We start from the raw sequence: 57,671 nt of genomic DNA, 5'->3' as shown, positions 1-57,671 counted from the left end.
AGCATTTCCCTGCCTTTATCGATACGCCATTGGGTTACTCGTTTATTTAGATAGGCTGGAAATGTTTGTACAAATTCAGGTTGATTACGATCGTATTCTAAGACTTTTTCGATGAGTTTAACGTTATCCAAAGCATGTCCAATGACGTTACTGTCAATCCCAGCGGTTTCAGCTTTTTGCTTTATATTACTTACGCACTGACTGAAAACCTGTTCGGTCAACTCAATGCTCGGTGTAGTTTGTGCAAATAAGTTACTAGTGAATAACACGAAAGAAGCTGTTACTGTTTTTTTCATTATTACTGAAATCATGTTTATTTTTCGCATTGAGAACTCCAACGTAAGCTTACTCTCTTCATTTTCACTTGTAATCATATACATTTTGTATGATTGAAAATGCCTTTTTACTGCTCTTCTCTAGTGAATATCCATTGCTTTTGATTACTCAATGATTCGCTAAATTGATATCCAGACATATCAAACTGCTTAATTTGTTCAGGATCCGACAATCGTTTTTCAATAATATAACGCGCCATCAGTCCACGTGCTTTTTTGGCAAAAAAGCTGATCACCTTATATTCACCATTCTTCTTATCTTTAAAAACGGGCGTTAACACTTTTCCTTGTAATTTTTTGGGCTTAATGGCCTTAAAATATTCATTGGACGCCAGATTAATCAGGACATCATCACCCTGCTCTGCTAAAGCTTGGTTAACACCTTGTGTTATTTTTTCACCCCAAAACTCATACAAATCTTTCCCACGCCTATTTTTAAGCTTGGTTCCCATTTCTAATCGGTATGGTTGCATTAAATCGAGTGGTTTGAGCAGGCCGTATAGTCCGGATAAAATTCGCATATGCTGTTGTGCGTATTGGAAATCATCTTGATTAAGGGTCTCTGCTTGAAGCCCCGTGTACACATCACCGTTGAATGCAAGAATAGCTTGTTTGGCATTTTCTTGCGTAAATGGCAGCGACCAACTGGAAAACCTAGCTGCGTTCAACCCAGCTAATTTGTCGCTGATGTGCATTAAACTGGAGAGTTTCGCTGGGGATAACTTGGCACAAATCTTTACTAGCTGTTCTGATTCGCTTAAATATTCGGGTTCGGAAAAAAGTTGTGTGGTTGCTGGTGTTTCGTAATCTAAATTCTTCGCCGGTGATACAACAACTAGCATTAAAGATCCTTTCTGGTTATGAGTAATAGAACTGGTAAAATTATACCATTAATTTATGCCCTCGATATATTCTGACAAGCACAAATTTAACAGTTCAATTTATATTTTCGATTGGCCTGTTTTGGTGGGATTTCAAGTTATCTTAGGTGTTTAATCCAAGTAATTTGGATAAGCGTTATAATTTATCTCTTTTTGTCTTATAATATTACCAAAAATAATAATAGTTACTGGCTGCTTGGTGTAGAAACCGACGTCCAACAGTTATACCCTATGTGCCATCAAAAATAATTATCATTTTTTATAACGCAATTTCGATAGTTGATTGCTAACGACGATTGCAAAATTACATTTCCTTTAGAGGTTTTTATGACAAATCAATTAGCCGCTCTAAGAGACATTACAACGGTTGTCGCTGATACTGGTGACATCGAAGCCATTAAAAAATACCAACCGGTAGATGCAACAACAAATCCGTCATTATTACTTAAAGCTTCTGAGTTACCTCAGTATCGCTCGTTAATTGAAGATTCGGTCGCTTGGGCGAAAACTCAATCAAACGACTTAACCCAACAAATTGAAGATGCTGGCGACATGCTGGCAGTTAAAATTGGTAAAGAAATCGTTGATATCGTACCTGGTCGTATTTCCACAGAAGTGGATGCTAGACTATCATTTGATACTCAAGGCAGTATTGCCAAAGCGAAAAAGTTAATCGGTCTATATGATCAAGCTGGCGTTAGTAAAGATCGAGTGCTAATCAAGCTGGCGTCAACTTGGGAAGGTATTCGTGCTGCTGAAGTACTGGAAAAAGAAGGTATTAATTGTAACCTAACTTTATTGTTTAGCTTTGCTCAAGCAAGAGCCTGTGCCGAAGCTGGTGTATTCTTAATTTCTCCTTTCGTAGGCAGAATACTTGATTGGTATAAAGCCAGCACAGGTAAAGACAGCTACCCTGCAGATGAAGATCCGGGTGTTGTGTCTGTAACCAATATTTATAAGTACTACAAAGAACACGGTTACAAAACAGTTGTTATGGGCGCAAGTTTTCGCAATACCGGAGAGATTATCGAATTAGCCGGCTGTGACAGATTAACCATAAGTCCAAACCTACTTGAAGAATTATCTCAAACAGAAGGTGGGTTAGAAACTAAGCTTGTTGATCAGGGCGCTTCAAAAAAACCAGGTGAAAAACTAACCGAAAGTCAATTTAGATGGGAACATAATCAAGATCCAATGGCCACTGAAAAGCTAGCTGAAGGCATTCGTAACTTTGCTAAAGACCAAGATAAACTTGAATTAATGTTAAAAGACCTTCTATAAACTAATTTACCTGGATTTTATTTAATCATGTCATTTTCTTATACATATAATAAAATTCAGGTTTTTTAGCACAGTCAATCCGCCAATAGAAAAAGTGAGTAAATCAATGTCTTTAGTAAACCAAAGTGAACAATGGAAAACCCTAGAAAGTCTAGCCGGTGGGATAGCGGGCCAACACATGCGAGATTGGTTCGATGCGGATCAATCGAGAGCGGCAAAATATTCGGTAGAAGGCTGTGGAATTAAACTGGATTATTCGAAAAACTTGATCAATCAGGAAATTTTAACTGCGCTTTTTGACTTAGCACAAAGCCAACAAGTCGCTCAAAAGCGTGACGCCATGTTTGCAGGAGAGATTGTTAATCACACTGAAAAGCGCGCAGTTTTGCATACCGCACTACGTAACTTTTCTGGTGAGCCGGTTTTGGTTGACGGTAAAGATGTCATGCCGGAAGTACTGGCTACACAAGATAAGATTAAAGACTTTGTCCATTCTATTCACTCTGGGGAGCATGTAGGTTATACCGGAAAGGCAATTAAACATATTGTAGCTATTGGAATTGGCGGTTCATTTTTGGGACCAAAAATTATGTCTGAGGCACTCAAACCTTATTGGCATAAAGGAATAACGGTTCATTATGTAGCGAATGTGGATGGTTGCCACATCCAAGATGTATTGGCTAATCTTGATCATACTGACACCCTAATTGTAATGTCTTCCAAATCGTTTACTACCCAAGAGACGCTGCAAAATACCCTAACCGCTAAACAGTGGTTTTTGGACCAAGGTGGCAGCCAAAGCGATATTGCAAAACACTTCGTAGCTGTATCTTCAAATGTAAAAGCTGCTGTCGAATTTGGGATGGATGAAAACAACATCTTTCCAATGTGGGATTGGGTTGGCGGCCGCTATTCACTTTGGTCAGCGATTGGTTTGCCCATTGCGCTTACCATAGGTTATCAGAATTATCGGGAATTACTCGAAGGCGCATATGCCATGGACTGCCACTTTAAAGAGGCACCTCCTGAGCAGAACCTGCCAATGTTGTTAGGATTGTTAGGGGTTTGGTATACCAACTTTCATGCGGCCCAAAGCCACGTGCTGTTGCCCTATTATCACTATTTACGTGGTTTTCCAGCATATGTACAACAGTTAGATATGGAGAGTAACGGCAAAGGTGTCGCTGGACTTAACGAAGAAGTCGATTATGCGACTGGCCCGGTGATTTGGGGAAGTGAAGGAACCAATGGTCAGCACTCTTTCCATCAGTTAATTCACCAAGGAAAAGTTCTAATTCCGGCTGACTTTATGTTCCCATTAAACGTACACAATCAGGAAGATACTCATCACGCAATGTTGGCCTCTAATTGTTTCGGTCAAACCCAAGCGTTGATGCAAGGTAAAACTTACCAAGAATGTTATGCCGATTTAGAAGGTAGCAATCTAGACGAAGAAACACGAAAATCATTAGCTACGCATAAAACCATGCCAGGTAATAAACCTAGCAACACTATGTTATTCGATCAACTAGACCCGAAAACACTCGGCGCTCTAGTTTGTATGTATGAACATAAAGTGTTTGTGCAAGGGGCTATATGGGGTGTTAATTCGTTTGATCAGTGGGGTGTCGAACTAGGTAAAGTGCTAGGAAATCAAGTATTAGATAAATTGGTTGATACTGACGCTCAGCTAGATTTTGATAGTTCAACTAATCAATTAATTGCCGCATTTAGAGCCGCTAACAAGTAAGCTCATATAATTCTATTTAGGATTGTTGTTGTTAATAAAAAATAGCAATCCTAACTTCCCCTTTTGAATTGTTCAGTTATTGTACTAACCAGAGCGAATTCGCTCTTTTATTATCCATTGTCATAAAAACTTCATCTCTCATTAACAAAAACTAAAACTAATAGTTTTATTTTTATACCGCCTGTGGTAAATAATTACACAGTCAGATTAACCAGCTTAGGAAATGCTGATTAACTGTCTAGCCTTATTTGCGCCAATAACAATAAATGGAGACGTAAAGTGGATACAAAAGAATTATTGTCAATGATTGACACAGAATCCCGCACTTCTAAAACTAAAAGCAAAAAGCGTAAGTGGAGAGAAATAGAAGCGATTCAAGATCGCTATAAACTCAGAAAAGAGCTTGAAGATATGGATATGTCGCTAGAAGCAGAATTAGCTAACTTATAAAAAACAAAATAAAAGCCCCACATATGTTGGGGCTTTTTAATGTTTAAACGCTAATTAATCAATCTGCCAATTGATGGGAGCTTGTCCCTGCGCAAGTAATATTTGATTACTTTGGGAAAAGTGTTTGCACCCTAAAAAGCCTCTATGGGCTGACAACGGCGATGGATGAGGAGCATTCAACACATGATGTTTGTGGTGATCGACAAGCATAGATTTTTTTTGCGCGTGCGAACCCCACAACATAAAGATCACGCCTTCATGTTGTTCACTCAAGGTAGCGATTAATTTATCAGTAAAGGTTTCCCAACCAATCTTTGCATGGGAATGGGCCTTGCCCTGCTCCACAGTCAAAACGGTATTGAGTAATAACACACCTTGCTTTGCCCACTGACACAAATTGCCGTGCGCAGGTACAACAAAATCATCAAAATCATTAGCAAGTTCTTTGTAGATATTTTTTAACGAAGGGGGCGTTTTAACACCGTGTTCCACAGAGAAGCTTAAGCCGTGTGCTTGATTAGGTCCGTGATAGGGGTCTTGCCCCAAAATAACAACTTTTACCTTTTCAAAAGGGGTCAGTTCAAGGGCAGAAAATATATGATCTTCAGGCGGATAAATGATTTTACCCGCGCTGCGTTGATCATTGAGGAAGGTTAAAATAGCTTGAAAGTAAGGCTGCTGCTTTTCAGCAGCAATTATCGCTTTCCAACTTGTCATTTACGCTTTTAACGTAGCAAACAAATGTGCTTTCAATTGCTCATAGTCATTTGCTAGCTCTACTGAGTAACTTTCTTTACCAGCACATTCAGCAAGGGGTTGTGGCAAGCTTATTGGTTGTCCCAACACGTTTTCGACACTTTCTCTGAATTTTGCAGGATGCGCTGTTCCTAAGAAAATCCCGGTTTCTTCCGGTTCAATAAATCGAGTTAACGATCTGTAAGCTACCGCGGCATGAGGTTCACTTACATACCCCAGTTGTGCTAATTGTTTCATCGCCAATTGCGTATAGTCTTCGTCAATAGCATCGCCTTGCAGCATTGCTTTGTCGATGAGTCCGCGCTCAATAAGCGCTTCTATTCTTGGCCAATTATTTGGCTGACTCACATCCATTGCATTTGACAAGGTAGCAACGGTTGCTTTTGGGTCCCACTCGCCCGTTTTTAAATAGCGAGGTACAGTGTCATTGGAGTTTGTGGCTGCAATAAAACGTTTGATAGGAAGCCCCATCACTTTCGCTATCATGCCAGCAGTTAGATTGCCGAAATTACCGCTAGGCACAGATATCACTACATTCTCACGTTCTTGTTCACTTAGTTGTGAGATAGCTTCAAAGTAATAACAAACTTGCGCAAGCAATCGGCTGATATTGATTGAATTGGCTGAATTTAGGTGAAGTCCCTGACGTACTTCAGGATCATCAAATGACGTTTTAACCAATTGCTGGCAGGCATCGAAATCATCTTCAATTGCCACTGTGTGGATATTGTCACCTAAGGTGGTAAATAACTTTTCCTGCAACAGGCTTATTTTGCCTTTAGGGTATAAAATCACGACATTGATGTTGTCTAAACCGTGGAATGCGTGCGCGACAGCAGCTCCTGTATCACCTGAGGTTGCAGTTAATATCGTAATAGGTTCGCCTTTGGCAATGACTGACAAGACTTGCGCCATGAATCGACCACCAAAGTCTTTAAACGCTAAGGTAGGACCATGGAACAATTCCAAGCTGTAAACGCCATCGGTAACTTTCGCTAAAGGTGCGTCAAAACTAAACGCCTTTTCAACAATGCCCTGTATTTCCTGCTTTGATAATTCATCGCCTATTAACCGCGATAATATCTCTACAGAACGCGGTACAAATGGCATATCTAAAATAGCTTGAATATTATCAAACTTCGGAAATACTTTTGGGAAATATAGCCCTTGGTTTTTCCCTAAACCTTTTTTTACCGCTTCAGCAAAACTCGCTTGGTCGCTATCATCTTTTAAATTAAACAATTCCACTTAATTACTACCTTAATTTTATCGGTTTACCAGCATCTTTTGACTGGTTTATGAGACAACCGCACCTTGCGTATCAATCTGGCAAATATGACTAAAGCCAGTGTCATTCTGAATATAATTTTCAGACAACCAATTTTTTATGCCTTGTGCTTGCTCTAAATTATTACAAACTGCAAATACAGTGGGGCCTGAGCCCGAAATACCGAAGGCTAAGCCTCCATTATTAACAACAAACTCTCTGCTTTGATCAAAATTCGGAAGCAAAGACTTACGATACGGTTCAGCTAACACATCGTTCATTACTGCCGCTGCTAACGTTTCGTCTTTTCGATAGCAAGCATCCACAAACACAGCTAATTGTTGTCCAAAGGTAATCGCGTCAGCCATTGCTACTTGCTTAGGCAGAATGTTACGCGCCTCGGCGGTTGAGACACTAATACCTGAATAACAAACCACCCAGTACCAATCTTCAAACACCGGAAGAGATAAAGCGATTTGCTCAGACTGGTTATTCATTAATGTAAGTCCACCAACAAAACACGGTGCAACGTTATCGTAATGAATGCTGCCGCTAATTTGCCCTTCGAGCTCTCCCATCATCAACAATAATTCGTTTTCATCAAACGGTGCATCAAAATATTGATTTAGCCCGTGCAGCGCCGCCACTATTGAACTTGCACTTGAACCTAGACCACTGCCTATTGGTAAGTTTTTATGCAATACCATAGCAACTTCAGCACTAGGCAACCCCCGTGCTAGCAATTTTTCAGTGAATAAAGTGTAGCAGCGAAATACGATATTTGACTTAGGATCTGAAGGTAATTTTTTGGCAAACCGACCTTCAACTTTCAAGCTAAAGGTTTCTGCTGGACTTATGTCCACTTGATCACCAAGTTGAGTACCATCAATTGGGCTTAACGCTGCGCCTAATAAATCAAAACCAAGACTGACATTGCCAATCGAAGCCGGCGCATATGCCTTAATGCTTTTGTTCATCAATTAAATATCCTGTTTCCAAGGCATAGTACGTAAAACGTCCGCAAATACGCCTGCAGCTGTCACTGTTGCCCCAGCACCGTATCCTCTTATCACATAAGGAATAGGCTGATAATAATGGCTATGAATGGCTAATGCATTCTCACCTTCTTTAATTGAGTAAAGAGGGTGCGTATTATCAACCGCTTTTAACGCTACCTTACATTGGCCTTTTTCAATCGAACCAACATAGCGTAATACTTGCCCTTTCGCTTTGGCCGCTTCAATTAACGACTGATAATGGGCATCTAAGCTTGGTAGCTTAGCCATAAACTCATCAATGCTGCCACTGGCATCAAATGAATCGGGCAATACAGATTCAATTTGAATATCAGACAATTCTAACTCTAAATCTGCTTCGCGGGCCATAATTAATAATTTTCTAGCCACGTCCATGCCGGACAAATCGTCTCGAGGATCTGGCTCAGTGAACCCGTTTTGCTTGGCAATTTCGGTTGCTTCTGACAGGCTGTGTCCTTCATCTAACTTACCGAATACGAACGACAATGAGCCAGAAAGAATACCTTCAAAGCGTTTAAGTTCGTCACCTGCATAAATCAATTTTTGCAAATTATCGATGACTGGTAACCCTGCACCTACAGTGGTCTCATACAAAAACTGACGATTGGTTTCCTGCGCCATTGAACGCAATTTTTTGTAGTAAGCAATGTCACGTGTGTTTGCTTTTTTGTTGGGTGTGACAACATGAAAACCAGCAGACATAAAATCGGCATACTGACCGGCAATGTGCTCGTTACTTGTACAATCAACAATTACAGGGTTGATTAAACTGTTTTGTTGTACAAAGTCGCTTAAATTCTCAATAGAAAACGACTTATCCGCTTCTTCCAGTAAAGGCTGCCAACCGTTATGTAAATCAACTCCACCAGCTTGTAACAACAGCTTACGACTATTCGCGATACCGTACACTTTTAGGCTGATTCCGCGCTCAAACAGCGGTTGTTGCTGACGTGCCATTTGCTGGAGTAACTCTTTACCAACATTACCGCACCCCACAAGGAAAACGTCAATGGAGTGGGAATTCGAGAAAAAATTCTGATGTACAACCTTAACCGCCTCTTTGGCGCGGTGTCTTTCTATCACTGTCGAGATTGAACGTTCCGATGAACCCTGAGCTATAGCCACGTTATTTACCCTTGCTTGCGCTAATGAACTAAAGAATTTTGCCGCTAAACCTTTAGATTGACGCATACCATCACCCACTAAGGTAACGATAGCTAATTCGTGGCGTACTTCGATGGGATCAAGCAGATTGTTAGCTAACTCCAACGCAAACGCGTCTTCTAACAAACTCTGAGCTTTTTCCGCGTCTTTGCTGTGGATACAAAAGCTGATGCTATATTCAGAAGAAGATTGCGTGATTAAGCTTATGGAGATATTCGCATTCGACATGACTTCGAATACACGACTAGCCATCCCTACCATGCCTTTCATACCAGGACCTGCCACATTGAACATGGACATGTCATCTAGATGAGAAATACCTTTTACACTGGTCCAAATATCACTGGATTCTTTACCTATCAACGTACCCGGAGCAGCAGGATTTAAGGTGTTACGGATCAAACAGGGAATGTGGTGTTGAGCAATGGGACCAATGGTTTTGGGATGGAGTACTTTAGCGCCAAAATACGACAATTCCATGGCTTCTTGATAGGTCAGTTTATCAAGTAACACTGCCCCTTCTACTTGATTTGGATCAGCGTTATACACACCATCGACGTCAGTCCATATTTCACAGCATTCAGCATCTAAGCAAGCAGCAAGAATAGCGGCCGAATAATCAGAACCATTACGCCCTAAAGTAACTTTCTCGCCTTCTAAATTCACCGCGACAAAGCCCGGCATCACGAGTAGTTCGGCTGGGTCAAACATGAATTCAGAAAAGCGCGCCTTACTTACCGCGACATCAGCGATACTATCTAAATACTCACCTTCAGCTACAATATATTCTACAGGGTCGATTATATGGTTTTTCTGGCCAAGAGAAGTCAATATTTCGCTAAAAATATTCACACTAACATACTCACCCATACTCAAAATTTTAGCGGTGATTTGGTCAGGGGCACAACGCAACAATTGAATGCCATCTAGGTGTTGTTTTAACTCAGATAAAATAGTGTCAATAAAGCTGCTTAATTTTGCTTTACGGAACGCGGGGAGCTGCTCGGCTAAATCATTAGCAATACCGTTCAAGGTCATCCCTAACTTAGCGTAAAGTTCACCAAAGTCATTTCCTGCGCTTGCTTGTTCACATAACAATGACAACGCATTAGTGACGCCTTTTGGGGCTGATAAAACAACCGCCGCACCGTTCTCTTCGTGGCTAGCCAAGCTTATATCCTTAACAGACAAATAGCGTTTTGCATCTGCCAGCGAAGAACCACCGAATTTCAACACCTTCATTTATTGCTCCTGTATACTTCTATTTTGCTGCTTTTAGACCCACATTCAAATTTGGTTAATTCTTGAAAATTAGACAAAATTTTACTGCAAATAACAAAAAAGCCCGCTTGAGTCGCGGGCTTTTTTTTAAATTTCTTTAAGCACTAGCCAGCGACCAACTCGTTTGAGGTGGTAATCATAATCATGCCGATGGTGCTTATTATTATTTTCATGGGGCTCAATTTGCCGTATAGACGTCTATATGTCAACCGTCTAAACAAGAATAATTTAACTTTTACAGATCGATTTTATTAATAAGGTAAATTATCCCAATTAAAATAACTTCAATTAAAACAAATAACTATAATAAATCGCCTAAAAACCCTACCGGATTTTTGTTTAGTAAAAAAGAGGATTCAAGCATTTTTAATACCTTTCCAAACGCATTTATATTTATAAGTTCTATAATGTTGAAGCCGTTTTAAATAGATATTGCAATTAAATGCGCTTGCTTAGAAGTCATTCAACAATAATCATTTGTTTTGTAGTTCATCACAAACAGCCTGAAGTTGCTGTGTAAACGCCGCTTTGTTTCCTAAGGTGGCATTCAGAATGTCCATTCCAGATTTACAATCTCGTTCAGCACTTTCTATATCGCCAGCCGCTGCAAGTACAGTAGCGCGGTTTACAAGCAAGTCACCATGGTTAGCATGAATCTCTCCATAACTGACATCATAGTGAAGTTTAGCTTCCTCAAAATGGGCAAGTGCGCCAACTAGATCTTTTTGGTCGCCAGCAATCAATCCTAAATAAACCTCTGCGATGCCACTTAAATAATGTCGCCCAGCATAGGCTTTTGTATATATGGATACTGCTTGAGTCAATGCAGTTTTCGCTTGATCTAAATCCCCCAAAGCATGCTGGATTTGTCCCAGCATAGAGTAAGCATCCGCAAGGGTCGGATTGTCGTTTTCTAAAATTCGCTGCAAAACGGCAATTGCATTTTTAATCTGGTCGAGTGCAGGTTCTAAATTTCCACTTAGAAAGTTAACTTGGGCTTGTGCGAGTGCAATTTGCCCTAGCAGAATATCTTGATCGCCGACGCTCGCAAGAACAAGCTCTTTTGCTCTGGCAAGATCGTTTGCAGCCCAAACCATTTCACCTGCATCAGATAATAACAATGCGCGATTTTGTAATGTATTAGCAATTTCCACTTTATTCGGCTCAGGTACGCTTTCTAGTTCCTTTAATGCGTTGCCAAAGGCGACCAAACCAGCATCATGTTGGCCTAGCTGATAATGAATAACCGCTTGAATACGTGCGATATCTGCACGTTTTTTAGCTGCGACTCGGGTCGTTTCTCCCAGATGTTCTAGTTCAACTAAATTTTGAGCATGCTTTGCTGCCGCCATCGATAATTCGAGTTCCCCTTTTCGATGTAACGCCTCCGCCTTTATTAAATATGCTGCAGAATTCTCAACACCTGAAGTAGCCAACGTTGAATCGACGATATCGATAGCTTGATTAAACAATCCCAAATTATTATACGCACGAGCTATGGTTGCTGACAGGCGACTTTGCACCAGAGGTTGATCGGCAAGTTCATCCGTGATTCGCTGCGAACCTCGATCGAGAATCGATCTCGCAGTTATGGCATTGGGGTTCTCATCCAATGAGTTTGCTCTTTCAAAGATGCTCACTAAAAAATCTGAGACAGCACGCGCAGTGGCAGATTCTTGCTCGGCAATTTCTCTTTGTGTGTTAGCTTCCAATCGCTGTTCATTTGCGTAGATGGCCAGTCCCACCGAAAATATAGCGGCAAGTACAGATGCCACACTAATTTGTACCAGAATGCGAATACGTCGTGCAGCTTCTCGTTGAACCAAATCATCCAGACGTAAACCTGTTAATCCACTGATAAGTTTAAATTTAGCTAGCTTTTTTCCGTCTGCACTTTTTCGCAAATCGGCTGCGATAGGCTCACTTGGTTCATCAGTTAATGTGCCATCGGCCGCAACAACAAATTTAAGTGCGGGAGCAAAACACTCTTGTTGCTTAGCGCCTGGTTTAGCATTAGGTACTCCGTCAACCACAAGGGCAAGCACCCTGTCTGCGCCATGGATTACTTTAAATTGACGGATTTCTTCATTGACCCATTTGGACACAGCGGAAGCAGGCGAGCATATCACGATCAAAAAAAGCGAGCGGGCTAACGCATCTTGTAACTCATGACCCAAATTGCCGCTAGCCGGTAGTTCATCTTGATCACGAAATATCGGTGAAAGTCGCGCAGGTACGGCACCTAAAGACGTATCTTTGCCAATAAGCTTTTTCGGCAACCGGTAACGTTCTAATTCCTTGTGTAACCAACTAGCAACCACTTTATCTTGATGACTGTAGCTAATGAATGCTCTATATGCTGGTCCTGCTGCCTGATCGTCCTGATTTGTTGTCATGTTAAGTTTAATTTAATGGACGTTTTCGACGCATTGTAAAAAATGCGGTTCCCAGCATTAATAGCGTTATTGTTGTAGGTTCAGGAACAGAGACGCTGGGTGTAATTCCAGGCCCACTAATCGCTTTAAACCCTATTTCACCGTTTTCAAAACTGGGGATGTTGAATTCATACAAACCAATATCGATACCATTTATAACTGAATCTGGTAGCGTTTGAGTTGCAAATAATTGCCGCTCTGATTCAGGAGGTCTAGAACCCGATGATCCGCCACGCCCAATGGGGTCTCCAAATGCACCAAATGCAATTGGGCATGCCGTACGACCTTCACCATAACAAAATGCGTTAGAAAAAGTCGTCACTTCGGTAATGTAAGATAGTGTTCCAGTTTCACCTGGATCAAGTGTCAGCCATTCAGGAAACTCCACAAGAAAGTCTGTAGCCTCCCAATCGAAACTAATTTGTTGCTCAGTTCCTTCAGGCGATGTTTGTCGAAAATTGGTTAGAAAGTTTTCTACACCATCGAAATCTTGCACAATCGTATTTGGATTACCATTCTCGCCAATAATCAATGACAAGCCGCCAGTTAACTCGAATAATACATCCTCACCAGAAACCACTTTGAAATCAAAATAACTACCCACTGCAGCCTCGCCCGGTGCGACTTCATTTCCTACGTCTTGCCAATCATAGTCTCCATCATCTCGCAATTCACAAGTACGCAGATCACGACCTCCACAACCAGATACGTAGATGCCTAATCCAGCTGGAGTTATCTGAGAATTCAAAGTTGGCCGAATTGAAGTGCTACCTGTGTTTTCAAATGAAATATCCACCACAGTTCGCGAAACTGACAACGCTTGACTACCGTATGAAGCATTACCGTTTTGGAAAAAAATAACATCTTCCCCAAGACTAGATGTACTATCAAAAATAGCCGAAGAACCATCTACAATTTCAGCCGTCTCATTGATTTGAGATCCAGAATAATTAACAGTTATGGGATTACCATCTACGTCATCTCTAAAGGTGCCCATGGCGGTAGATTCAGTTAATACAGCGATGATACTGGCATGCAAAGGTCCATGCATGAACAACAAGAATAAAACAATGAGAGGTTTGAAAAACGTATCCATAACAATTTCAGTCCAAGCAATAAAGTTATCTCAACAATAGACTTTAGAATGGCTAACCACAAGACAAACTGACTAAAAATCAAACAATTTAAAAGTTGAGCCCAATTAATTTACCAAAGGAAAGGGAATATCTTTGTTTATCGTCAATTTAGGATAAATCATCTCCATAAAGTCGATTATTGTTAAATCGCGCTTTGTTGGATACGAAATGCAACAGGTCATTTTCCGCTTCTCGCAAAACGCGTTAGAGTGGTATCCGTTAATTTAGAGTGAAATTATTTGAAGTGACTTAGTAAGTGGCATTTTGAGTAAACAATCCACACCAAAACATATATTTTCAGTTAACTTGACAGTAGTATTAAGCGATAAATATTTTAACTTATGTCACATGAGAGACCGATTATGTATAAAACTATTTTGTGTGCAATTGAGGCATCCACAGAAGGTAAACTTGTACTCGCAAAAGCGGCTGCAATGGCCAAATTGTATAACAGTAAATTACTTGTTATGCATGTTCTCCCATACAAGTTACTGCCAAAGGATTATCAAAAAGAATTAAAAGAAAAAGTCACGCCTAAAATCGAAGAGCTCTGCGTCGATTTTGGTGTAACCAAAAAAAATAGAATTATTAAAGTGGGCAAGCCATACGAACTTATATGTAACGAAGCGATAAAACGGAAAGCAGACTTAATTATGTTGGGAACACATTCTAAAAAAGGAATTCAAGCATTGATTGGTTCTACCGCCAACGGTGTGGCAAATTATGCTGATTGTGATGTTTCGTTAGTCAGAATTGCTAAGACGGAAAAATGAAAAGTTTGAGTTCTAATGCATGCCTTTTGATACCCAAGCTCTAAACAAACAACGACAAAACCTAGCTGATTACGATGAGATTTGGCTTTTTGGTTATGGCTCGCTCATTTATAAAGTAGACTTTGAATATGAAGCGAGTGAATTCGCATATATCGAAAATTATGCACGCCGTTTTTGGCAAGGCAGCCATGATCACCGAGGTACGCCTGACAATCCAGGCAGGGTGCTTACATTAATTCCAGAAAAAAGCGCACGTTGTTTTGGCAGAGCATTTAAAGTCAGTCATGATGTATTTGCACATTTAGATCACCGAGAAAAAAACGGCTATTTACGCGATGAAATAGCCATTCAGTTAACCAACAACCGAGTAGTCTGTGGCCTAGTTTATATTGCTAGCCCAGACAACGCTGCATACCTAGGTGAAGCTAGTATTTCCAGTATCGCCAAACAAATATTTAATTCAACTGGTCCCAGTGGCAAGAACCGTGATTACGTATACCAACTTGCTCATGCACTAAGAGAACATAATGAAACAGATGAACATGTTTTCGCGATAGAACAAGCGCTTATCGCGATGGAGTAAACACCACAAACGCAACAAGTAAACTAAGGTGCTGTTTGCACCTTTTGTTGATATTTTTGTAAATCTGTTGCCAGGCTCGCATCTTGTAGAATCGCTTCTTGCTTAAATTGCAATGCCGCTTCATATTGACCTAACGCATACAAAAATTCAGCTATCGAATCTAAAATATTACCTTCTTTGGGATGCGTACGGTTAGCGAGCAAGGCGAATGTTAACGCGGTTTCTGTTTCACCTTTATCAAACAAATCCCAAGCATAATTGTTAATACGAGACGCTAACGCCTTATCATCCGCTTTGACGTCATTTTCGCCATTGCCTCTAAAGCTGATGGACTCTCCCGATATCTGAGTAGAGTCTGTTGTTGGAGTAGCTTGACCCGGGCTTTGATAAGTCACCTCTGCTGGCGCATTAATTAACATTGCACTAATTAGCACCACCCCAAACAGCGCAAAAAATGTTCCGGGGGCTGCATTTTTGACGGCAAATGTCGTGCCTCCCATCGAGGCTTCCATACCTGAACCTTCATTGCCTTGGTTAGCGCCAATTCCGGCAATAAAAAGTTTGTAGCCTAAATAGATACTTATCGCACCTACGGTAATGATAGATAGTCTAAATATTCCTAAATAAAGGATCGACACAATGGTTTGGCTTTCACTCATTTTCTCAGTTCCTTTTCAAAAAAAACGCATACTAAGTGGATTAGTTTTTGTGTAATAAGTAGTCATCCACACTGCCAAACGTAACGGTATGGGGTTTTTGTGGGCCTTGTTCTAAATGCTCGGTTTGTCGTTTAACATTGCGACGAATAAAGGTAATAAATGGTTCAATAAACACCTCGTTGTCAGTTTTCAGAGCTTCGAGCATGACTTTGGTAAAAATGCCATGCCCTATTTCCGAACTTTCATAAGATGGCTTATCTTTTTGAGTTGCATTAATAATAAAAACCGCGCGGTCATTCAGTGATATAAGGCGCTTCCCCAACTCTCTAGAATCAATATTTTTAAATACACCGCCCCCCATCGTGCCCGAGTGGCAAGCATCCGTCATAACAATTAATTGATTTGGTAATGCTGTAAACACCTCTGCTTCGAGCATAATATCTACGCTTGTATTGGCGATATCCTCGATTTTTGCGTCATTGCCAAGGAAGAAAAAGTCCTCATTAACTTTTGCGCCATGTCCAGCGAGAAAGATAAGAGTAATGTCTTCGCTTTTAAGATTGTTTTTCTTTTTATAGGCAACGCGTTGCTCAACTTGTTGTTGCAGCCAATTAAAGCCTTGTTTTATAGAATCACGATTGGCATCTTCATTTAACAATACTTTTGAAACCACCTTGGCAAACGCCTTACCTTGTTGCAGTTGAAACGCTTTCGCCACTGATTCTGCATCTATGTGTGCATAATTAATACTTTTTAATTGGCTATTCGCATTTGCATAATCTGACACACCAACAATCAACAAAAATAACTCTGGAGGCGTATCTTTAATTTTTATTAACGAAGATTCCTGCATGCGCCCTCGCGCTTGCCACTCGCTGTCATCTAGTTCAATTGATACACGGCTTGCGATACTTTTCGCCACTTTACTTTCAGCAAATAACGTAAAATTATTAATACCGGGAAGCAGTTCTACTGTTTTTTCAAAACGTCCACCATGCGCAATGTCACTACCTTGATACTGGCGATAAAATTTTTCATTACGTAGTAACCAAATTCGCTGAATCGGATCAGACGCTAATTCAACATCAAAGGAAAGTGTCACTTCTGCTTGTTGGGTTTTCTGGTTTTCTGTTAATAACTGGATTTTAGGCGGTAAAATGGAATCGACGGCTTGTGCTTGAAGCGCCATTTGTTGAAGTGCTGCGTCTTCACTGCCTGTTTCTAAAATAGCGGTTATCACATCTGGACGGTAAAGTGTTTTAAGAAATCGATCACTGGAATAAAACAATGCGGCTTCGTCTTCTGCTTGATTAACATGATAGCCAACATGTAAATCACCTAAAGTACTCGCGTCATAGAAACCACTTTTGCTCCAAACAATCCACTCCCCCTGTGACGACACAAACAGATTTAACATAGGATAAGCACGAACTTGTTTTTGTTGTACTGCTCTTAAGTTCCATATCCTTACACTTTGATCGTCACCACCGGTAACAACATACTGACCTTCACTGGCCAAGTCCCACACTTTACCTTGATGGCCGATAAAATCTGTCGTCAAACGAGCAAAAAAGTCGTTGTTTTCTAGTCTATACGCCCTTACTTCTCCTCCTCGTCCACCTGACAGTATGGTACCGTCGTCCGCAAATCCAAAGGCTTCATGGTAATACCAACCGTTACGCAACACCTGATATTGATTTACCGAATCCTCAACAGCTAAATCCCATCCTTGTTGGGGTAGAATTTTTAAACGTCTATCGGCGTACTCTGTTTGCGCACGTTTAAACTTTGTGAGTTCATCTTCAGGCGTATTCGGGATTAAGTCACGTTCGACCAAATCAAACGTATGCTCCAGTGGTGCGTAATTGTTGACATCCATTCGAAAACGCTGAGTATTGCCAAATGCTAACGTTTTGTCTGCAATACCCACTGCAAAAACGTTATTACCTACACCTTTAAACGTTTTAAGAAGTTCTGAAGTTACTGGCGACCAAATGTGTATTTCATTATTATCTCCTCCTGCGCTGACGGCCATTCCATTGTTAGTGAAGGTCACATCATTCACCCTTGAACCGTGTTTGGAGTATTTATTTAGCCTATTAAAATCATTGTTCACATCAAAGACTGCCACATAAACAGGCTTTTCCTCGGTGCTTTCCTTAGCCCCTACAAGTAATAGATCACCATTATTGGAAAAGCGTAGTCCGGTAGGTTGAGTGTCTGTAGGTATACTCAACGCATGATTTAAATCATGATCAAAAATCATGATTTGTTGTTCATAGCCGGTCACCGCTATGAAGCGATCGCTCATAGCCAAATGGGTTAATCTATCTTTTGCCTTAAATGAATTAATCACTTTTTTCTGCGCAAGCGAATACAAGCTCACAACTTTAAAACGAGAACCGTAATCAGCAGACACGATTCGGTAATCATCCGCAAATTTAAACATTTCTACGGCTTTTGGGCGTTGATAGTAGTTATTATCAACGATGGTATGCATAGGGCGCGAATGGTCAGAATTTAGAATTTGCTCGACATCCCAGATATGAATGCTGTGATCTTCTGAGCTCGATATCAGATATTTCCCGTCATCACTAAAGTTAACGGTTAGTAGGTCATCGGTATTTTGCGGATCGAGTACTTTTATAATGTCGCCGCTATGAAAGTCATATATTCGGATAACATCTTGATCATCAGCGACTTTATTATGCGATTCACCTCGATGTACAGCCACGGCTAACAAATTATTGTCAGGACTTAAGCCGATGTAATGAATCATGCCATCTGGCCCTTCTCCGATAAAGCCAAGAATCCGTCTCGACTCTTTTTCGTTGTCGATATCCCAGACACGAATGGTTTTATCATTGGCCGCAGTGATCAGAAACTTGCCGTCTGACGTTGCCAACACTTGATTAATAGGAGCGGTATGTGCGCCTGTTTCAATTCTTAAAAACGTTTTATTCTGTGCGAATATCGTATGAGTAAAAAACAACGCAAAACAATAGACTATTAGCTTTTCCATGGCATCACTTAATGTTGTAGAGAGATGATTAACGTTTTATTAGTAAAGCACTCAGGTACTGCAATGAATTTACAAAATTAATCAACAACTTATGTTTTGTTCTAAGACAAAAATTAAGTGATTTTAGATTCATATTCTGAATAATAAATAACCAGTTAACGCTAGGGTATATTTACCTAAGTGTCAACGACAAACGATAACATTCGCGCAAGAAATTTAAGATTATAAACAAGCGTTTAGTCAATTGAGGGAAATTCACATTTGTTTTTAAATGACAGGTATCTATTATGTGTAGTTACCTATATTCAAGGAGGCGCAATCAATGAGTAACAATGAATCCAATCAAAATGAGCATGGTATTTTAAATTTTGCAGCGTTGAAAACCGCAATTGTTAATGGTGAAGAACAGTCGATAAAGGAATTGCTCCCTAATCAACCCATGCAAGAACTCGAAAAAAGTTATCTAATAGACCTAGCCAAGCTAAATAATAAAAGTCATATTGTAAATCTTCTAGAAGATATTCCAGTTAAGCAATAAATAATAAGCCAATAAAAAGCAGAAACTTAATACAGTCCGAAACGTGTGAGAACGTCTTGTAGTTTACTTTTATCTACAGGTTTTTCGATGAAATCTAGCGCACCTAGCTTAGCCACCCTAGATTTCATTTCGGGCTGAATATCCCCAGATATGACGATGACAAAGACTTCAATACAACGTTTTTTTATTTCTTCTAGAACTTCAATGCCATCCATAATTGGCATGGTCAGATCAAGAAATAACAGTGCAAACGAACTTTCAGCCAGCTTACTAATAGCTTCTTGCCCGTTACAGGCTTGGTCAATTTCGCTAGCGAAATTTTCTGGAAGACTACGCTGAACCATTTTGCGCGCCATAGCGGAATCATCACAAATTAATACTGGGAAACTCAAGATCTTACCTTTTATTATTATTATTGTTGGTGCTATTTGTGGTTCAATAACACTTTCGTTAACCCCTTACTTTGACAGAAGTTATGCCCATAGTTCAAGAAAAAGTCGCTTATCAGATACTTTTTGGCTTCGAAAAAAATTATCGTTGGTTTTGTAGAATCACTTCTGGAGCAAAACAACGTTTCGAACAAGCACAGTGGCAAGCGACTCATAGCGCGGTTAAAGAACGTATTTCAATTTATGAACAAAGTTTGGCAGATACGGTTTCCGAGCTATATGCGTTGATAAATCCGCGCCAACAAGACAGCGAATTTTGGCATGCAGTTAAAGTCCATTTCGCACAACAATTGAATCAACACCCGCAATATGAACTTGCCGAAACCTTTTACAACTCCGTCATCGGCAGATTATTTAAACATAGTAAGATTGATGAAAATATTATGTTTGTTTTGCCTAGTCGGTGTTATATCTCCGGCCAAGATAAACAAAAGATTGTGAATAGTTTTGATACCAGTGGCACTGTAGGTTCAATGATGCAAGCCATCTTATCGATGTATCGGTTTAATATCGACTTTAAAGATAAAGCCACTGACTTATCTAACCTTGATCAGGCTCTAAGGGAACGACTAAACAAAGCTCAGCTGGCTAGTGTACATACCGTTGAAATTTTGAAACCCGTATTCTATCGCGGTAAAGCGGCCTATTTAATCGGGCGTATTTGTATGCCGAATGAAACCTTACCGTTTGTTATAGCGTTGCTAGTAAACGAACAAAAACAATTGCAGGTAGATGCTCTGTTGACCAGCAACAAAGACCTGAGTGCAATTTTTGGTTTCGCACGCTCTTATTTCATGGCAGAAACCCTGTACCCGGCAGAAATCGTTGCTTTTTTACAAGAACTCATGCCGAACAAAAAGAATTTCGAGCTGTATATGTCGATTGGCCATTACAAGCATGGTAAAACCGTATTCTATCGAAACTTTTTGCAGCATTTAGAGCACTCAGACGACCAGTTTACCGTGGCGCCAGGTGTAAAAGGGCTGGTTATGGCCGTATTTCATCTACCCTCTTATGGCGTGGTGTTTAAAATCATCAAAGACGAATTTCCGGAAAGTAAGCGCGTCACTCGTGAACAAGTAAAAGAATGTTATCGTTTGGTGAAAATGTCTGACCGAGTTGGACGCATGGCGGATACCCATGAATACGTCAATTTCAGGCTTCCTCGTAATAGAATCGAGCCAGCCCTTTTACAGGAACTGCAAGATGTCGCCAGTTTGAACATTCAAGTAAACGACCATGAAGTGATTATTAAACACCTCTATATTGAACGTAAAATGACGCCGCTGAATATCTTTTTACAAACCGAAACTGATGAAAGTAAAATTCACAACGCGATTGCTGATTTAGGCTTATGTATAAAACAAATCTCTGCAGCAAATATTTTCCCCGGCGACATGCTACATAAAAATTTTGGGGTAACACGACATGGACGCGTGATATTTTATGATTATGATGAAATTTGCCTGATGCACCAACGCACCTTTAGAGAGCTGCCGAAATCGGATGATCCATTTGCCATAGACACAATGTCAGTGTCACCAGAAGATGTGTTCCCTGAACAGTTTGAACATTTTATTGTGGGTAAACGTCACTTAAAAGATTTACTCAAGCAACTCCACCCAGAACTGATGACGGCAGAATATTGGATTGAAGCACAAAAGCGTGCCGCTACGGGTGAAGTGCAACACTTTACCCCCTACAGCGAAGCGCAACGCTTTCGTCACCAGCCATGACGTTTTAAGGTTGCCCGCATGACTAAAAGCACTGAAATGGACTCATTAATTCGTACTTTGTCGATTCAACTACCCTCGCCTGAACAACGACTCAATCTTGACTGCAAAAATGCTAATCAGGTAGAAATCTGGATTAAGCGAGACGATTTGATCCACGCCGTAATTTCCGGCAACAAGTGGCGAAAGCTAAGCAATATATTGCGAATAGCATTGCAATCTCCGCCAGCAAAAATTATCAGCTTTGGCGGCGGTTATTCTAATCATATTCATGCTCTCGCATATTGCTGTAACGTTTTAAAAATACCGTTTCTAGCTTATATACGGGGAAATTATGCGCAAAATATGACGCCAATGTTAACTGATATAAGCCGCTGGGGAGCGCAAATCGAATGGGTAAACAAAGTCACCTACGCCAAACGCGCAGAGCCATCCTATATTTCACAGTTAAATGCACAATATCCTAACTCCATGATAATCCCCGAAGGAGGATCACAACAGGCTGCATTAGAAGGCGTTTCAAGCATTATTAATGAACTCACACAACCTTATGATTTAATTGCCGCTCCCGTGGCCAGTGGCGGCACGATCGCAGGGTTAATCCATGCATCGCACAATATGGATACTTCTGTTCTTGGTATAGCCGTTCTAAAAGGACACGACTATTTATACGATTTAGTTAACCAATTTTTACCTGCAAAAATGAAAACAGCTTCAGACGAAACGGGTGCGAGTGCAAAATGGCAGATAAATTCGGAATTCCATTTTGGTGGCTACGCTAAAAAACCTGCGGAATTACTGGCATTTTGCAATAATTTTCAACAACATAATAAAATTGAATTAGAACCGATTTATTCGGGAAAATTGTTTTTTGCACTTAGCCAACTAATTGAAAAAAATTACTTCCCTAAGTACACCAAGATTTTGGCGCTTCACACTGGTGGTTTACAGGGTATTAGGCCTTGAATCATTCGAATGAAATAAGGAAACAGCATGCAATGGTCTGAATGGCTTGCAGGATTTGCCGGTGCTTCACCGATTGAGTGGATCGCCACCTTAAGTGGGTTTTTAAGCGTATTTTTAATTATTAAACGCAGTATATGGTGCTTTTTCTTCGGTTTTATTCAAGTCAGTTTATACAGTTGGATTTTTTACGACGTTAAACTCTATTCTGACATGCTCCTACATTTAATTTATGTAGGCTTTCAAGTATACGGTTACTGGATGTGGTCGAAAGATCTAGACAATAACGGTCATGTGGTTATTCACCATGGGCGACCTGCTCTATATCTGCAAATGACGATTATTGCGATTTTAGCAGCCCTAATTTTGGGGTGGATAATGGCCACCAAAACGGATGCTAGTTTGCCCTATTTCGATGCGTTTACCACCTGTACCAGTTTAGTTGCACAATGGCTTATGTCACATAAAAAGTTATTTAACTGGAGTTTCTGGATCGTTGTTGATGTGGTGGCAATTTGGATTTATTGGCATAAAGGTTTATACCCCACATCAGCGCTTTACTTGTGTCTATTGGTTATGGCCAGTATCGGTCAATATCAATGGTGGAGAATTTATCAAAAAAATACCACAATGATGTAATATATTGGATGCGAAATTTGTCATTAAATTTTTTGCATTCGACTATTGCGTCTTTGGCTAGCAGTGTTAGCATGCGCAAAAATTTCAGCTTAGATAAAAGGAAGCTAATATGTCTCGTGTTTTGATCATCGGAGCGGGCGGTGTTGCCGCTGTAACTATAAAAAAATGTGCACGCTTGCCAGAGCATTTTGATGAAATTTATTTGGCCAGCAGAACCGTGTCAAAATGCGAAGCACTACAAGCAGAAGTTGGCGCAGACAGAGTCAAGGCCGTATATGCGGTAGATGCAGATAATGCTGAAGAAGTAGAAGCGTTAATTAATAAAGTAAAACCTGATTTACTGATTAACCTTGCCCTACCCTATCAAGATCTCCCTATTATGGATGCATGTCTTGCCACGGGTACAGATTATTTGGATACCGCTAACTACGAACCCAAAGACGAAGCTAAGTTTGAATATTCGTGGCAGTGGGCATATCAAGATAAATTCAAAGACAAAGGCATTATGGCCTTGTTAGGTAGTGGTTTTGATCCAGGTGTAACTAACGTTTATACCGCCTATGCTGCGAAACACTACTTTGATGAGATTCATTACCTAGACATCGTGGACTGCAATGGTGGTGACCATGGTCAGGCATTTGCAACCAACTTCAACCCTGAAATCAATATTCGTGAAATTACCCAACGTGGCCGCTTTTGGGAAGATGGCCAGTGGAAGGAAACTGATCCGTTAAGTGTCAGAGAAGATCTTGACTATCAAAACATTGGTGTACGTGCTTCTTATCTAATGTTCCACGAAGAATTAGAATCAATTGTTAAGCACTTCCCAAGCTTAAAACGCGCACGATTCTGGATGACTTTCGGTGATGCATATCTAAATCACCTTAAAGTTCTTGAAGGCATTGGCATGACAAGCATTGAGCCTATTGATTTTCAAGGCCAAAAAATAGTGCCGTTGGAATTTCTAAAGGCCGTTTTACCAAATCCAGGTTCATTGGCTGAAGGCTATACCGGTATGACTTGCATCGGTACTTATATTACTGGTGTGAAAGATGGCAAAGAAAAAACCATCTTTATCTATAATAACTGCGACCACGCAGCTTGTTTCGAGGAAGTTGGTGCTCAAGCGGTTTCGTACACTACAGGCGTGCCAGCAATGATAGGCGCGGCTCTGATGCTAAATGGTACTTGGAAAGGTGCAGGTGTTTGGAATATGGAACAATTTGATCCTGACCCATTCATGGATATGCTAAACCAGCATGGTCTACCGTGGGACGTATTGGAATGTGAACAAAGTCCTTTTAAACGCTAATCAGGAGTACCACCTTGAGCGATGAGATGTTAAATCCAAATATTCCTTCTCCCTGTTATGTTTGTGAAGAAGTTAAACTTGAGCAAAATTTGCAAATAATGCAGCGAGTTCAACAAGAAGCTGGTGTGGATATTATTCTTGCGCTCAAGGGTTTTGCTATGTGGTCTACGTTTGACCTTGTAGGTAAATACCTTAAAGGTTGCACCGCAAGTTCAGTATGGGAAGCCAAACTTGCCAAGTTCGAAATGAACAAAGAAGTACATGCGTTTTCACCGGCTTACAAACCCGCCGATATGACTGAATTATTAGAATTGGTGAATCACATTTCATTTAATAGTTTATCCCAGTGGCAGCGTTATAAAGATCAGGTTATTGCGAAGGGTATTTCAGCTGGTATTCGATTAAACCCAGAACACCGAGAAGCCGAAACCGAACTTTATGATCCAAGTGCGCCGGGCTCAAGGCTAGGTATTCGCGCCGTCGATCTAGAAGGCGCTGACCTAAGCAACATTGAGGGCTTTCACGTACATAATTTATGCGAGTGTGATTCATATGCTACTGAACGCACACTTTTAGCAGTGGAAAAACGTTTTGCTAAATGGTTACCCGATATTAAGTGGTTGAACTTAGGCGGTGGCCATTTGATGACGAAAAAAGGGTATAACCTAGAGCACCTTATCGATACGTTAGCCCAATTTAAAAAACGTCATCCACATATCCATATTATTTTAGAGCCTGGCTCTGCAGTGGCATGGCAAACGGGTAGTTTGGTATCAGAGGTGGTAGATCTGGTAGAAAACGATGGAAAGATAGCGATTTTGGATATATCCGCCACAGGGCACATGCCAGATGTACTAGAAATGCCCTATCGCCCAGTGGTTACGGGAGCCGGTATGCCAGGTAAAAAATCTTTCGATTTTAAACTCGGTGGAAACTCCTGCTTGGCTGGCGATGTGATTGATACCTACAGTTTTGACCATGACTTAGTCGTTGGTGAGCGGCTTATTTTTGAAGATATGATCCATTACACTATGGTAAAGACCACGTTCTTCAATGGTGTAGAGCACCCATCTATCGGCATCATCCGTAAATCAGGCGAGTTCGAATTAATTCGAAAGTTTGAGTATGAAGATTTTAAGCATAGATTGTCTTAATTTACTCTAATCGAACATCAATTTAGGCAATGCGACGGCTAGTTTTTTAGTTGTCGCATGCCAAATATAACTACTAATAACCCCAATAAATGTAACCAAGTTACTGGCTCACCTAGAAGCTGATTAGACAGAATAATCGTAAACAAAGGCCCTACGGCTCCTACCACTGAAGCTTTACTTGCGCCAATTCGTTTCACCCCTGCACTGATCATAAATGAAGGTATCAAAGTCATAAAAATCGCGACAATCAATATTCCCCAATAATGATTTGCTGAATATTGGGTCAAATCCTCCACATCTGCAAAGTAAGAATGCAGCAACAATGTTATACAAGCAGAAATCATAGCCAAACAAACGAATCGTTGACTGCCAATCTGCCGAGAAAAACGTTGGGTAGCCACTAAATACCAAGCAGTGAAAATACTGGCAATAAACACTAAAAAACTGCCCCAATAGAGGTTGTCACCGCCAAATGATAAATCTGCATAAAAGAAAACGATGATACCTGCATAAGACAAGATTAACGCTAGCCAAATCTTAGTTACTGGCTTTTCGTTTAGAAACCACCAACCAAATAATATAGCCACTGCTGGATAACAAAATAAGATAATTCTTTCTAAACCCGCAGTGATAAACTGCAAGCCGAGCAAATCAAAATAGCTAGCAAAGTGATAACAGGCAATACCTGCCGCGCAGCAACCCAGCAACTCTTTTAGACTTAACGTTCCCCACCCTGTTTTCTGTAAAGACCAAATCAAAATCACTATATAAAAAGGTAATACAAACAACATACGAAGTGTTTGCAATTCTAGTGAGCCAATACCTAATTGATACAGATATTTGATCATGATGGCTTTACTAGAAAACAATATCGTGCCTAAAACGACGAGTATAATTCCTGAATCAATTTTCGGCATTGACGGCTTCAAATGATTTTGAGTAGTGAAGTCGTCTTTGATTATCTAAGATAATCGCTTCATAGCCTCGAGTTTGATTAATCAGATCTATGCCTTTTTGAACGCCCAAGACAAATACTGCAGTTGAAAGTCCATCATTGAGCGTGCTTTTCGGGCCAATGATTGTCACACTTTGAACTTCGTAGCTTGATTCACCGCTTTGAGGTGAAATAATGTGATGGAAGCGTTTTCCATCTTCTTCAAAATAACGTTCATAATCGCCGGACGTTGACATCGCAATATTTTCTAACGGTATCACCACTGCTTGTTTATCGCGATGGCGCGGATCACGTATCCCGACTTTCCATGGCCGCCCACGTCTGTCACCTAGTAAACCCGTATCTCCACCGGCGGTAACTAACGCATGTTCAATTCCCATGTCTGTTAAAATCGCTAATGCATTATCGACCGCATGACCTTTAGCAATCCCGCCTAAGTCAATTTTCACCTTAGGATGTTTAAATTTAATTGTTTTGTCTTCTTCATTAAGTACAACATGTCGATAATTAATCGCCTCCAACAATTGATGAATGGTTTGCTCATCGGGACGTTGTTTTTCGCGATAATTATATAGATACCCTACACTGGCATAGGTGATATCAAAAGCTCCTTGAGTTTCTGATGATAAACCTATCGATAACTGTAAAAGGTCAAATAGTTCTGGGGAAATCTCCACGTTTGAGTGAGCGGCTAATCGGTTAATTTTCGATAACTCACTGCTTTGTATATAAGGACTCATTAGCTGATTTATACGCTCCATTTCCGTCATCACAGCTTCAACCGCGGCCAGACCTAATGTAGGCGATTCAGCCCATATTTCGGTACGAATATTGGTTCCCATAATGGGACGACTATCTGAATACCAAGCGCCTGAGCCGTCAGTCTGGGCAGCCACCTGTGGGATTTGGAAAACGCACCAGTAGAGTAAGCAAACAACAACTGTCCTGACTAAGCTCGTTTTAGTCATTTAACGTCAACCCTAATTGATACAAAGCGTTTTTCTTTAATCCGTAATGCTGTGCAGTGATCGCTGCGGCTTTTTTTAATGGTAACTCCTGCATCAGGGTTTTGAGTAATATCAAACTCTCTGGTGGCAGCTCGGAATCGTTTTCAGGCGCACCTGCGACCATCAACACAAATTCGCCGCGTTGGTGATTTGCATCTTCTAGCAACCAAGCCAAGACTTCAGCAGCCGTCCCAGCGTAAAACGTTTCAAAGGTTTTAGTAATTTCTTTACCAATTGAAATTCTACGTTGCTCACCTAACACCTCAACAATCGCTTTTACCGTATCTGCAATACGCCGTGGTGATTCATAGAACACAGTGGTAGCAGTTTCAGCGTTCAAGCGCTCCAATAGGGTATGTTTAGCGACTTGTTTAACCGGCAAAAAGCCGATAAATAAAAATTGGTCGGTCGGCAAGCCTGATGCACTTAATGCTGCTATTGCTGCACAAACCCCAGGAATTGGTACTACAGGTACTTGATGTTCACGACACCGGTTTACCAGATTATATCCTGGATCGCTGATTAGCGGCGTACCTGCGTCTGAAATCAGGGCTACGTTTAATCCATTCTTTAATTGTTCAATCAAACGATCAGCTATTTGTTTCTCGTTATGATCGTGCACTGCGGTCATGCGGGTACTCACCCCCCAATGCTGCAATAGCTTTTGGCTGTGACGCGTATCTTCAGCGGCTATTAAATCCACCTCATTAAGCACCTTTATTGCTCGATGAGTAATATCATCCAAATTTCCAATTGGTGTAGAAACAATGAATAATGTGCCAGTTTTTACCACTTATGATCAGCCTTTGATTGTTTTACGTCATTAGGCATTTTAAACTACCTGAAGATAAATGGGTTGGAAAATTTTGAGAGTATCGATGGATCAGTTGAAATGGTTGTTAGTTTTGTGTGCAAGCGCACTTTTATACGGTTGTGGATCTACTCCGGATAAAAGCGAGCGTGCAGAAAACAATGTTTCGAACAAGCAAACAATACAAGAAGAACCCGACCTACCTCAAAATCCCATGTATTATCTCAATGAAGCGCAACGAATTTTTGCGGAAACTGCAGACATCAATCAAAGAAATTATTGGATAGTGCAGGCAGCTGAATCATATAAGCAACAAAATGCTTGTGCACAAAGCGAAAAAGTATTGCACATTTCTTTGTCCGAAATAAAAGATCCCATCTTGCGCAATCAAAGCTACATATTATTAGCTGAATGTGAGCTAACAAAGCGCGCTATAGATTGGTTGAAAGTATCAGAATATCAACAATATATTGATCCTGCCGTAAGCCATAAAAACCGTGCTTTGAAAATTAGCTATTCTCAGCAACTTCATCATAACCAATGGCTGAATGCCGCATCGACTTTACTTGCCATAGAGCCAACTGACAATCTACAAACGACTGAGATTTGGTATTTGTTACAAAGGTTAAATGAGCAAGACTTAGGGAATGCATTGCGTTCTCACTCACAATTAGCGCCATGGTTGCAGTTAAGTTTAATTGTCAAACGATTCGGCTTACAACAAACCAAATTGCAGACGGCCGTTAATGAATGGCAAACACGTTATCAAGACCATTTGTTGAGTGAAAATTTACCGCAAGAAGTTCAACTAGCATTGTCGGTTAAACCAATCGAAATGCAAAAAGTAGCTGTCCTATTGCCTTTATCGGGAAGGTTAGCACAACAAGGTTTAGCCATTAAAGAAGGCCTGCTATCAGCCTATTACGCGCAACAGCAGGCGATGTCTACTGACGTCGTTGAGAATTCCACAGTGCTGCATTTTTTCGATACAGAAATCAACAATGTACCCAAATTGGTAGAAGATGTATCAGAATACGATGTCGTCATTGGGCCATTGATAAAAGAAAAACTAGCTGAATTTAGTGCGCTTGCCCCAGCACATCTCAATATTATCGGACTAAATAGACTGGATATTTCAGCAGAACCTGAAGAACTGACATCACTAGATAGCAACGAAGTACCTGAAACATCGACACCAGAAACTACCACTGTACCTGGTATTCGAGTTTACTTCGCGTTATCGCCAGAAGATGAAGCTGTGCAATTAGCAAATAAAGTATTTAACACCGGCGTTGTCAGCCCAATCGTTGTGACTCAACAAAGCGGCGCACCTATGCGCATGGCAAATACGTTTCTACAAACATGGCAAATGTTAGTTGGTGAAGATGCCCCAGCGCCAGGTTTAGCGACTTTCACAGACAATAAAAGTATGCGAACCAGCCTAACTTCATTATTAGACGTAGCGCAAAGCAAAACACGTATAGATCAACTGGAAAACCTGACTAGTGAGCAAATTCACTCTGTACCAAGAAACCGTCGTGATATAGATGCTATAGTACTATTTGCCTCACCTGAACAAACAGAATTACTTAACCCTATCGTAGAAACCAGTTTGAGCCCATTTAATGACAAGGCGGTTCCGGTATTTGCGTCATCTAGAAGTTATAGTCAAAACTTTAGTAATAATAGCTTACGAGATCTGCGCAATATCACATTCACCGATATGCCTTGGATGTTACCGGATGAAGATCATAAGGCCCTTAAGAATGAAGTCGCCAAGATCTGGCCAAAACAAGATGATACTTTAAAGCGTTTATTTGCATTGGGCTTCGATGCTTATTCCTTAGTGCCTGATTTACCGGGCTTATCAGCATTACCTCAAGTTAGTGTAAAAGGACTGACTGGCACTCTTTCCATAGATCAGGATGGCAATATTATCCGTGTATTACCTTTTGGCAAAATAACCGAAAGCGAGGTTATATTGCTTGCATTGGATTAAGCAACGTTTCTCAAGACTTACAGGACAAATCTCGGAAAATAAGGCCCGAGAATTCCTTGAGAATAATGGTTTACGTTTTATTCAAAGTAATTATCACTGCCGTACGGGTGAAATTGACTTAGTCATGCAAGATGAACAGGAATGGGTGTTTGTTGAAGTGAAATTTCGAAGCCGTTCTGATTATGGTACAGCTGCTGACTTCTTCCATGCTTCAAAACGAAAAAAATTTACACACGCAGTGAAACATTTTATGCATTTTCATCGTCTAAACCCCGCTATGGTGGCACACCGTATCGATTTGGTTGCAATAGACGGAGATCAAATTCAATGGTTTAAATCTATCTAAACTACATGCCATTGAAAATTATTTTATAACATTATTGAGATTTTCATGATTGAACAAATAAAAGCGAATTTTACCGAAAGCATCCAGACGAAAATTGCCGCAGGGGAAGTGCTTCCGGAATCTATATTTAAAGCCTCTCAGATGATGGTAGACGCACTTATTCATGGCAACAAGATATTGTCATGTGGCAACGGGGGTTCTGCAGGAGACGCTCAGCACTTTTCTTCCGAACTACTCAATCGTTATGAGCGAGACCGTCCAAGCTTACCTGCTATGGCGCTAACCACTGATTCATCAACAATTACCTCAATTGCTAACGATTACAGCTATGATGAAGTGTTTTCTAAACAAGTCCGCGCGCTTGGACAAGCTGGCGATATATTATTGGCAATATCCACCAGTGGTAATTCACGAAATGTGATAAACGCCATGGAAGCTGCATTGAGCAGGGACATGACAATTGTTGCCTTAACCGGTAAAGACGGTGGTGAAATGGCGGGGCTTTTAGGTCCTAATGATGTTGAAATCCGTGTGCCTTCCAGTAGAACCGCGCGCATTCAAGAAGTCCACTTATTAGTTATTCACAATCTGTGTGAATGCATCGACGATAGTCTTTTTCCTGAGCAGGATGCGGAGTAATCAGTATGTTCTCAAAAACCAATAGTTTAATTGCGCTTGTTATTTTAACCACATTAGGCTTACAAGGTTGTGCAGCACTCGTAGTTGGAGCTGGCGTGGGAGCTGCGTCTGCTGCCCACGACAGACGTACATTAGGCACGCAAATAGACGACAAAACTGCAACGGCTCGTTTAGCATCTGAATTTGCAAACAATGCAAAGCTAGATCGTGCCAGAATCGATATAACTGTCTTCAATGGTATCGTATTATTGGTTGGCCAAGCTCCGACTGAAGCAATTCGTCAAGAAGTATCAACCACAGCGCAAAGGGTCAAAAACTTGCGCAAGATCCATAATCAAATGCGCATAGGGGAACCCATTCCTGCAACTGTTATAGCAAATGATACATGGCTTGCTAGCAAGGTGAAAACCGCACTAATTGGCGATAAACGCGTGGACGGATTGAATATTATTGTTGAAATTGAAGATTCAGAAGTTTTCTTAATGGGTTTGGTCAAACCTAGCGAAGCCGATATTGCGGTTGAAATAGCTAGAAATGTAAATGGTGTCACTAGAGTCATCAAGGCGTTCGAAAATCAATAAGCCTGCTTTTATCTCGATGTCTTTATTATAGTAAGCGGTTATATTATCCACCCTAGCTTTTTTAATCGTGGTCTATAATTAATAAGAACTCGAGACAAGGCATAAAATGTCAGACCAATTTGAAATTGTATACTCAAGCAATGTTATTGCTGCTCAATATGGAAAATATTGGCTGCAAAAAGCTGTACCCAAATTACTGACCCAAAAAATATTTGAAATTGCGAAATATATGCCTACTTCCGGTTGGGCATTTTATGATGACATTCGTAATTGTCCGGTAAAAGGGCCCGAACAAATCCGTTTTTGCGCGAACTCTGCACATGAATTGGTTGATATGGGATTGACACATTGTGTGGTTTGCGTAAATGGCTTAGCTATTTCAGAATGGATGATGAAAATTATTGTTCCACAAACGGTGAAACTTATTTTTGTGGAAACGCCCGAACAAGGTTTCGAAATACTTGCTAAACAAGGCTTCGAAACCAGTAATTTAGACTTTCAAATCAAATTTAAAAGTTAGTCGTGTATTTTAGACTGATTGAAATAACAACCGCTTAAACAGTCGTCAGCATCGCCTGACTATTTACAAACTTACCGCAAATACTAATTCCCAGTATTAACTGATTTATTTTAAGTTTTCGGGAAATGTACTCATGTCTTTGTTTAACCATTTAGCATCAAACAGTAAATCATCGACCTTTTTTTGTGCAATATGTATTTGTGATGGTGACATTTTTTCAAACAGCTTAAAGTATTGCGCATTAACTTCCGCTTTGTTTTTATCTAATGCGCTGTAAAGTCCTTGCCATATAGCCGCTTTTTGAAGGTCATTTTTATCTAAATAATATCCCACATAGAACTCATAAACAGACGGCTGAATGTCTTTGATCAGGTCTGCTTTTTCCAACGCCATACGTGCGTACTTCACCCCTTCAGACATATTGCTTTTAGCTGATTTAGTCATTAGCGCGACATATACGTCTACATGGACCTCTTGCGCAGTTTCAAAGCCATTGACCATTGATTCCCAATTATCTTGGTTTTGAGAATATGTCCAAAGCCACAAGTTCACTTCCGGGCGCGACATAGATCGTGTACTGGCGATGAGTTCTTTTTGAATTTCGGGAATTTTTCTTATGGTTGTAATCTGTGATTGTTTATCACTTTTGTTCCTAACCGCTTCTGATACAAATGCATCTTCTAAACAACTTTTATAAGCGTCTAAACTTTTTAGCGCGATATAGGTATTGATAGAGCTGATTTGCTCGCGTTGGCGTGCGAGATCTCGTATAACTTCACTTCTTGGGATTGAACATAGTGCACCTGAATGCGTATTGTCACAAATATCCTGATAGGTATCACATATCTGCCACATTGAAGCATCCGCTACACCATCATTTTCACAACCAGATAAAAGAATACCAAGTGCAATCAGCCAATATCGCATGTTTATCTTTCCTAGAATTTGTTTAATTTTACTGTTTGTCAATTTACCAATAAAAAAGGCGCTGTGCAGCGCCTAATTTGACTTATTTAACGACCGTTAAATTTGGAGGTCCTTTTTTATCCGGTTTAGGTGTAGATGATGTTTTGGAAACACCCTCTCCTTTTTCCTCTTGAGGAATACTTTCTTCCGGCGTAAATACGGTACCAGCGCCATTCTCTTTTGCATAAATAGCTAAAACAGCATTAGTGGGAACCACTAACTGTCTCGCAACACCGCCAAAACGGGCTTCAAAGCTAACATCAGCATTACTTAGATTCAGTTTAACACATGCACTTGGAGATACGTTTAGGACAATCTGTCCATCGCGTACATGTTCCTGTGGCACAATAGTGCCTGGCATGGTCGCATCCACTACCAAATAAGGTGTTAAATCGTTATCTACGATCCACTCGTAGAATGCGCGAAGTAAGTAAGGCTGATTTGACGTCATCATAATATGCTACCTAGTCCACTTAAAGTGGATCGTGTATCTCTCTTTCTTGATCAGTTAATGATGCTTTGAAGGAGTTACGAGCAAATATGCGATTCATATAGGCAAGTACTTCTTTGCTACCTGCACCGGTAAGTTCAATACCAAGTGCTGGCAGCCTCCATAATAGTGGCGCCAAATAACAATCAACTAAACTAAATTCTTCACTCATGAAAAAAGGAGTTTCAGCAAATAGTGGAGCAAGACTTAATAGTGCTTCGCGTAACTCATTACGTGCAGCTTCTAAGTCCCCTTTTCCGGCCACAATTTTATCTGCAACAGAGTACCAATCTTGCTCTATTCTGTGCATCATCAAACGGCTTTGACCACGAGAAACTGGGTAAACAGGCATAAGGGGAGGATGTGGGAATCGCTCATCCAAGTATTCCATTATTATATGGGACTTGTACAAAACGAGTTCTCTATCGACCAGTGTAGGCACTGTGCCATAGGGATTTAAATCAAGTAAATCTTCAGGAAGGTTGGTTGGATCAGTATAGCTGATTTCAACGCCCACTCCTTTTTCCGCAAGTACTATGCGCACTTGGTGACTGTAAATATCACTTGTGTCTGAGAACAACGTCATGATTGAACGTTTATTCGCGGCTACAGCCATTAACTATCCTCCAGAATCAACAAAACACATCAATCAATCGTAAATCTAACTTCATAAAATTGATTGTCTGCCTACTACCAATTTGGCGTTAGGCTCATTAAAAAAAGGGGCAAAACCGCCCCTTTTCGGATTATACCTTAGATTTGGGTGAATTAGTGAACATCACGCCAATATTCTTTCTTCAGCAAGTAAACAAAGATAAACAATATCACAATAAAGGCCAAAACCCATTTACCGGTTGTCTCCAGCTTGAGTCTGCCTGGCTCACCTACGTACACTAAATAATGTACAAGGTCTGACATTGCTTCATCATATTCTTCTGGACTCAGCTCACCTGTGCCGTCCGTTTTAATGCCAACGTAAACTTCTTTCATTTCACCGTCGACCATTCTTTGTTCATAAGTTTCGCGAGGCGTACCTTGCAATTCTTGCAAAACATGCGGCATACCCACGTCAGGGAAACGTTTGTTATTCACGCCAAATGTTTTGCTGTCATCAGCATAAAAGGTACGGAGATAAGTGTATAACCAATCAGCACCTCTAACACGTGCAACCAAAGTTAGGTCAGGCGGCGGAGCACCAAACCACTTTGCCGCATTTTCAGCAGGTATCGCGCTTTTAATATGATCTGAAACTTTTTCACCAGTAAATTGTAAATACTCCTGACCTAATTCGGTTGGAATACCTAAATCTTTAAAGCTGCGCTCATAACGTTGGTACTGCATGTTATGGCAGCCCAAACAATAGTTATTGAACAACTTGGCGCCGCTTTGTAGTGAGGCTTGATCGCTCAAATCAATATCAATGTGATCGTTTTCAATTCCGCCACCAGCAGCACCAGCTAGTCCCGAAAATAATAAAGTTAAAACTAATACAAACTTCTTCATTTCGTGATCCTCTCTGGTACTGGTTTAGTGTTCTCATTTCTACTGTAAATAAATAGCAATAAGAAGAATCCGAAGTACATGATAGTGCCTATGCGCGATGCGATAATTTTCCAGTTTTCCTGAGGTGTACCACCTAAATAACCTAAGAAGATAAAGACCGCAGCGAATATCAATAGATTCCAACGATGGAACCCACAACGATAACGCCAAGACTTCACTTTTCCTCGGTCAATCCAAGGCAACAAGAATAACGCAATTATTGCGGCAAACATGGCAATAACACCACCTAGCTTGTCTGGCACAGCTTTCAAGATTGCGTAGAAAGGTGTGAAATACCAAACAGGGAAAATGTGTTCAGGTGTTTTCAACGGGTTGGCAATCTCAAAATTTGGATGCTCTAAGAAATAGCCGCCCATTCCAGGTGCAAAGAACATGATGTAGCAAAATATAAATAAGAATGCAGCAAACGCGACCAAATCTTTCAAGACGATGTGCGGGAAGAACGGCACTACATCATCGATGATGTCGTATTTACTTGTGTAGTATTCGTGCATTTTAAACTTGGTTTTTTGCTCTTCAGTTAGCGAACCTTTTTTGCGTTTAACTTCAACACCGTCAGGGTTATTAGAGCCAACTTCATGCAAAGCAACTATGTGTAGGAATACCAAAATAACGATGACTAAAGGCAATGCAATTACGTGCAATGCAAAGAATCGGTTGAGGGTAGCACCAGAGATAACATAATCACCCTGAATCCATTCAACTAAGTCTGGACCAATAATAGGAATCGCACTAAACAGGGATACAATTACCTGCGCGCCCCAGTAAGACATTTGCCCCCAAGGTAACACGTACCCCATAAAAGCTTCTGCCATTAAGGCTAAGTAAATGAACATGCCGAATAACCAAAGCAATTCGCGTGGTTTTTGGTAAGAGCCATACATCATGCCACGAAACATGTGCAAATAAACCACGATAAAGAACGCAGAAGCACCAGTAGAATGCATATATCGCAATATGTCGCCGTAAGGCACATCACGCATAATATATTCAACAGAAGCAAACGCACCCTCTGAAGATGGAACAAAGTTCATAGTTAACCATACACCGGTAACGATTTGGTTAATTAGAACGATTGTTGCCAAGAATCCAAAGATGTACCAGAAGTTCATATTTTTGGGTGCTGGATATTGAATGGCGTGCATATTCGCAACACGCATCATTGGAATACGATATTCAATCCAGTCTAATAGATTTTTAAACATCTTATGCTGCTCCCTCGGCTTCTGAACCGATGATAACGGTATTGTCATCAACAAACTGATATGGAGGTACGACTAAGTTTAATGGCGCTGGAACACCATCAAATACTCGTCCAGCCATGTCGAACTTGGAACCATGACAAGGACAGAAGAAACCTTCATCCACACCTTCAACGTATTCTTCGAAAGCCCCATTAGCCAAATGCTGAGGAGAGCAACCAAGGTGGGTACATATCCCGACCAGGATAAGATATTCCTCTTTTAAAGAACGATAGCGATTCTTCGCAAATGCAGGTTGTTGTTCTTGTTCAGAGTTGGGATCTTTCAAACTATCTTCGTGTTTTGCTAACGAAGCTAGAAGTTCAGGAGTCCGTCGTACAACCCAAACCGGCTTGCTTCGCCAGATAACACGAATCATTTGCCCTGGCTGAATTTTACTGATGTCTATTTGCACATCAGCACCAGCAGCTTTTGCCCTTTCGCTAGGGCTCCAAGAACCTATAAAAGGCACTGCAACACCAACTACACCCGCGGCCCCTACAACAGAGGTTGCGACTGTTAGGAATCGGCGTCTAGGGTTGTCTTGAGGCTGATTGTCATTTACTGACGAATCATTCGTATCGACAGACACATTGCTCATCCACTCTTCTCCAAGTTCGGATTTAGTGATACTTCTTGAACATAAAAAGTTGGTTCCGGTAGCGTTTTGCTAGCAGTTAACTCGCACAAGAAATTACGGTTTTGTTGATTTTAACTATTAACATGAAATGATAAAAGAAAACCCCTAATAAAGACAAGGAATTAAGTAAATAAAGCGATGTTTTATGGGAATAATTTGTGTATCTGCAGTTGAAGCAAAAAGATAGCCATCAATTTAGCGTAAATTACAGACAATAAAAAAACCCAGCAATGCTGGGTTTTTTGAAATATTCGTAACGTAAAAATTAACGTTTTGAGTATTGAGGACGCTTACGTGCTTTATGAAGACCCACTTTCTTACGCTCAACTTTACGTGCATCACGAGTAACAAACCCGGCTTTACGTAACGCTGGACGAAGTGTTTCGTCATATTCCATCAATGCACGAGTAATACCGTGACGGATTGCACCAGCTTGACCGCTAATACCACCACCGGCTACGGTGACGTATAGGTCAAACTTATCAGTCATTTCAACAAGCTCAAGAGGTTGACGAACAACCATACGAGCGGTTTCACGACCAAAAAACACATCCAAAGGACGCTTGTTAACTACAATGTTTCCACTGCCCGGGCGAAGAAAAACGCGAGCGGTAGAGCTTTTGCGACGGCCAGTGCCGTAGTATTGAGTATCTGCCATTATTCTCGCTCCTTAAATGTCTAGAACTTGAGGCTGTTGAGCAGCATGTGAGTGCTCAGTACCTGCGTACACTTTCATCTTGCGGAACATAGCACGTCCAAGAGGACCTTTAGGCAACATACCTTTAACCGCTTTCTCAATGATCATTTCAGGCTTATGGGCTTGAAGTTTCTCAAATGTTGTATCTTTCAATCCACCAGGATAACCAGTGTAAGAATAATACATTTTGTTCTGTGCCTTACGGCCAGTAACAGTGACTTTTTCAGCATTGATTACGATGATGTAATCTCCAGTGTCTACATGAGGTGTATACTCTGGCTTATGCTTACCGCGCAAACGAAGCGCGATTTCTGTGGCCAATCGACCTAATGTTTTGTCTGCGGCGTCAACCACATACCAGTCGCGTTTTACCGTCTCTGGCTTTGCAACAAAAGTTTTCATTTTAAAATACCCGAAATTTGTAAATTGTTACTCGTTTGTTTTCTGCATTCGTTAAAATCAGCAAGCTTACTCATCTTAGACAATCCAGAAAACCTCATAAATCAACACATTGACCCCTTCGAGTCGATTGATTCTTCCACTTTCCCAAAGTGGGCGTAACTGGGCAGGGCGCGAATTATACAGAAGTTTTCATAAAACGCGAGGGTATATTGCAAGTTTTTTAGTCAATCAGGCCATTGTTTACTAACAATTCAGATTCGATTCAGCTCAGTTAATGCATTGTTATCCAAGATATATCGAACTAAATTTTGTTAATTTGCATCTAAATCGCACAGAAATACGTTTTAAATGTAATAGAAAGGTGATTAGTTAATTTTAATTGTTTGGGATATATTGCTCAACAATACGACCGTTACACCTTTTGTATGGTCGAAACTCATATCCTTTAAAACATAACGATAAGGTGTTTGAGTAACAACGAATTTATTTATGGAGTAGATAGATGAAGCACTTAGTGTGGGTTCTGTTGGTCGTCGTAGCCGCGCATTTGAGTATCGCGTCTGCAACTAGTTTGCGTTCCGAACAAATAGCCAACGCCAAAAAACGTAATACTGAGACAAAAAACGATTTTGTGAGCCCACTAATTGTTGGTGGAGAAAATGCAGATGAAGGTGATTATCCATTTATGTCGGCACTTGTCATAGTCAGTTCGACAGTAGAAACAAGCGTCACTGTAAACAATACTGGATATGATTCCGATTCGTTTAGTTTCGGTCCTGATGGCCAAGCAACCGGCACTTTAGTCGATTGCGGATTAGCAGGTACGGAATGTACAGGCGTAGCCAATAGTATATGTTTAATCGAGCGCGGCGATTTTAATTTCTCCGACAAAGCGCTTAATTGTGAAGCCGGTGGCGGCATTGGCGCAATTATTTACAATAATGTTGAAGGCCCTTTAGATTCAGGTACATTGGGTAATGATTTTGATGGCAATATTCCTGTGGTCGCAATTTCTCAACAAGATGGAGCCGCTTTAGTCCAGCTCGAAAATGCGACCGCCAGCATCGCCGTAAATACCTTACCCGGTACGATGCAAGATTCAGTGTGCGGTGCGTCATTCCTAGGTGATCGTTGGGTGCTGACCGCAGCGCATTGTGTAGACTCAGAATTTGCTGACCAATATAGGGTAAATATAGGCGAGTATGATTTAAGAGACGGCGCTGATGAAGCCATAGCGATTAAGCGCATATATACACATCCCAACTATAACTCTGATACTTTTGATAACGATGTGGCACTTATCGAATTAGTTGAAAGCGTCGATGCAACCCCAATTCAGTTGGCTGATACAGCTACGACAAACCAATTAACCATAGAGAATGCTATCGCAAAATCTATTGGCTGGGGTGGACGCACTGGTTACTTGCCGGGTGAAGGCCCTACTGGGAATTTCCCTGACATACTTCAGGAAGTAGATTTAGGCCTACTTACAAACACTCAATGCCGCAATGAATTAGCAAGCTCACAAGGAATTAGCGCAAACAACACTGGGATTACCAATCAAATGATTTGTGCGGCATTAGATTCTGGAGGCGCAAGCGCATGTCAAGGTGATAGCGGTGGCCCCTTGTTCGTACAAACAAATAGTGGAGCACAACAATTGGGTGTAACCAGTTGGGGCATAGGTTGTGCTGCTGAGGGTTATCCGGGGGTATACGCAAGAGTAAGTTCATTGCTTGGCTTTATCAATGCAACTCGTTTTGGTGTGGGTATTTCGGGTAAAGCCAATATCACCAACTCACCTGTAAACGTGAGCTTCGTACAACAATATACGATCACCAATAATTCTGAAAATACTGTGGTACCTACAATTACTCTGAGTAATCAATCTGATTTTAGTATAGATACAAGTGACTGTACGATTTTAACTGCGCAACAAAGTTGTCAGGTAGAACTTACATTTAATGCCCAAACTCAAGGGTCTAAAACTGCATCCATAGCACTTAGTACAGACATACAAGATACCCCCACAAATGGCATCACCGTTCAGGGTTTCGCGGTAGCAGCAACGCCAGGCTTGGAGAGCCAAATAGGCACAGTAAACTCTGCTGTCACATTGTACAGCGGAGGCGACGCTAGTTGGACTAGCCATACGTTGGGAGGCGTTGCTAGCGGCAATATTTCAGGCAATGAAGAAAGTATTTTAATTGCTAGCATTGTCGGTGAAGGGACATTAAATTTTGAGTGGTCGGTTTCATCAGAAGAGAATGTTGATGAACCAACAGAACCTTTTGATGCGTTATATTTGATCGTGAATGGTGAAGAAATCGAGTTTATCTCTGGCGACGTCAACTTTACTAGCCAAACCATATCATTGCCGGCCGGAACCAACTTAGTCGAAATTAGTTACCGCAAGGACCGCAACGTCGATGAAGGGGACGACCAAGGCAGAGTACGAAACTTTGTTTTTACATCAATTGATGGTGGCGGCAACCCAACTACGCCACCAAGCAGCAATTCTGGCGGTGGAGGTTCTGTTGCATGGTTATTATTGCTTCTTATTGGTAGTTTAGGACTGCGTCGATTCGCTTTCTAAACGTTTGACTTGCAGCCAGATGGACTCCATCTGGCTCAATGTGGTGTCAGACAATTTGGTGTTTTGTTTTGCAAAATGTTGTTCAACTTTTTCAAAACGTCCAGCAAATTTTTTATTCGCCTTTCTCAAAGCCGTCTCAGCGTTTACATCCAAATGCCGAGCTAAATTAACCACCGCAAACAACAAGTCACCGACTTCTTCTTCGATGCGTTGCTGATTTTTTGGCTCTTGCTCGAGCTCTTCCATCACCTCTGAGACTTCTTCTTGTACTTTATCAAGTACGGGTCCTACTTCTGGCCAGTCGAACCCTACTTTTGCGCAAGCTTTTTGGATTTTATGTGCACGCATCAAAGGTGACATACTGACAGGTATATTGGCTAAAACACTGGCTTGCGCGTCTTCACCTTTTTGAGCGCGTTCCTGGCGTTTTATAGCTTCCCAATTAAGACTGACTTGTTCGCTCGAAATATTCTGTTGAGTTGCAAAAACGTGAGGATGGCGACGAACTAATTTATCACTAATGACTTTGGCTATTGCTTCGAAGTCAAAAGCCTCTTGCTCTTTTCCAAGCTGTGCATAAAACACTACCTGAAATAGCAAATCACCTAATTCATCTTGTACATCCTGCATATTGCCATTTTCAATAGCATCAGCAACTTCATAAGCTTCTTCAATCGTATAAGGAACAATACTGCTAAAACTTTGTTGCTTATCCCACGGGCAGCCCTGTTCAGGGTCCCGTAATTTTTGCATAATCTTCAACAGCCGTTCGACTTGAGGGTAATCGCTCTGCTGTTGCGGCTTACTTGTCGAGTCTGACAACGTCGATTACCCCTTTAATTTGCAACAATCGCGCGGTCGTTTTAGATAAGCTTGCCAAATCTTTCAGCTCTAAAGTGATTCTGATTCGAGCAGTTTGATCTTTAGTATTGCTTAAACTATTTACCCCTAATAAGGTAATTTTGTCATTCGCCAGTACCGTTGTTATATCGCGTAAGATGCCATCTCGGTCTGACGTATGCACGTCTAGGTCGGTTTTGAAGCTTCCCCTAAGATCATTAGCCCAATTGACTTCAATCTCACGCTCAGGGTGCTGATCTAATAAATGGTTCAATTGATCACAGTTTTCCCGGTGCACGCTAACACCTCTTCCCATGGTTATATAACCTTGAATAGGATCGCCGGGTAATGGTTGACAACATTTGGCAATTTGACTCATCAAATTACCAACACCTTCCACAACAATTGTGCTTTTTCCACCTTTTGTAGGTTTGCTTTGTGTTGTTCTAACCCGGGGATCAATTTCTGGTGGTGGAGCATCTAATTGTTGCAAGTAATTGACAACTTGCATTATACGTAAATCACCGCCACCAATGGCAGCATATAAATCATCTACTTGATTGACGTTAAAACGTTCACAGGCTTTTGCTGCGTCTTTCAATACTAAGTTTGCTCTGGATAACTCACGTTCAAGTAACTCTTTACCCGCCTGCAGGTTCTTTTCTTTATCTTGTTTTTTAAACCAAGTATGGATTTTTGCGCGTGCGCGAGAAGAGTGCACATATCCCAAACCTGGATGCATCCAATCCCGGCTGGGATTTAAGTTTTTACCGGTTAACACTTCCACCTGATCGCCTGTTTGCAATTGATAGGTGAAAGTCACTATTCGACCGTTTACTTTTGCACCATTGCAACGATGTCCTACGTTACTATGAATGTAATAAGCAAAATCCAACGGAGTCGAACCCAACGGCAAATCAATAACATCTCCTTTAGGCGTAAACACGTATACTCGGTCATCGAATACTTGACTACGTAACTCTTCAACCAGATCACCAGACTCAGCCACCTCTTCTTGCCAAAGTAGAATTTTGCGCAACCAATTAATTTTATCTTCGTAAGCGGAGCGCTCTGAACTGACGCCCTCTTTGTATTTCCAGTGTGCCGCAATGCCAAGCTCTGCATCTTGATGCATTTGTTGCGTGCGTATTTGAATCTCTACCGAGCGCCCTTGAGGGCCGACAACCACAGTATGGATAGATTGATAGCCATTTGGTTTAGGTGTTGCAATATAATCATCAAACTCATTGGGGATATGCTTAAACAGCGAGTGCACAATGCCCAAAGCACTATAACAATCCTGTAAGCGGTCAGCGATAATACGCACAGCACGTATGTCGTAAAGCTGATCAAAAGATAAATGCTTTTTCTGCATTTTCTTCCAAATGCTATAAATGTGTTTAGGGCGACCATAGACCTTAACGTTGATCTTCGCTTCGTCCATTTCCGCTTGTAAATTGGTGACAAAATCTTCGATGTATTGCTGGCGATCAGTTCTTTTCTCATCCAACAAGCTGGCGATTTGTTTATACTTTTCTGGGTGCAAGTATCGAAATGAAAGGTCTTCTATTTCCCACTTTAATTGCCCGATACCTAAACGGTTGGCCAAAGGAGCATAAATGGTTGAACATTCTCGAGCGACAATAACGCGAGTTTCTTCATCTGCCTTTTTCATTTTTTGTAGCGTACAAATACGCTCGGCTAACTTAATGAGAACCGTTCGTACATCTTCCACCATAGCTAGTAACATACGGCGAATATTATCAATTTGAACTTCGTCGGCTTTTTTATTGCTGCGACTATGCAAGGTTTTAATTGCATCCATGCGGCGTACACCGCTGATTAGATTTCGAATTCCTTTGCCAAATTCTTCTTCGATTTGTTCGTCATCTAAACCATGTAATTCGCAATAAGGGTACACCAACGATGCCTGCAACGTTTCATCGTCCATGTTCAGTTCGTGCAGAATTTCGACCATTTCCTGCCCCACCAACAGAATTTCTGGTGATTCAGATGTGTCTCGCAGCTTTTGTTTTGTGCTCTGGGGTAGGTTCAGACAATCAAGCCATTGATCAAAATTAGGTCGTTCTGGTTGATGAACTGTTCGGATTGAAACCATAGTAATAGCCCAGTTAGATTTACTTTCGTTTAGTCAAAGGCACAAACAATGCCATCAATTCAGTGTGCGCTGTTTGTGGAAACATATCCAACAAACTCAACTTGTCTAATCGATAATTTTTGCCAATTAAAAGTGCGGCATCTCTAGCAAAAGTTGCCGGATTGCAAGAAACATAAACGATATGTGAAGGCTTTAGTGAAGCTAATTGCTTAACCGCAGATAATGCACCTTCACGAGCAGGATCGAGTAATACTTTATTGCATTTCGCTGTTTGACCATGCTCAGTTAATTTAGTGCTATTTAAATCAGCGTGGATAAACTGACAATTATCAAGTTGGTTTTGCGTTGCATTATGTTGGGCACGTTGCACCATTTTGGCCACACCTTCGATTCCAACCACACGTTCACATTGTTCAGCAATCGCCAGACTAAAATTACCGATACCACAAAATAAATCTAACACTGAATCGTTAGCTTCAAGCTGCAACCATTGTATTGCTTGCTTTATCATTTTTTGATTTATATCTGCGTTGACTTGCACAAAATCATCATGATGGATATCTAATTCAAGTTTATCATTTATCTTGTAAGCTAATAATTTAGCTTCTTGATTAAGCGTTTGCTGATTGTGTTGTTTATCTTCGAGTATTAACTGCACGTCATTGTCTTCAGCAAAATCGGCTAATAGTGCTTTGTCATGTTGACTCAAATTATGAACTGTGCGAATTAACACCTGTGTGCCGTTATCCACACTCAATAAACTAATATGGCCGACATTGGACGGTGTTTGCATGTCTGCTAGCGTTTTTTGCAGAGGCACTATCAACTGCTCCAACTCACCTTTCAGTACCGGACACTGGCTCAAGTTGAATATTTTGTTGCTTCCCTTAGCTCGAAAACCCACTTTAATCGCGTCAGGGTTTCTAGCATCAACTGATAATCTGGTTTTACGTCGATAGCCTTTTTCTTCAGAATGAAGCGGAGCCTGCCAATTAATTTGCGCCTGTTTATCCGCCACTTTCGCCAACTTAATATTTTTACCACCGCGAGACGCTTTGCTAAGGACTCGTTTGGGAGAGTGCGTATTTTTTTCAGTATCTAGGGAAGTATGCAAAATCAGATTTTGAATCGCATCTTGTTTAAATTTTAGCATTGCACTGGTTTGACAGTGTTGAGTTTGACACCCACCACACATTTCAAAATGCTCACAAAAAGGGGGTTGTCGATTTACTGAAGGTTGCGTGATTTTCAACAATCTTGCAGTACAAACTTTACCTCGATGTTCGGTTATTTCGACCTCAGCAATCTCGCCAGGCAATGCCCCTTCAACGAATATTAGAGGATCATGATCAGCACTAACCCCTTGCGCGAAATGATCTAAATGGGAAATCGAAATACTAACCCGCTTTCCAATTAAATGACTGTTGGCAGCGTCCGCTTTTTTGTTTTTTTTAGGCGTGTAGAAATTAGCCATGCTTGTTTATTTGCTCCAAAATAACCGTAGCCATTGCATAATGTTGCTCATCTGAGATAGATACCAAAGCATTGTTAATTCCCTTTTGTTCGCACAATTGTGCAAATTGGCCACTAAAATGGATAATCGGTTGCCCTAAATCACCATTGCTTAGCTCGATATGTTGCCAGCCAACACCATTTCCAATCCCAGTTCCCAACGCTTTGACAGCAGCTTCTTTGGCCGCAAATCGTTTAGCCAAATAACGTATGGGGAAATTGTGTTCACGATATACCTGCATTTCCATTGGCGTTAAAATGCGTAACGGTAATCGATCCGACTTTTCAATCTGTTTTGCTAATCTTGCAATTTCGACTATGTCTGTTCCCAGACCTAAAACTGCCAATTTAACCCCTCGCCTCTAACATTAGTCGTTTCATGTCTGCTACCGCATTGGCTAAACCGTCAAATGCAGCGCGAGCGATGATTGCATGACCAATATTCAATTCAATAATTTCTTCAATGGCCGCTATCGGTTTTACGTTATGGTAATGCAATCCATGTCCAGCATTCACTTTAAGACCTAAAGAATGGGCATAACGAATACCAGATTGTAATTTTTGAAGTTCCTTATGCATTTGCGCTTCATTGGTAGCTTCAGCATATTGACCTGTGTGGATTTCAATGTAAGGAGCGCCAGCTTGAACGGCAGCGTCGATTTGAGAATTGTCTGCGTCAATAAAAAGCGATACTTGAATATCTTGTTCTGCTAAACGTTGACACGCATCGGTAATTTTCTCTAAATTGCCTGCCACATCTAAGCCGCCTTCTGTGGTCAATTCTTGTCTTTTTTCCGGCACTAAACAGCAAAATTCAGGTTTAGTTTGAAGGGCGATAGACAACATCTCTTCAGTGACTGCCATTTCAAGATTTAAACGTGTGTTTATCGTTTCACGCAACAAACTGACATCACGATCTTTTATGTGTCTACGATCTTCACGCAAATGCACTGTAATGCCATCAGCTCCAGCGCGCTCAGCAATATCTGCAGCATGCACAGGATCTGGATATTGGGTTCCTCGTGCATTTCGCAATGTGGCAATGTGATCAATATTCACACCCAAAAAGATATCACTCATTCAGTCCGCTCCAATTTAGTAAATAATTCTCTGCTTTTTAATGGTTTATCGCCAAGAATTGGCTTAAATGCCATTCTAGTAATGCGTTTAGCCACCGTTAAACTTTGTTTGTCCCAATGATAATCTGCGATCTTGATTAAATCTGCCCCTAAAAAGCAATTTGCGGTTTGCTCTTTTGCGGCTAAACACTGAAATCCTTGGTCATTGATAAAACTATAATAGCTATTTGCCTGTATTCTTTCACCTGAATGGCAATCAACAATCCAATCAATACCATAACCAATATTTTGAATTAAGCATATTTCAAACTCACGTAGCACGACTTCCATATTTTCATTATTTGCCATTCGAAATAAGCTAGCCAAATAAAGATCAAACACCTCTGGATAGGACACTTCTTTAGGTAGCACTCTATTCAGAAGTTCATTGAGATACATGGCAGAAAATAATGTCACACCGTGCAATTGAAACGCTCGGCCATTTCCTTCGATTTGATTTAAATTTTTTAATTCGTGCCGCCCACTGAACGTAAGCGAAAGAGGTTGAAACGGCTGCAAGAGACTCTTTTTTTCATTCGCCTTTGCACTTTTTCCGCCTCTGACTCCGCGGCAAACAGCCGAAACTCGACCTTGTTCTTTGGTGAAAAAGTCGACGATAAAACTGGTTTCACGATATTGTCGTCGATGGATAACCAACCCATTGAGCATGGTTGCAAGCTCAGTCACTCGATAGAGTTCCTAAGCCACTTTAATTCGAACGACTTTCATTGCCTCAAATTCAATACCTGCCACTGTCTCAACAATAGGGTAGTAAGTGAGATTAACCTGACAACCATTTAGGTTTTTATATGCTTTTTTGCGACGAAATTTAAAGGGGACATCGTATCCTTCTACCATAACTGTATTCACAATCCAGTCATCTTCTTTTCGTTGCACATGGGAAACCACTTTCATCATTTCTGAATGAATTAGGTTGTCATGTTTATCCAGTAGTTTAGAAATGTTGGATTTTGCCATAGTCTTCTTAGTATAAATTTTCACTGAAATTTAAGGGTAACCATAGAGTAAGTGAAACGACTTCGAGTGAATTTATTGCTTCAACATTCATCTTATCTAAGGACGCAGTATCGTTATAATACCATTTACCAGATAAAAAAGCGCAACTTAGCGTAATAGTTGCTACAAAGAGTTGCCAAGCGATAGAAATTAACCTGAGTGCCAATTTCATACAGAGGTTTTCAGCCGCTACATCTGCTCAGAATTTATACTAAAGTTTAATAGTGTTTGTAGCCTCATAAAAGTAGAGTCTAAAATTATTTTTTCAAAGGCTTTTTGTATGTTGCAAGCATGGCGAAGATATATCAAAAACAAATTTGTAGTCGCCGTAATTGCGTTAGTATTTGCTATTGCTTTAAGTGCAATCATTTCACTTTTTAAAGCAGTCGAAACACACAGTTTATTGGAACAAGAAAGCCTCACACCTGCCTTTGGATTATTGTCTCAGGAAATCTTAAAACCCCTTTATATTGCCGAAACTATTGCACGCTCTTCAAGCATAAAAACTCAGATGAATTCTTCAGATATTGATCAAGAAGCAATTCAAAAAAAGTTAAGCGAAATTTCTCAAGAGTTTGATATGGAGTTTTTTGTCGCCAGCGAGCTAAATCGTACTCAATACAATTCAGATGGCTCTACGCTATCACTTGAATTAGACAGAGTAGAATGGTATTTCAATGCTAAGAACAATGATCTCGAAATCGTCGGCATGTTAGGTAAAAGAGACGATATCCGAATTTATTTTGATGTCAAAATTTACAATGCAGAAGGAACATTTTTAGGATTTGTTGGTGTTAACAGAAAGCTCACCAGCTTTATGGAAGCGTTTGATAATTTCAAAAAGCAATTTGGCTACGACTTTATTTTTGTAGATCACAATAACAACATTGTGCTGTCTTCTGATGATCGTTTTAATGCAGACGGAAAACGCATAATGCGATTAGAGCAACTTGCTTGGTATTCGGCATTTTCTGCTCAGCAAAAAAATAATAGTCAGCTTAAAAATTATCTAGTCGAGGTGGAAAACGAGGATGTTTTGATTGCACAGGCTAATTTAGATTCGCTTAATTGGAAAATGTTCTTGGTTAATCCACTGAAAACTCGACAAGCTGCCGCGACCGAAAAATTCATAGCGCAAACGATAATAGTTACGATTGCAATATTCACAGGGATATTAATCGTGTACTTAGTGATCAGATCACTACAAGGAGAATTTGCAAGACGTCACCAAAATGATCCTTTAACTCAATTACCTAACCGAGCTCAATTGTTTTGGCAATACGATAAAGTGGCCAAAAAAGGGAAAAACAATAGCATCATCATTGTCGATATTGATCACTTTAAAAGCGTCAATGACACTTACGGACATAGTGCAGGCGATTTCGTTTTATGTGAAGTGGCGAAAATTTTACAACAGCAACTGCGTGATAATGACGTTGTTGCGAGATGGGGGGGCGAAGAGTTTGTCATTTTACTTCCTGCCGCAAATAAGACGATTACCCAACTCATTGCAGAACGGACAAGAGCGGCGATTGCGAAACATATTTTTGAGGTGGATAAAAAAGTTATTAAGATAACGGCAAGTTTTGGCAATTGTACTGACAATCAAAAAAGTAGTTTAAACCTCATTATTGCTCAAGCTGATGAAGCTTTGTACAAAGCTAAAAATGGCGGACGTAATAAAGTATGCTCGGCTAATCAACCTATACACAGTATTCCAGCTAAGATATGGCCTACGGTAAGCGCTAAATAATAGCGCAACCCCATAGCTCTAATGTGTATTATTCTGCTGAAAATTACCCGTTAGTTATATTAATGCCATCTCCATTGGCTTTATACTTAGCAAAACACTCTGAATTCACTTTAAGGCTGTATAGTGATTAGAACCATTCGCGTTAACCTTATGCTGCTAACTGGCACATTAATGATATTGCAAGGGTGCCAACCAGAACCTGCAAAAACCGATACCATGTTGTTTAGAGAAGCCACGATTAATCAAGCTCAAGTGCCACTCGATAAAGCCGCTGTATTGTTAACCCAAGACGTAAAATCAGCCCCATTGTCACACCTAGATTCCATTATTCTCGCGAATCAAAATGTACGAGCTGCCCGTGATATTTATGCTAAGAACAATATCAATAATTATTCTGATACTAAATTAACTGAATTGGAAAATTTTATCGAACAACTAGATCCTGCATTAGTGGAAAATGCCAAATCACTGCTAATTCTGGCGGTTGATAAAACCGCAGAATTGCGAGAACAGATTGAAGAAGCTAAGAACCAACCCTACAGCGCCAGAGGCAATGACACAGCACAGTTAGTTGAGTTTCTTGGCAAAAATTATAACCGTGATGTGAAAGAGTGTTGTTTGACGACACTTTCTCAAATAGATCAGTTATTGAAAAATAACTCTCGGCAACATAGAGATTTAATCATTTTAATTCGCTCAATTAATCAGGAACTGGCTGAAGTTATTAAGCAAAAAGATTATGCTTTAGCCCTTAAAAAACGGATTCGAGCTTCTCAATAATGGCTTTATTCGCTGCTGGAAAAGCTAACAAATGTAGATTTTCTATAGCGACCCATTGAGTACGTTGACCTTCTTTACCGCTAGGCTCATTGAGAAATTTATCGATAAGCTGAATGTGTAAGCGCACTTGTTTATCGCCATAATCGTGCTCAATTAACATAAACTCCGATTGCTCAAGTACTTTAATACCTATCTCCTCAAGCAATTCTCGGGCTGTTGCTTGTTCGACTGTTTCCTGTTGCTCTACCTTTCCTCCGGGAAATTCCCAAAGGCCACCTTGATGTAATTCATCAGCACGTTTGCTGATAAAGATTTGATTATCGCGTTTAATGACACCAACGGCTACGTCTATAATTTTCATTTTGTTTTCCCACAAAAAAAGGGCAAAAATGCCCTTTTTATAAACTGAATGTCAATTTAGCTAAGCTTGCCGTGACATTGTTTGTATTTTTTACCAGATCCACAAGGACAAGGATCATTTCGGCCTACTTTTGCCCCTTCACGCACGGTAGTTTTAGGGCCTGTACCGGCTTGTTGTTCTGGCTCATTAGGTGAATCATGATCGTAGCTCTTTGCCACTTCATCAGCTTGACGACGTTGCTCTTCTACTGCTTCAACATCTGATTCCGCTTTTACTCGAACCTTGCTAAGAATACTAATCACTTCCACTTTGAGGTTTTCCAACATTTCAGAAAACAGTTGGAAGGACTCTCTTTTATATTCTTGTTTCGGGTTTTTCTGAGCATAACCGCGCAAGTGAATACCTTGACGTAAGTGGTCCATCGCAGCCAAATGTTCTTTCCACGAGCTATCCAAATTCTGTAGCATCACAGCTTTTTCAAACTGACGCATTACCTCTGGACCCACAGTTTCTTCTTTCTCTTTATAGGCAGCTTTCACACCGTCATGAATACGTTCACGAAGCTTTTCTTCAAATAGTTTGTCGTCTTCATCCAACCACTTTTGAATAGGAAGCTCTAATAGAAAATCGCCTTTTATGCGTTCTTCAAGGCCAGCAACATCCCACATTTCTTCGAGTGATTGTGGTGGAATATAATCATCAATTACACCCGTGACAACATCTTCACGGATTGCATCAATGGTTTCACTGATTTCACCTTCATCTAACAATTCATTGCGCTGTTCGTAAATCACTTTTCGCTGATCGTTAGCCACATCATCGTATTCAAGAAGTTGTTTACGCATGTCGAAGTTTCGACCTTCAACTTTGCGCTGCGCATTTTCTATAGCACGAGTAACCCATGGATGCTCAATTGCTTCGCCTCGTTCCATTCCCAAACGCTTCATCATATTACCCATTTTTTCAGATGCAAAAATACGCATCAAGGCATCTTCTAAAGATAGATAAAAACGTGAGGAACCTGGATCACCTTGACGACCAGAACGTCCTCGTAGCTGATTGTCGATACGACGCGATTCATGCCGCTCTGTACCAATAATATGTAAGCCACCCGCTTCCAGTACTTTCTTGTGGTCTATTTCCCACTGCTCTTTGATCTTTGCCACTTTTTCAGGTTTTGGATCGTTGATTTTGGCAACTTCTGACTGCCAATTACCACCTAAGACTATGTCAGTTCCGCGACCAGCCATGTTGGTAGCAATCGTAACCGCACCCGGACGTCCAGCCTGCGCAACGATATCCGCTTCACGCAAATGTTGCTTAGCGTTCAATACTTCGTGGGGAATCTTGGCTTTTTTAAGAATGCGAGAAAGTAGCTCAGAGTTTTCAATCGAAACTGTACCTACTAGTGTAGGTTGACCACGTTTAACGCACTCTTTTATATCTTCAACTATGGCTTCGTATTTTTCTTCAGCGGTCAAATAAATCAAATCAGCTTTGTCATCACGAAGCATTGGTTTATTGGTTGGGATAACTACAGTTTCTAAACTATAGATATGATTAAACTCAAAGGCTTCAGTATCTGCCGTTCCTGTCATACCCGCTAGTTTTTCGTACAAACGGAAGTAGTTTTGGAAAGTAATCGAAGCTAGCGTTTGGTTTTCGTTTTGAATTTTCACACCTTCTTTTGCTTCTACAGCCTGGTGTAAACCTTCTGACCAACGACGGCCTTCCATAGTTCTACCGGTGTGCTCGTCAACGATGACAATTTCGTCACCGTTAACAATATAATCCACATCTTTACTAAACAGTTTATGTGCTCTAAGTGCTGCATTTACGTGATGTAATAAGGATATATTAGACGCTGCAAATAAGGACTCTTCTTCAGGTAAAATACCATTGCGTTGCAGAATTTCTTCTACGTGCACTTGACCGCGTTCAGTAAGGTGAATTTGTTTGCCTTTCTCATCGATGGTGTAGTCACCTTCACCTTCACGACCCGCTTCATCGCCTTCCTTATCTTCATCTTCCTGTTGCACCAACTCAGGGATAATTAAATTGATTTGACGGTAAAGTTCAGAGCTATCTTCTGCTTGACCAGAAATAATAAGTGGCGTTCTGGCTTCATCTATTAGGATTGAATCGACTTCATCAATGACGGCAAAATATAATCTTTTTTGTACACGGTCTTTAGGACTAAACGCCATGTTGTCGCGTAAGTAATCAAATCCAAATTCATTATTTGTACCGTAAGTAATGTCTGCGGCATAAGCTTCTTTTTTCTCGGCGTGTGTCATACCAGGCACGTTGCAACCCACTGTTAGCCCGAGGAATTCAAATAAAGGTCGACTCCAATCAGCATCACGTTTAGCGAGGTAGTCATTAACCGTAATAACATGCACACCTTTACCCGTTAGGCCGTTTAAATAAGCCGGAAGCGTAGAGGTTAATGTTTTCCCTTCACCAGTACGCATCTCAGCAATTTTACCTTGATGCAGGACCTGTCCACCAACCATTTGCACGTCAAAATGACGCATGGAAAACACCCGCTTACTCGCTTCTCTGACTACTGCAAATGCTTCGACTAGAATGTCATCTAAGCTAGCACCGTCTTTGATACGTTGCTGAAATTCAGCCGTTTTCGCTTTAAGCTGCTCATCATCTAATGCTTCGAATTGAGGCTCTAAGGCATTAATTTCAACAACTTGCTTGTTAAGTTTTTTTAGTAGGCGGTCATTTCGACTACCGAACATTTTTCTGAATATACTCGAAAACATCGATTTACAGCTTCCAATCTAATAGAGAGATAAAACAATCGGCTCCGTTTGGAGCCGATTTTCAAATTTATATTGTTTTGTTATTTATTACTTTCGATAAACAAATGGCAAAGGATCGAGCTGTTTACCGTTTTTAATCACTTCGTAATGCACATGAGCTCCCGTTGAACGTCCGGTACTTCCCATTAGTGCTATTTCTTGACCTTTAGTAACCACATCTCCGATCTTAACACTTAAGGCTTTATTGTGACCATAACGCGTGACAATACCATTGCCATGGTCAATTTCAACTAGATTACCATAACCATATCGTTCACCCGACCAAGTTACCAGGCCCGCCCCCGTTGCAACAACCGGTTCACCGGTTTTTCCAGCAAAATCCAAACCTTTATGCATGGTAGGCAAGCCGCTAAACGGGTCTTTTCTAACACCATAATAAGAAGACAACCAACCAGATGTAATTGGACGACCTTCTAAATTGGTCTGTTCGTCTATATGGTGATTCATCATGATGGATTCAAGGGCTGCGAGTTGTTGAGTTTTACTGTCTAGACTTTGTAACATTGAATCTATACGTTCTAGCAACTCATTATTGCCTTGAATAGTAATTACTGAATCAGTGATTGGGCCACCTGCTTGAGGAAGTTCTTGAAATCCGAATTCATCTTGATTCAATCCTGCTTGCTCAACTAATCGTGAGCCTAGGGCATTGACTCGTTGGATTTGACTTTGTACATCTGCCAAATTAAGCATGATACCCGCTAACTGCTGCTGAGTAGCTGATTTAAGTGCGGAAACATCTTGTTGTTGCTGAACCAATCCACTTTTAGCATACTCAATGCGAGCATGTGATTCGTTAGCTTGATAAGACGAGCGACTGGAAAGCAATACCAATCCACATACCAACACAAAGCCGGCAACCAATCGACGTTTTCCGATTTGGAAGGAAAACTCCGTTGATTTACCTTTATAATGTAATGTTAAACTCATGTAAGGTTTTCTCGATACTTTTTATTTGTGGTGGATTCTAAACCTGTTAAGCATTTCTTGATAGTAGAAATAGGTATCTGAATCCAACCAAACTGATTACTTTTCATACAACTCTATCGGCAAATTTTGACGTAACTTGGCCGATATTTTTATATTGTATTCTGCAACCCCGAACAATACCTTGCACAACATAAAGTTATCAAGGTATTTATGCGTTGTACTTAGTGCTTTTAGCAAGATGCTAAACGAAAAAATGCCGCTAATGCGGCATTTTACTGTTTCTTAGTTAGTTCGCTAAAACTGCTGAAGCAAAATGAATGGGGACTTCATCTTGGTTTTCGTACGTTACATATTCCCAACAGGACTGATCATTTAACATAGCATTAAGCAACTTGTTATTTAATCCGTGTCCAGACTTATAGGCTCTCAATTCACCTACGATACTGTGCGCACCTAGATATAAATCACCTACAGCGTCAAGAATTTTATGTTTTAAAAATTCGTCCTGATAACGCAATCCTTCTGGATTAAGTACGCGATATTCATCTAGTGCAACCGCATTTTCCATGCTACCACCAAGGGCTAAATTGTTGGCATTCATGTATTCTAAATCACGCATAAAACCAAAGGTTCTAGCACGACTTACTTGGTCGACGTATGAGGATGCATCAAAATCCATAATCACATGTTGACGAGTCTGACTGATTACTGGATGTTCGAAATCGATTTTAAAATCAACTCTGAATCCGTCGTAAGGATGAAACTCAGCCCACTTGTCACCATCTTCAACACGCACAGACTTGGTTATACGAATAAAACGTTTAGGGGCATTTAGCTCTTCAATACCAGCTGATTGTAATAAGAAAATGAACGGACTCGCGCTTCCATCCATAATCGGCAACTCATTACTGTTCACTTCAACAATAATATTATCGATGCCCAATCCAGCTAACGCTGAAGATAAATGCTCAACTGTAAAGATAGATACACCGTCAGCATTGCTTAGACACGTACACAGCACAGTATCACCCACTGCATTTGCTTTGGCAGGAATATCTACGTGAGGCTCAAGGTCTATGCGGCGAAATACAATACCTGTATTCGCCGGCGCAGGCCGGAGAGTCATGGTGACCTTTTCACCTTTGTGCAGACCTATCCCTGTTTCTTGCACAGCATGTTTTATTGTGCGTTGCTTAATCATCTAACAGTTTGCCTATCCAAAAAAACACTATCGGTTAAAAACGGGCGCACATTATACTGACCAACAGGTCCAATGTCAAAAAACTGTAACATGGAACCGATTTTGCTTGCTCGTATCTCAATATGTATCTATCACATCACCATTAATTTCATGGTTATCAATAAGATACCTTCAATATCAATACTAATCAGTATAGTACAAAGTTACGTTTTTAACCCCCTAACGTTATCGTTATCTAACTTACTAAGACCGTATAACTAGCGGAAAATTCATTCCAAACGGTGTTTAGTCTGCTTGCTTACGTAAGAATGCAGGTATATCTAAATACTCATAATCCGTATTTGCTTCTGCTTTTTCTTCTGTAGCAATCGCTTTATTCATATCAGTAGCAGTATTGCCTACACGATCACTGCTTTCTGGCTGCAATTTGAATTGCTTGGCTTCTGCTGAAACACGAGAGCCTTGGCTGCTTACTAGTGAAATATCAGGCTTACGCTCAGCACCAATTCCGGTGGCAACAACAGTAACGCGTAATTCATCACTCATATCCATGTCTATTACGGTACCAACAACCACGGTAGCATTTTCAGAGGCAAACGCTTTAACCGCATTACCGACAGTTTCAAATTCATCAATTGCAAAGTCAGGACCAGCGGTAATGTTAACCAAAATACCGCGAGCTCCAGATAAGTCGATATCTTCCAATAACGGACAAGCAATGGCTGCTTCAGATGCTTCTTCAGCACGGTCTTCACCGCTAGCTGAACCGCTACCCATCATTGCAGTTCCCATTTCTGACATCACAGTTTTGACGTCTGCAAAGTCAACGTTAATCAAACCTGGGCGGGTAATCAGCTCAGCAATACCTTGTACCGCACCACGCAATACATCATTTGCTTCACTAAACGCTTTAAGTAGCGGCGTTCCACGCCCCATCACTTTCAACAATTTTTCATTGGGAATAGTAATCAACGAGTCAACATATTTAGATAACTCTTCAATGCCTTGATCAGCAAACTCAGTACGCTTTTTACCTTCAAAAGGAAACGGTTTAGTGACAACCGCCACGGTCAAGATACCAAGCTCTTTAGCAATTTTAGCGACTTCAGGCGCAGCACCTGTTCCAGTACCACCACCCATGCCGGCTGTGATAAACACCATGTCAGCCCCTTCCAGACTTTGACGGATGTTTTCACGATCTTCTTCAGCCGCTTGACGACCGATATTAGGGTTAGCACCGGCACCTAAACCTTTCGTTACGCCAGAACCGATTTGCAAGGTTAAGTTTGCAGACGAACTACGTAATACCTGTGCGTCGGTATTTACTGCAATAAACTCTACACCTTCGATACTTTGTGCAACCATGTGCTCGATTGCATTTCCACCGCCGCCGCCAACGCCGATGACTTTTATGACAGCTTCTTCGCTGTGACTATCCATTAATTCAAACATTATTTTTTCTCCGATTTTTGCGCGATAGAATGTGTAACTCGTAAGCCCACATTCAATTTTTTAAGATCCCGAGATTTTTCCATCCTCAGAATTCCCCCTTAAACCAACTTTGAATACGATGCCATAATCCTTCTGTAGATCCGGCTTTATGCGTTGACTTCGCTTGCATGGATTCTTTGCCGTATTGCAATAATCCTACTGCGGTTGCGAAACTCGCATCTTCTACGTATTCAGATAACCCCTTCATGCCAATCGGTTCTCCAACGCGAACTGGCATTTGGAATAATTCTTCTGCAAATTCTACTGCACCTTCCATTTTGGCTGAGCCACCTGTTAACACGATGCCTGCAGCAATTTGCTCTTCCAATCCACTGGATTTGATCTCTTCATGGATCAATTCAAATAGTTCCTGATAACGAGGTTCGATGACCTCTGCTAGTGTATGTCTGGACATCATTCTAGCCGGACGTCCACCTACACTAGGTACTTGTATTTGTTCTTCCATGCTCACCATGTCACGCAAAGCGCAGGCATAGTTGATCTTAATTTCTTCTGCATGGTTTATCGGTGTTCTAAATATCTTAGCGATATCGCTGGTGATCTGATTCCCAGCGACGGGAATAACCGCGGTATGACGAATTGCTCCATCGGTATACACCACCATGTCGATAGTTCCCCCGCCGATATCGACAACACAAAC

The 57,671-nt window shown here is 40.8% G+C and carries 54 protein-coding genes (2 of these 54 cut by a window edge); 19 read left to right on the top strand and 35 right to left on the bottom strand.

The features are described from left to right. Window positions 1-326, bottom strand: partial view of a lytic murein transglycosylase gene (locus GLIP_RS14705; protein WP_008845450.1) — the beginning only. The gene continues 925 nt to the left of window position 1, outside the view; only the first 326 of its 1,251 coding nucleotides appear in the window; the start codon lies at window positions 324-326; its stop codon lies beyond the left edge, outside the window. 77 nt (window positions 327-403) lie between these two features. Continuing rightward, window positions 404-1,177, bottom strand: coding sequence for a peroxide stress protein YaaA (gene yaaA / locus GLIP_RS14700; protein WP_008845449.1), 774 nt, complete (start codon window positions 1,175-1,177; stop codon window positions 404-406). 366 nt (window positions 1,178-1,543) lie between these two features. Here yaaA and tal point away from each other — a divergent pair, with 366 nt between their 5' ends. The 3 genes from tal to GLIP_RS21725 all read left to right on the top strand — a co-directional run bounded on the left by tal (window position 1,544) and on the right by GLIP_RS21725 (window position 4,697). Further along, a complete protein-coding gene (gene tal, locus GLIP_RS14695) occupies window positions 1,544-2,497 on the top strand; it encodes a transaldolase (RefSeq protein WP_008845448.1) in 954 nt (317 codons plus the stop codon). A gap of 106 nt (window positions 2,498-2,603) precedes the next feature. Further along, on the top strand, window positions 2,604-4,247 hold the full coding sequence (pgi, locus tag GLIP_RS14690; RefSeq protein WP_008845447.1) for a glucose-6-phosphate isomerase: 1,644 nt from the start codon (window positions 2,604-2,606) through the stop codon (window positions 4,245-4,247). Window positions 4,248-4,526: 279 nt separating this feature from the next. Continuing rightward, the gene (locus GLIP_RS21725; protein WP_008845446.1) at window positions 4,527-4,697 is read left to right on the top strand and encodes a DUF3545 family protein; all 171 of its coding nucleotides are present in this window, start codon (window positions 4,527-4,529) and stop codon (window positions 4,695-4,697) included. A gap of 54 nt (window positions 4,698-4,751) precedes the next feature. On the opposite strand, the gene ung is transcribed toward GLIP_RS21725, so the two are convergent. From ung to GLIP_RS14660, 6 genes are all read right to left on the bottom strand, one after another. Then, window positions 4,752-5,414 carry a uracil-DNA glycosylase gene (gene ung / locus GLIP_RS14685; protein ID WP_008845445.1) on the bottom strand — a complete coding sequence of 221 codons (663 nt, stop codon included), beginning with the start codon at window positions 5,412-5,414 and terminating at the stop codon, window positions 4,752-4,754. Beyond that, window positions 5,415-6,701, bottom strand: coding sequence for a threonine synthase (thrC, locus tag GLIP_RS14680; RefSeq protein ID WP_008845444.1), 1,287 nt, complete (start codon window positions 6,699-6,701; stop codon window positions 5,415-5,417). Between the two features lie 48 nt (window positions 6,702-6,749). Next, window positions 6,750-7,697, bottom strand: a complete 948-nt coding sequence (gene thrB / locus GLIP_RS14675; protein WP_008845443.1) for a homoserine kinase — start codon at window positions 7,695-7,697, stop codon at window positions 6,750-6,752. A 3-nt stretch (window positions 7,698-7,700) separates the two neighbouring features. After that, the gene (thrA, locus tag GLIP_RS14670; RefSeq protein ID WP_008845442.1) at window positions 7,701-10,163 is read right to left on the bottom strand and encodes a bifunctional aspartate kinase/homoserine dehydrogenase I; all 2,463 of its coding nucleotides are present in this window, start codon (window positions 10,161-10,163) and stop codon (window positions 7,701-7,703) included. 512 nt (window positions 10,164-10,675) lie between these two features. Next, entirely contained in the window at window positions 10,676-12,598 is a 1,923-nt protein-coding gene (locus GLIP_RS21495) for a tetratricopeptide repeat protein (protein WP_008845441.1), read from the bottom strand. A 7-nt stretch (window positions 12,599-12,605) separates the two neighbouring features. Then, window positions 12,606-13,733, bottom strand: a complete 1,128-nt coding sequence (locus tag GLIP_RS14660) for a PEP-CTERM sorting domain-containing protein (RefSeq protein WP_008845440.1) — start codon at window positions 13,731-13,733, stop codon at window positions 12,606-12,608. Window positions 13,734-14,135: 402 nt separating this feature from the next. Here GLIP_RS14660 and GLIP_RS14655 point away from each other — a divergent pair, with 402 nt between their 5' ends. Both GLIP_RS14655 and GLIP_RS14650 read left to right on the top strand, forming a co-directional pair. Then, entirely contained in the window at window positions 14,136-14,546 is a 411-nt protein-coding gene (locus tag GLIP_RS14655) for a universal stress protein (protein WP_008845439.1), read from the top strand. A gap of 19 nt (window positions 14,547-14,565) precedes the next feature. Beyond that, on the top strand, window positions 14,566-15,129 hold the full coding sequence (locus GLIP_RS14650; protein ID WP_008845438.1) for a gamma-glutamylcyclotransferase: 564 nt from the start codon (window positions 14,566-14,568) through the stop codon (window positions 15,127-15,129). Between the two features lie 23 nt (window positions 15,130-15,152). Here the strand turns inward: GLIP_RS14650 and GLIP_RS14645 are convergent, their stop codons facing one another. Continuing rightward, on the bottom strand, window positions 15,153-15,788 hold the full coding sequence (locus GLIP_RS14645) for a tetratricopeptide repeat protein (protein WP_008845437.1): 636 nt from the start codon (window positions 15,786-15,788) through the stop codon (window positions 15,153-15,155). A 40-nt stretch (window positions 15,789-15,828) separates the two neighbouring features. Beyond that, entirely contained in the window at window positions 15,829-18,810 is a 2,982-nt protein-coding gene (locus tag GLIP_RS14640; RefSeq protein ID WP_008845436.1) for a caspase family protein, read from the bottom strand. A 322-nt stretch (window positions 18,811-19,132) separates the two neighbouring features. Between GLIP_RS14640 and GLIP_RS14635 the strand changes: the two genes are divergently transcribed. Next, window positions 19,133-19,348: a hypothetical protein gene (locus tag GLIP_RS14635; RefSeq protein ID WP_008845435.1), complete on the top strand. Its 216-nt coding sequence runs from the start codon at window positions 19,133-19,135 to the stop codon at window positions 19,346-19,348. Between the two features lie 26 nt (window positions 19,349-19,374). Here GLIP_RS14635 and GLIP_RS14630 read toward each other — a convergent pair whose 3' ends face one another. Continuing rightward, on the bottom strand, window positions 19,375-19,740 hold the full coding sequence (locus GLIP_RS14630) for a response regulator (protein WP_008845434.1): 366 nt from the start codon (window positions 19,738-19,740) through the stop codon (window positions 19,375-19,377). Between the two features lie 83 nt (window positions 19,741-19,823). On the opposite strand from GLIP_RS14630, the gene aceK reads away from it, so the two are divergent. The 5 genes from aceK to nspC all read left to right on the top strand — a co-directional run bounded on the left by aceK (window position 19,824) and on the right by nspC (window position 25,598). Continuing rightward, window positions 19,824-21,533, top strand: a complete 1,710-nt coding sequence (aceK, locus tag GLIP_RS14625) for a bifunctional isocitrate dehydrogenase kinase/phosphatase (RefSeq protein WP_008845433.1) — start codon at window positions 19,824-19,826, stop codon at window positions 21,531-21,533. Between the two features lie 18 nt (window positions 21,534-21,551). Beyond that, a complete protein-coding gene (locus GLIP_RS14620) occupies window positions 21,552-22,496 on the top strand; it encodes a 1-aminocyclopropane-1-carboxylate deaminase/D-cysteine desulfhydrase (protein ID WP_008845432.1) in 945 nt (314 codons plus the stop codon). Window positions 22,497-22,523: 27 nt separating this feature from the next. Continuing rightward, the gene (gene pnuC, locus GLIP_RS14615; RefSeq protein WP_008845431.1) at window positions 22,524-23,132 is read left to right on the top strand and encodes a nicotinamide riboside transporter PnuC; all 609 of its coding nucleotides are present in this window, start codon (window positions 22,524-22,526) and stop codon (window positions 23,130-23,132) included. Window positions 23,133-23,241: 109 nt separating this feature from the next. After that, window positions 23,242-24,444, top strand: a complete 1,203-nt coding sequence (locus GLIP_RS14610) for a saccharopine dehydrogenase family protein (RefSeq protein ID WP_008845430.1) — start codon at window positions 23,242-23,244, stop codon at window positions 24,442-24,444. A gap of 14 nt (window positions 24,445-24,458) precedes the next feature. Further along, a complete protein-coding gene (nspC, locus tag GLIP_RS14605) occupies window positions 24,459-25,598 on the top strand; it encodes a carboxynorspermidine decarboxylase (protein WP_008845429.1) in 1,140 nt (379 codons plus the stop codon). Window positions 25,599-25,636: 38 nt separating this feature from the next. Here the strand turns inward: nspC and GLIP_RS14600 are convergent, their stop codons facing one another. The 3 genes from GLIP_RS14600 to rsmI are packed head-to-tail and all read right to left on the bottom strand — an operon-like array spanning window position 25,637 to window position 28,353. Then, window positions 25,637-26,515, bottom strand: coding sequence for a DMT family transporter (locus GLIP_RS14600; protein ID WP_008845428.1), 879 nt, complete (start codon window positions 26,513-26,515; stop codon window positions 25,637-25,639). Continuing rightward, window positions 26,502-27,521, bottom strand: coding sequence for an FAD:protein FMN transferase (locus GLIP_RS14595; protein ID WP_083880125.1), 1,020 nt, complete (start codon window positions 27,519-27,521; stop codon window positions 26,502-26,504). Before GLIP_RS14595 ends, GLIP_RS14600 begins: the two co-directional genes overlap by 14 nt. Continuing rightward, window positions 27,514-28,353, bottom strand: a complete 840-nt coding sequence (rsmI, locus tag GLIP_RS14590) for a 16S rRNA (cytidine(1402)-2'-O)-methyltransferase (protein WP_008845426.1) — start codon at window positions 28,351-28,353, stop codon at window positions 27,514-27,516. Before rsmI ends, GLIP_RS14595 begins: the two co-directional genes overlap by 8 nt. Before the next feature lie 85 nt (window positions 28,354-28,438). Between rsmI and GLIP_RS14585 the strand changes: the two genes are divergently transcribed. From GLIP_RS14585 to GLIP_RS14565, 5 genes are all read left to right on the top strand, one after another. Further along, on the top strand, window positions 28,439-30,370 hold the full coding sequence (locus GLIP_RS14585; RefSeq protein WP_008845425.1) for a penicillin-binding protein activator: 1,932 nt from the start codon (window positions 28,439-28,441) through the stop codon (window positions 30,368-30,370). Further along, on the top strand, window positions 30,357-30,716 hold the full coding sequence (locus tag GLIP_RS14580) for a YraN family protein (RefSeq protein WP_040523078.1): 360 nt from the start codon (window positions 30,357-30,359) through the stop codon (window positions 30,714-30,716). Before GLIP_RS14585 ends, GLIP_RS14580 begins: the two co-directional genes overlap by 14 nt. A 45-nt stretch (window positions 30,717-30,761) precedes the next feature. Then, the gene (locus GLIP_RS14575) at window positions 30,762-31,355 is read left to right on the top strand and encodes a phosphoheptose isomerase (protein ID WP_008845423.1); all 594 of its coding nucleotides are present in this window, start codon (window positions 30,762-30,764) and stop codon (window positions 31,353-31,355) included. A gap of 5 nt (window positions 31,356-31,360) precedes the next feature. Then, a complete protein-coding gene (locus GLIP_RS14570; protein ID WP_008845422.1) occupies window positions 31,361-31,936 on the top strand; it encodes a BON domain-containing protein in 576 nt (191 codons plus the stop codon). Window positions 31,937-32,042: 106 nt separating this feature from the next. After that, window positions 32,043-32,456, top strand: coding sequence for a hypothetical protein (locus GLIP_RS14565; protein ID WP_008845421.1), 414 nt, complete (start codon window positions 32,043-32,045; stop codon window positions 32,454-32,456). 105 nt (window positions 32,457-32,561) lie between these two features. On the opposite strand, the gene GLIP_RS14560 is transcribed toward GLIP_RS14565, so the two are convergent. The 8 genes from GLIP_RS14560 to rplM form a co-directional block, all read right to left on the bottom strand. Continuing rightward, on the bottom strand, window positions 32,562-33,383 hold the full coding sequence (locus tag GLIP_RS14560; protein ID WP_008845420.1) for a DUF2989 domain-containing protein: 822 nt from the start codon (window positions 33,381-33,383) through the stop codon (window positions 32,562-32,564). 82 nt (window positions 33,384-33,465) lie between these two features. After that, the gene (locus GLIP_RS14555) at window positions 33,466-33,873 is read right to left on the bottom strand and encodes a ClpXP protease specificity-enhancing factor (protein WP_040523151.1); all 408 of its coding nucleotides are present in this window, start codon (window positions 33,871-33,873) and stop codon (window positions 33,466-33,468) included. Window positions 33,874-33,895: 22 nt separating this feature from the next. Further along, window positions 33,896-34,528, bottom strand: a complete 633-nt coding sequence (sspA, locus tag GLIP_RS14550; protein WP_008845418.1) for a stringent starvation protein SspA — start codon at window positions 34,526-34,528, stop codon at window positions 33,896-33,898. A 152-nt stretch (window positions 34,529-34,680) separates the two neighbouring features. Beyond that, window positions 34,681-35,415, bottom strand: a complete 735-nt coding sequence (locus GLIP_RS14545; RefSeq protein WP_008845417.1) for a cytochrome c1 — start codon at window positions 35,413-35,415, stop codon at window positions 34,681-34,683. Further along, window positions 35,412-36,680, bottom strand: a complete 1,269-nt coding sequence (locus GLIP_RS14540; protein WP_008845416.1) for a cytochrome b — start codon at window positions 36,678-36,680, stop codon at window positions 35,412-35,414. The genes GLIP_RS14545 and GLIP_RS14540 overlap by 4 nt, the downstream gene beginning before the upstream one ends. 1 nt (window position 36,681) lies before the next feature. Continuing rightward, entirely contained in the window at window positions 36,682-37,317 is a 636-nt protein-coding gene (gene petA / locus GLIP_RS14535; protein WP_008845415.1) for a ubiquinol-cytochrome c reductase iron-sulfur subunit, read from the bottom strand. Between the two features lie 304 nt (window positions 37,318-37,621). Further along, window positions 37,622-38,014: a 30S ribosomal protein S9 gene (rpsI, locus tag GLIP_RS14530; protein ID WP_008845414.1), complete on the bottom strand. Its 393-nt coding sequence runs from the start codon at window positions 38,012-38,014 to the stop codon at window positions 37,622-37,624. Window positions 38,015-38,026: 12 nt separating this feature from the next. Beyond that, window positions 38,027-38,455 (bottom strand): 50S ribosomal protein L13, encoded by a 429-nt coding sequence (gene rplM / locus GLIP_RS14525; RefSeq protein ID WP_008845413.1) that lies wholly within the window; start codon window positions 38,453-38,455, stop codon window positions 38,027-38,029. Between the two features lie 502 nt (window positions 38,456-38,957). On the opposite strand from rplM, the gene GLIP_RS14520 reads away from it, so the two are divergent. Continuing rightward, window positions 38,958-41,051, top strand: coding sequence for a trypsin-like serine protease (locus GLIP_RS14520; RefSeq protein WP_008845412.1), 2,094 nt, complete (start codon window positions 38,958-38,960; stop codon window positions 41,049-41,051). On the opposite strand, the gene mazG is transcribed toward GLIP_RS14520, so the two are convergent. The 7 genes from mazG to GLIP_RS14485 are packed head-to-tail and all read right to left on the bottom strand — an operon-like array spanning window position 41,025 to window position 47,618. Beyond that, window positions 41,025-41,873: a nucleoside triphosphate pyrophosphohydrolase gene (mazG, locus tag GLIP_RS14515; protein ID WP_008845411.1), complete on the bottom strand. Its 849-nt coding sequence runs from the start codon at window positions 41,871-41,873 to the stop codon at window positions 41,025-41,027. The genes GLIP_RS14520 and mazG overlap by 27 nt on opposite strands. Then, a complete protein-coding gene (gene relA / locus GLIP_RS14510; protein WP_008845410.1) occupies window positions 41,854-44,010 on the bottom strand; it encodes a GTP diphosphokinase in 2,157 nt (718 codons plus the stop codon). The genes mazG and relA overlap by 20 nt, the downstream gene beginning before the upstream one ends. Before the next feature lie 19 nt (window positions 44,011-44,029). Next, window positions 44,030-45,484: a 23S rRNA (uracil(1939)-C(5))-methyltransferase RlmD gene (rlmD, locus tag GLIP_RS14505; RefSeq protein ID WP_008845409.1), complete on the bottom strand. Its 1,455-nt coding sequence runs from the start codon at window positions 45,482-45,484 to the stop codon at window positions 44,030-44,032. Continuing rightward, window positions 45,477-45,869, bottom strand: coding sequence for a holo-ACP synthase (gene acpS / locus GLIP_RS14500; RefSeq protein ID WP_008845408.1), 393 nt, complete (start codon window positions 45,867-45,869; stop codon window positions 45,477-45,479). Before acpS ends, rlmD begins: the two co-directional genes overlap by 8 nt. Window position 45,870: 1 nt before the next feature. Next, window positions 45,871-46,602, bottom strand: a complete 732-nt coding sequence (pdxJ, locus tag GLIP_RS14495) for a pyridoxine 5'-phosphate synthase (protein WP_008845407.1) — start codon at window positions 46,600-46,602, stop codon at window positions 45,871-45,873. After that, window positions 46,599-47,327 (bottom strand): DNA repair protein RecO, encoded by a 729-nt coding sequence (gene recO / locus GLIP_RS14490; protein ID WP_008845406.1) that lies wholly within the window; start codon window positions 47,325-47,327, stop codon window positions 46,599-46,601. Before recO ends, pdxJ begins: the two co-directional genes overlap by 4 nt. A gap of 12 nt (window positions 47,328-47,339) precedes the next feature. Then, window positions 47,340-47,618 (bottom strand): hypothetical protein, encoded by a 279-nt coding sequence (locus GLIP_RS14485; RefSeq protein ID WP_008845405.1) that lies wholly within the window; start codon window positions 47,616-47,618, stop codon window positions 47,340-47,342. Window positions 47,619-47,937: 319 nt separating this feature from the next. On the opposite strand from GLIP_RS14485, the gene GLIP_RS14475 reads away from it, so the two are divergent. Together GLIP_RS14475 and GLIP_RS14470 are read left to right on the top strand one after the other, a co-directional pair. Further along, window positions 47,938-49,410 (top strand): sensor domain-containing diguanylate cyclase, encoded by a 1,473-nt coding sequence (locus GLIP_RS14475; protein ID WP_008845403.1) that lies wholly within the window; start codon window positions 47,938-47,940, stop codon window positions 49,408-49,410. A 123-nt stretch (window positions 49,411-49,533) separates the two neighbouring features. After that, window positions 49,534-50,190, top strand: a complete 657-nt coding sequence (locus tag GLIP_RS14470) for a hypothetical protein (RefSeq protein ID WP_008845402.1) — start codon at window positions 49,534-49,536, stop codon at window positions 50,188-50,190. Here the strand turns inward: GLIP_RS14470 and mutT are convergent. From mutT to ftsA, 6 genes are all read right to left on the bottom strand, one after another. After that, window positions 50,162-50,551, bottom strand: a complete 390-nt coding sequence (mutT, locus tag GLIP_RS14465) for an 8-oxo-dGTP diphosphatase MutT (RefSeq protein ID WP_008845401.1) — start codon at window positions 50,549-50,551, stop codon at window positions 50,162-50,164. The two genes, GLIP_RS14470 and mutT, sit on opposite strands and share 29 nt — an antisense overlap. Before the next feature lie 56 nt (window positions 50,552-50,607). Further along, window positions 50,608-53,328, bottom strand: coding sequence for a preprotein translocase subunit SecA (gene secA, locus GLIP_RS14460; protein WP_008845400.1), 2,721 nt, complete (start codon window positions 53,326-53,328; stop codon window positions 50,608-50,610). Between the two features lie 87 nt (window positions 53,329-53,415). Beyond that, window positions 53,416-54,318 (bottom strand): M23 family metallopeptidase, encoded by a 903-nt coding sequence (locus GLIP_RS14455; protein WP_008845399.1) that lies wholly within the window; start codon window positions 54,316-54,318, stop codon window positions 53,416-53,418. Between the two features lie 286 nt (window positions 54,319-54,604). Then, on the bottom strand, window positions 54,605-55,519 hold the full coding sequence (lpxC, locus tag GLIP_RS14450) for a UDP-3-O-acyl-N-acetylglucosamine deacetylase (protein WP_008845398.1): 915 nt from the start codon (window positions 55,517-55,519) through the stop codon (window positions 54,605-54,607). A gap of 285 nt (window positions 55,520-55,804) precedes the next feature. Beyond that, a complete protein-coding gene (ftsZ, locus tag GLIP_RS14445) occupies window positions 55,805-56,971 on the bottom strand; it encodes a cell division protein FtsZ (protein WP_008845397.1) in 1,167 nt (388 codons plus the stop codon). A gap of 85 nt (window positions 56,972-57,056) precedes the next feature. Next, a protein-coding gene (gene ftsA, locus GLIP_RS14440) for a cell division protein FtsA (RefSeq protein ID WP_008845396.1) crosses the window boundary here: on the bottom strand, window positions 57,057-57,671 show its final stretch. The gene runs 615 nt beyond the window's last position; only the last 615 of its 1,230 coding nucleotides appear in the window; its start codon lies off the right edge, out of view — the gene reads right to left on this strand; it ends in the stop codon at window positions 57,057-57,059.

The sequence above is a fragment of the Aliiglaciecola lipolytica E3 genome, assembly GCF_000314975.1.
In the GTDB taxonomy this organism is placed as follows: domain Bacteria; phylum Pseudomonadota; class Gammaproteobacteria; order Enterobacterales; family Alteromonadaceae; genus Aliiglaciecola; species Aliiglaciecola lipolytica.
This window is presented reverse-complemented; position numbering and strand designations above follow the sequence as displayed.

Coding starts and splice junctions, on each gene's coding strand:
- pgi (WP_008845447.1), top strand. CDS start 2,604: ATGTCTTTAGTAAACCAAAGTGAACAATGGAAAACCCTAGAAAGTCTA.
- GLIP_RS14600 (WP_008845428.1), bottom strand. CDS start 26,515: ATGCCGAAAATTGATTCAGGAATTATACTCGTCGTTTTAGGCACGATA.
- sspA (WP_008845418.1), bottom strand. CDS start 34,528: ATGGCTGTAGCCGCGAATAAACGTTCAATCATGACGTTGTTCTCAGAC.
- GLIP_RS14645 (WP_008845437.1), bottom strand. CDS start 15,788: ATGAGTGAAAGCCAAACCATTGTGTCGATCCTTTATTTAGGAATATTT.
- aceK (WP_008845433.1), top strand. CDS start 19,824: ATGCCCATAGTTCAAGAAAAAGTCGCTTATCAGATACTTTTTGGCTTC.
- yaaA (WP_008845449.1), bottom strand. CDS start 1,177: ATGCTAGTTGTTGTATCACCGGCGAAGAATTTAGATTACGAAACACCA.
- GLIP_RS14475 (WP_008845403.1), top strand. CDS start 47,938: ATGTTGCAAGCATGGCGAAGATATATCAAAAACAAATTTGTAGTCGCC.
- GLIP_RS14655 (WP_008845439.1), top strand. CDS start 14,136: ATGTATAAAACTATTTTGTGTGCAATTGAGGCATCCACAGAAGGTAAA.
- GLIP_RS14560 (WP_008845420.1), bottom strand. CDS start 33,383: ATGCGATATTGGCTGATTGCACTTGGTATTCTTTTATCTGGTTGTGAA.
- lpxC (WP_008845398.1), bottom strand. CDS start 55,519: ATGATTAAGCAACGCACAATAAAACATGCTGTGCAAGAAACAGGGATA.
- GLIP_RS14635 (WP_008845435.1), top strand. CDS start 19,133: ATGAGTAACAATGAATCCAATCAAAATGAGCATGGTATTTTAAATTTT.
- GLIP_RS21495 (WP_008845441.1), bottom strand. CDS start 12,598: ATGACAACAAATCAGGACGATCAGGCAGCAGGACCAGCATATAGAGCA.
- GLIP_RS14650 (WP_008845438.1), top strand. CDS start 14,566: ATGCCTTTTGATACCCAAGCTCTAAACAAACAACGACAAAACCTAGCT.
- GLIP_RS14610 (WP_008845430.1), top strand. CDS start 23,242: ATGTCTCGTGTTTTGATCATCGGAGCGGGCGGTGTTGCCGCTGTAACT.
- petA (WP_008845415.1), bottom strand. CDS start 37,317: ATGAGCAATGTGTCTGTCGATACGAATGATTCGTCAGTAAATGACAAT.
- GLIP_RS14455 (WP_008845399.1), bottom strand. CDS start 54,318: ATGAGTTTAACATTACATTATAAAGGTAAATCAACGGAGTTTTCCTTC.
- GLIP_RS14545 (WP_008845417.1), bottom strand. CDS start 35,415: ATGAAGAAGTTTGTATTAGTTTTAACTTTATTATTTTCGGGACTAGCT.
- ftsZ (WP_008845397.1), bottom strand. CDS start 56,971: ATGTTTGAATTAATGGATAGTCACAGCGAAGAAGCTGTCATAAAAGTC.
- rplM (WP_008845413.1), bottom strand. CDS start 38,455: ATGAAAACTTTTGTTGCAAAGCCAGAGACGGTAAAACGCGACTGGTAT.
- mutT (WP_008845401.1), bottom strand. CDS start 50,551: ATGAAAATTATAGACGTAGCCGTTGGTGTCATTAAACGCGATAATCAA.
- GLIP_RS14660 (WP_008845440.1), bottom strand. CDS start 13,733: ATGGATACGTTTTTCAAACCTCTCATTGTTTTATTCTTGTTGTTCATG.
- pnuC (WP_008845431.1), top strand. CDS start 22,524: ATGCAATGGTCTGAATGGCTTGCAGGATTTGCCGGTGCTTCACCGATT.
- GLIP_RS14585 (WP_008845425.1), top strand. CDS start 28,439: ATGGATCAGTTGAAATGGTTGTTAGTTTTGTGTGCAAGCGCACTTTTA.
- relA (WP_008845410.1), bottom strand. CDS start 44,010: ATGGTTTCAATCCGAACAGTTCATCAACCAGAACGACCTAATTTTGAT.
- ung (WP_008845445.1), bottom strand. CDS start 5,414: ATGACAAGTTGGAAAGCGATAATTGCTGCTGAAAAGCAGCAGCCTTAC.
- GLIP_RS14540 (WP_008845416.1), bottom strand. CDS start 36,680: ATGTTTAAAAATCTATTAGACTGGATTGAATATCGTATTCCAATGATG.
- GLIP_RS14575 (WP_008845423.1), top strand. CDS start 30,762: ATGATTGAACAAATAAAAGCGAATTTTACCGAAAGCATCCAGACGAAA.
- GLIP_RS14485 (WP_008845405.1), bottom strand. CDS start 47,618: ATGGCAAAATCCAACATTTCTAAACTACTGGATAAACATGACAACCTA.
- GLIP_RS14565 (WP_008845421.1), top strand. CDS start 32,043: ATGTCAGACCAATTTGAAATTGTATACTCAAGCAATGTTATTGCTGCT.
- GLIP_RS14570 (WP_008845422.1), top strand. CDS start 31,361: ATGTTCTCAAAAACCAATAGTTTAATTGCGCTTGTTATTTTAACCACA.
- GLIP_RS14620 (WP_008845432.1), top strand. CDS start 21,552: ATGACTAAAAGCACTGAAATGGACTCATTAATTCGTACTTTGTCGATT.
- GLIP_RS14640 (WP_008845436.1), bottom strand. CDS start 18,810: ATGGAAAAGCTAATAGTCTATTGTTTTGCGTTGTTTTTTACTCATACG.
- GLIP_RS14520 (WP_008845412.1), top strand. CDS start 38,958: ATGAAGCACTTAGTGTGGGTTCTGTTGGTCGTCGTAGCCGCGCATTTG.
- pdxJ (WP_008845407.1), bottom strand. CDS start 46,602: ATGAGTGATATCTTTTTGGGTGTGAATATTGATCACATTGCCACATTG.
- rlmD (WP_008845409.1), bottom strand. CDS start 45,484: ATGGCTAATTTCTACACGCCTAAAAAAAACAAAAAAGCGGACGCTGCC.
- secA (WP_008845400.1), bottom strand. CDS start 53,328: ATGTTTTCGAGTATATTCAGAAAAATGTTCGGTAGTCGAAATGACCGC.
- tal (WP_008845448.1), top strand. CDS start 1,544: ATGACAAATCAATTAGCCGCTCTAAGAGACATTACAACGGTTGTCGCT.
- rpsI (WP_008845414.1), bottom strand. CDS start 38,014: ATGGCAGATACTCAATACTACGGCACTGGCCGTCGCAAAAGCTCTACC.
- GLIP_RS14595 (WP_083880125.1), bottom strand. CDS start 27,521: ATGACTAAAACGAGCTTAGTCAGGACAGTTGTTGTTTGCTTACTCTAC.
- thrA (WP_008845442.1), bottom strand. CDS start 10,163: ATGAAGGTGTTGAAATTCGGTGGTTCTTCGCTGGCAGATGCAAAACGC.
- thrB (WP_008845443.1), bottom strand. CDS start 7,697: ATGAACAAAAGCATTAAGGCATATGCGCCGGCTTCGATTGGCAATGTC.
- GLIP_RS14555 (WP_040523151.1), bottom strand. CDS start 33,873: ATGACGTCAAATCAGCCTTACTTACTTCGCGCATTCTACGAGTGGATC.